This is a genomic window from Spirosoma foliorum (assembly GCF_014117325.1).
GTDB lineage: Bacteria > Bacteroidota > Bacteroidia > Cytophagales > Spirosomataceae > Spirosoma > Spirosoma foliorum.
The window spans coordinates 8,694,901-8,752,571 of record NZ_CP059732.1 but is presented as its reverse complement, the minus strand read 5'-3'; the positions used below and the strand labels follow the sequence as shown (position 1 = coordinate 8,752,571).

Annotated in this window: 39 protein-coding genes and 1 pseudogene (2 of these 40 only partly in view); 19 read left to right on the top strand and 21 right to left on the bottom strand. The window is 48.2% G+C overall.

The genetic code is table 11. The features are described 5' to 3' along the window. From H3H32_RS36625 to H3H32_RS36580, 7 genes are all read right to left on the bottom strand, one after another. A protein-coding gene (locus H3H32_RS36625; protein ID WP_182460607.1) for a hypothetical protein crosses the window boundary here: on the bottom strand, positions 1-7,930 show its 5' portion. It extends 830 nt beyond the left edge of the window; only the first 7,930 of its 8,760 coding nucleotides appear in the window; its start codon is at positions 7,928-7,930; the stop codon falls past the left edge of the window. Next, positions 7,923-9,002: a hypothetical protein gene (locus tag H3H32_RS36620; protein ID WP_182460606.1), complete on the bottom strand. Its 1,080-nt coding sequence runs from the start codon at positions 9,000-9,002 to the stop codon at positions 7,923-7,925. The genes H3H32_RS36625 and H3H32_RS36620 overlap by 8 nt, the downstream gene beginning before the upstream one ends. 15 nt (positions 9,003-9,017) lie before the next feature. Further along, positions 9,018-10,172: a hypothetical protein gene (locus H3H32_RS36615; protein ID WP_182460605.1), complete on the bottom strand. Its 1,155-nt coding sequence runs from the start codon at positions 10,170-10,172 to the stop codon at positions 9,018-9,020. Positions 10,173-10,224: 52 nt separating this feature from the next. Beyond that, entirely contained in the window at positions 10,225-10,851 is a 627-nt protein-coding gene (locus H3H32_RS36610) for a hypothetical protein (RefSeq protein ID WP_182460604.1), read from the bottom strand. A gap of 20 nt (positions 10,852-10,871) precedes the next feature. Then, positions 10,872-14,090: a SprB repeat-containing protein gene (locus H3H32_RS37230; protein WP_220472584.1), complete on the bottom strand. Its 3,219-nt coding sequence runs from the start codon at positions 14,088-14,090 to the stop codon at positions 10,872-10,874. A gap of 58 nt (positions 14,091-14,148) precedes the next feature. After that, positions 14,149-17,991: a SprB repeat-containing protein gene (locus H3H32_RS36585; protein WP_182460603.1), complete on the bottom strand. Its 3,843-nt coding sequence runs from the start codon at positions 17,989-17,991 to the stop codon at positions 14,149-14,151. Positions 17,992-18,661: 670 nt separating this feature from the next. After that, entirely contained in the window at positions 18,662-18,961 is a 300-nt protein-coding gene (locus H3H32_RS36580) for a helix-turn-helix domain-containing protein (protein WP_240543602.1), read from the bottom strand. 165 nt (positions 18,962-19,126) lie between these two features. Here H3H32_RS36580 and H3H32_RS36575 point away from each other — a divergent pair, with 165 nt between their 5' ends. The 3 genes from H3H32_RS36575 (at position 19,127) to H3H32_RS36565 (ending at position 21,777) form a co-directional block, all read left to right on the top strand. Then, the gene (locus H3H32_RS36575) at positions 19,127-20,341 is read left to right on the top strand and encodes a transposase (protein ID WP_182460602.1); all 1,215 of its coding nucleotides are present in this window, start codon (positions 19,127-19,129) and stop codon (positions 20,339-20,341) included. 108 nt (positions 20,342-20,449) lie between these two features. After that, on the top strand, positions 20,450-20,731 hold the full coding sequence (locus H3H32_RS38380) for a TniQ family protein (protein WP_182460601.1): 282 nt from the start codon (positions 20,450-20,452) through the stop codon (positions 20,729-20,731). A 68-nt stretch (positions 20,732-20,799) separates the two neighbouring features. Next, complete coding sequence (locus tag H3H32_RS36565) at positions 20,800-21,777, top strand: IS481 family transposase (protein WP_182460600.1); 978 nt, start codon at positions 20,800-20,802, stop codon at positions 21,775-21,777. Between the two features lie 297 nt (positions 21,778-22,074). On the opposite strand, the gene H3H32_RS36560 is transcribed toward H3H32_RS36565, so the two are convergent. Both H3H32_RS36560 and H3H32_RS36555 read right to left on the bottom strand, forming a co-directional pair. Further along, the gene (locus tag H3H32_RS36560; protein WP_182460599.1) at positions 22,075-22,380 is read right to left on the bottom strand and encodes a hypothetical protein; all 306 of its coding nucleotides are present in this window, start codon (positions 22,378-22,380) and stop codon (positions 22,075-22,077) included. A gap of 99 nt (positions 22,381-22,479) precedes the next feature. Continuing rightward, positions 22,480-23,310 (bottom strand): IS982 family transposase, encoded by an 831-nt coding sequence (locus H3H32_RS36555; RefSeq protein WP_182460598.1) that lies wholly within the window; start codon positions 23,308-23,310, stop codon positions 22,480-22,482. 224 nt (positions 23,311-23,534) lie between these two features. Between H3H32_RS36555 and H3H32_RS36550 the strand changes: the two are divergent. Continuing rightward, a pseudogene (locus H3H32_RS36550) lies at positions 23,535-24,191 on the top strand (ATP-binding protein); the annotation flags it as partial. 74 nt (positions 24,192-24,265) lie between these two features. Here the strand turns inward: H3H32_RS36550 and H3H32_RS36545 are convergent. The 3 genes from H3H32_RS36545 to H3H32_RS36535 form a co-directional block, all read right to left on the bottom strand. Beyond that, positions 24,266-25,174 (bottom strand): Nif3-like dinuclear metal center hexameric protein, encoded by a 909-nt coding sequence (locus H3H32_RS36545; RefSeq protein ID WP_182460597.1) that lies wholly within the window; start codon positions 25,172-25,174, stop codon positions 24,266-24,268. Between the two features lie 140 nt (positions 25,175-25,314). Next, entirely contained in the window at positions 25,315-26,661 is a 1,347-nt protein-coding gene (locus H3H32_RS36540) for a Gfo/Idh/MocA family protein (protein WP_182464599.1), read from the bottom strand. Between the two features lie 202 nt (positions 26,662-26,863). Further along, the gene (locus H3H32_RS36535; protein WP_182460596.1) at positions 26,864-28,135 is read right to left on the bottom strand and encodes a hypothetical protein; all 1,272 of its coding nucleotides are present in this window, start codon (positions 28,133-28,135) and stop codon (positions 26,864-26,866) included. Positions 28,136-28,267: 132 nt separating this feature from the next. On the opposite strand from H3H32_RS36535, the gene H3H32_RS36530 reads away from it, so the two are divergent. From H3H32_RS36530 to H3H32_RS36505, 6 genes are all read left to right on the top strand, one after another. Then, positions 28,268-29,287 (top strand): right-handed parallel beta-helix repeat-containing protein, encoded by a 1,020-nt coding sequence (locus tag H3H32_RS36530; protein ID WP_182460595.1) that lies wholly within the window; start codon positions 28,268-28,270, stop codon positions 29,285-29,287. A 130-nt stretch (positions 29,288-29,417) separates the two neighbouring features. Further along, the gene (locus H3H32_RS36525; protein WP_182460594.1) at positions 29,418-31,457 is read left to right on the top strand and encodes an ABC transporter permease; all 2,040 of its coding nucleotides are present in this window, start codon (positions 29,418-29,420) and stop codon (positions 31,455-31,457) included. Beyond that, entirely contained in the window at positions 31,454-31,879 is a 426-nt protein-coding gene (locus H3H32_RS36520; RefSeq protein WP_182460593.1) for an ABC transporter permease, read from the top strand. Before H3H32_RS36525 ends, H3H32_RS36520 begins: the two co-directional genes overlap by 4 nt. A gap of 170 nt (positions 31,880-32,049) precedes the next feature. After that, the gene (locus H3H32_RS36515) at positions 32,050-33,792 is read left to right on the top strand and encodes a serine hydrolase (RefSeq protein WP_182460592.1); all 1,743 of its coding nucleotides are present in this window, start codon (positions 32,050-32,052) and stop codon (positions 33,790-33,792) included. A 219-nt stretch (positions 33,793-34,011) separates the two neighbouring features. Next, positions 34,012-34,854, top strand: a complete 843-nt coding sequence (locus tag H3H32_RS36510) for an AraC family transcriptional regulator (RefSeq protein WP_240543601.1) — start codon at positions 34,012-34,014, stop codon at positions 34,852-34,854. A gap of 70 nt (positions 34,855-34,924) precedes the next feature. Continuing rightward, positions 34,925-36,358, top strand: coding sequence for an alpha/beta fold hydrolase (locus tag H3H32_RS36505; protein ID WP_182460591.1), 1,434 nt, complete (start codon positions 34,925-34,927; stop codon positions 36,356-36,358). Between the two features lie 80 nt (positions 36,359-36,438). Here H3H32_RS36505 and H3H32_RS36500 read toward each other — a convergent pair whose 3' ends face one another. Then, on the bottom strand, positions 36,439-39,918 hold the full coding sequence (locus H3H32_RS36500) for a ThuA domain-containing protein (protein ID WP_182460590.1): 3,480 nt from the start codon (positions 39,916-39,918) through the stop codon (positions 36,439-36,441). Positions 39,919-40,132: 214 nt separating this feature from the next. On the opposite strand from H3H32_RS36500, the gene H3H32_RS36495 reads away from it, so the two are divergent. Further along, positions 40,133-41,575, top strand: coding sequence for a glycoside hydrolase family 125 protein (locus H3H32_RS36495; protein WP_182464597.1), 1,443 nt, complete (start codon positions 40,133-40,135; stop codon positions 41,573-41,575). Between the two features lie 120 nt (positions 41,576-41,695). Then, positions 41,696-42,223, top strand: coding sequence for an ABC transporter permease (locus H3H32_RS36490; RefSeq protein WP_182460589.1), 528 nt, complete (start codon positions 41,696-41,698; stop codon positions 42,221-42,223). An 84-nt stretch (positions 42,224-42,307) separates the two neighbouring features. On the opposite strand, the gene H3H32_RS36485 is transcribed toward H3H32_RS36490, so the two are convergent. From H3H32_RS36485 to H3H32_RS36455, 7 genes are all read right to left on the bottom strand, one after another. Continuing rightward, the gene (locus H3H32_RS36485; protein ID WP_182460588.1) at positions 42,308-43,243 is read right to left on the bottom strand and encodes a sugar phosphate isomerase/epimerase family protein; all 936 of its coding nucleotides are present in this window, start codon (positions 43,241-43,243) and stop codon (positions 42,308-42,310) included. A gap of 27 nt (positions 43,244-43,270) precedes the next feature. Next, entirely contained in the window at positions 43,271-44,053 is a 783-nt protein-coding gene (locus H3H32_RS36480) for a ThuA domain-containing protein (RefSeq protein WP_240543600.1), read from the bottom strand. Positions 44,054-44,176: 123 nt separating this feature from the next. Next, on the bottom strand, positions 44,177-44,992 hold the full coding sequence (locus H3H32_RS36475) for a helix-turn-helix domain-containing protein (protein WP_240543599.1): 816 nt from the start codon (positions 44,990-44,992) through the stop codon (positions 44,177-44,179). 266 nt (positions 44,993-45,258) lie between these two features. Further along, the gene (locus tag H3H32_RS36470; protein WP_182460586.1) at positions 45,259-46,299 is read right to left on the bottom strand and encodes an SDR family oxidoreductase; all 1,041 of its coding nucleotides are present in this window, start codon (positions 46,297-46,299) and stop codon (positions 45,259-45,261) included. Between the two features lie 252 nt (positions 46,300-46,551). Continuing rightward, positions 46,552-48,159: a PepSY-associated TM helix domain-containing protein gene (locus H3H32_RS36465; protein WP_182460585.1), complete on the bottom strand. Its 1,608-nt coding sequence runs from the start codon at positions 48,157-48,159 to the stop codon at positions 46,552-46,554. A 5-nt stretch (positions 48,160-48,164) separates the two neighbouring features. Then, positions 48,165-48,446, bottom strand: a complete 282-nt coding sequence (locus tag H3H32_RS36460; RefSeq protein WP_182460584.1) for a hypothetical protein — start codon at positions 48,444-48,446, stop codon at positions 48,165-48,167. Then, entirely contained in the window at positions 48,446-48,766 is a 321-nt protein-coding gene (locus tag H3H32_RS36455) for a hypothetical protein (RefSeq protein ID WP_182460583.1), read from the bottom strand. Before H3H32_RS36455 ends, H3H32_RS36460 begins: the two co-directional genes overlap by 1 nt. 64 nt (positions 48,767-48,830) lie before the next feature. Here H3H32_RS36455 and H3H32_RS36450 point away from each other — a divergent pair, with 64 nt between their 5' ends. The 4 genes from H3H32_RS36450 (at position 48,831) to H3H32_RS36435 (ending at position 55,203) form a co-directional block, all read left to right on the top strand. After that, the gene (locus tag H3H32_RS36450) at positions 48,831-51,155 is read left to right on the top strand and encodes a TonB-dependent receptor (protein ID WP_182460582.1); all 2,325 of its coding nucleotides are present in this window, start codon (positions 48,831-48,833) and stop codon (positions 51,153-51,155) included. A 6-nt stretch (positions 51,156-51,161) separates the two neighbouring features. Next, the gene (locus tag H3H32_RS36445; protein WP_182460581.1) at positions 51,162-52,469 is read left to right on the top strand and encodes a DUF4374 domain-containing protein; all 1,308 of its coding nucleotides are present in this window, start codon (positions 51,162-51,164) and stop codon (positions 52,467-52,469) included. Between the two features lie 464 nt (positions 52,470-52,933). Then, positions 52,934-54,388 (top strand): Gfo/Idh/MocA family protein, encoded by a 1,455-nt coding sequence (locus H3H32_RS36440; protein ID WP_182460580.1) that lies wholly within the window; start codon positions 52,934-52,936, stop codon positions 54,386-54,388. 107 nt (positions 54,389-54,495) lie between these two features. Then, positions 54,496-55,203 carry a hypothetical protein gene (locus H3H32_RS36435; protein WP_182460579.1) on the top strand — a complete coding sequence of 236 codons (708 nt, stop codon included), beginning with the start codon at positions 54,496-54,498 and terminating at the stop codon, positions 55,201-55,203. Here the strand turns inward: H3H32_RS36435 and H3H32_RS36430 are convergent. Continuing rightward, positions 55,193-55,723, bottom strand: coding sequence for an RNA polymerase sigma factor (locus H3H32_RS36430; RefSeq protein ID WP_182460578.1), 531 nt, complete (start codon positions 55,721-55,723; stop codon positions 55,193-55,195). The two genes, H3H32_RS36435 and H3H32_RS36430, sit on opposite strands and share 11 nt — an antisense overlap. 246 nt (positions 55,724-55,969) lie before the next feature. Between H3H32_RS36430 and H3H32_RS36425 the strand changes: the two genes are divergently transcribed. The 3 genes from H3H32_RS36425 to H3H32_RS36415 all read left to right on the top strand — a co-directional run. Then, positions 55,970-56,275 carry a (2Fe-2S) ferredoxin domain-containing protein gene (locus H3H32_RS36425; RefSeq protein WP_182460577.1) on the top strand — a complete coding sequence of 102 codons (306 nt, stop codon included), beginning with the start codon at positions 55,970-55,972 and terminating at the stop codon, positions 56,273-56,275. Positions 56,276-56,354: 79 nt separating this feature from the next. Further along, entirely contained in the window at positions 56,355-57,044 is a 690-nt protein-coding gene (locus tag H3H32_RS36420) for a YjjG family noncanonical pyrimidine nucleotidase (protein ID WP_182464595.1), read from the top strand. A gap of 241 nt (positions 57,045-57,285) precedes the next feature. After that, on the top strand, positions 57,286-57,671 hold the start of the coding sequence (locus H3H32_RS36415) for a 3-hydroxyacyl-CoA dehydrogenase (protein WP_182460576.1). 409 nt of this gene lie beyond the right edge of the window; the window shows 386 of its 795 coding nt (coding positions 1-386); the start codon lies at positions 57,286-57,288; the stop codon falls past the right edge of the window.

Sequence of the window (57,671 nt, the reverse complement as noted above, 5' to 3'; positions counted from 1 at the left end):
CGGGACACACCCGATCCGCACTACTTTCTCGGTAGCTCAAGCTAGTCACCAACCGAATCCGGTTGGGATCTACAGTCGGTGTGATGGGGGTAGGGTCTGGTGTGGTTGGCGTAGTAGGCCAGTTACAGTTCTGCAACTGATCCACTTTGCCGTCCTGGTTAGTATGTATCCAGCGACCATCACTCAGGGTAAAATAACGGGATGGTACGGGATTGGTAGCATCCGATGAACTATACACTTTACTATCCAGACCCAGCTGACCGTTCTCTGTATAGAGAGCCGAATTAAAGTTTTGGCTCTGGTCACAGTTAGCGGCATCCCCAAACACAGGTCCACTTGACAGGGCGGCTTGCTGCCAGTTGTTGGTCACCACGGGGTTAGGATCAGATGGAGTCGTTGGTGTTGTTGGTGTAGTACCTGCTAACTGATCAGCCGAACAGATGCCAAAGTCTTCAATAAGTCCATTACTGACCTGCAACCAGCCGCCGTCTGGTGTCTGCGTTTTGTAGAACCCGTCGGTCAAATTAGCTGATCCATCTTCATTGGCATAAGCTGGAGCCCCTCGCTGCATGTCGTCATGCGTGGTATAGAGGGAGTTTATGGAGGTAGTTGGCGCGGGGCACACCCGATCCGCACTACTTTCTCGATAGCTCAAGCTAGTCACCAACCGAATCCGGTTGGGATCTACAGTTGGCGTAGTAGGCCAGTTACAGTTTTGCAACTGATCAATCTTCCCCTCATTGCTTGTGTGTATCCAGCGACCATCACTCAAGGTGAAATAGCGAGACGGCACAGGATTGTCGGCATCGGATGAACTGTAGACTTTACTATCCAGACCCAACTGGCCGTTCTCGGTGTAGAGAGCGGAGTTAAAGTTTTGATTCTGGTCACAGTTGGCGGCATCCCCCATCGTAGGTCCACTCGATAAAGCAGCCTGCGGCCAGTTGTTAGGTGTTACCACTACCACGGGGGGCTGCACGTCTGGAGTCACCCGCACACTGATCCCACTCGTCAACGCACACTGAGCAGAACAACCGTCAACCTCACAGCTGAACGTGTAAAAACGGCTGGCATCCTTGATCGCCTGTACCGAAATAGTAGCATTGTTGCCTAAGTCGCTGTTTTCCTGCTGATTGACGAACCACTTGACCGTGCCCGTGCAGCCATCGGCCCGCAAACTGAACCATTGCCCATCGGTGCCTTCCAAAATGCGTTCTCCTGACGCAATGAAGCTAGCATCCGTTTGAACAGAAAGGTCTTCACTTTTAGCCCCTTTGATGCTAATAGTCAACTCATTGGAGGGTTCGGAAGGACAACCTTCCTTAACCGAGCAGCGAGCTGTGTAGTTGGTATCGTTCGAAGGGGAAACAGTAATACGACTTCCTGTTTGCCCGTCCGACCAGGTAATGGTGCCTCCCTCGCAGCCGCTGGCGGTTAAGCCCACCGATGCTCCCCGACAAAGGCTGGATTGGTCGGCGGTGATGGAAGGGGCATTAGGCAGCGTACCGCAGGGAGTTGAAGTCCAGCCACAGTTGTTGAGTTGATCAACCTTTCCTTCCTCCGTAGTGTGTATCCATTGGCCATCCTTGAGGGTGAAATAGCGGGACGGCACCGGACTGGTCGCATCGGATGAACTATACACTTTACTGTCCAGATCCAACTGGCCGTTCTCGGTGTAGAGCTTATAGTCGAAGGTCTGTCCATCAGCGCAGTTGGCAGCATCCCCCATCGTGGGTCCACTCGACAGCGCAGCTTGTTGCCAGTTAGTGGGCGTTACCACCACAACTGGAGGCACCTGAGCTACGCGCACGCTGATGCCATCCTGAGTAGAACACTGGCTGGAACAACCCTCACTCTCACAGCTAAAAGTGTAGAGCTTACCTTGCTCACTGGCCTGCACTGAGATATTACTGTTGATACCCAGTCCTGTATCTTCCTGCTGGTTGACGAACCACTTGACTGTGTTTGGACAACCATCGGCTCGCAAATCAAACCACTGCCCATCGGTACCTTCCAGGGTTCGCCCTCCTGAAGAGGCAAAACTAGCACTGGTTTGTACCGATAAGTCCTCGCTCTTGGCCCCTTTGATGCTAATGGTCAGCTCATTGGAGGGACTGGAAAGACAACCTTCTTTAACCGAGCAACGAGCCGTGTAGTTGGTGTCGCTCGAAGGCGAAACGGAAATACGGCTTCCCGTCTGTCCATCCGACCAGGTAATAGTGCCTCCCTCGCAGCCACTGGCTGTCAAGCCCACCGATGCTCCTCGGCAAAGGCTGGATTGGTCGGCAGTGATGGAAGGGGCATTGGGCAGGGTGCCGCAGGGATTAGAGGTCCAGTTACAGTTTTGAAGTTGATCAACCTTTCCTTCCTCCGTAGTGTGTATCCACTGGCCATCCTTGAGGGTGAAATAACGGGATGGCACCGGACTGGTCGCATCGGATGAACTATACACTTTACTATCCAGACCTAACTGGCCGTTTTCAGTAAAGAGCTTATAATCGAAGGTCTGTCCATCAGCGCAGTTGGCGGCATTCCCCATCGTAGGTCCACTCGATAAAGCAGCCTGCGGCCAGTTGTTAGGTGTTACCACTACCACGGGGGGCTGCACGTCTGGGGTTACCCGCACACTGATCCCACTCGTCAACGCACACTGAGCAGAACAACCGTCAACCTCACAGCTGAACGTGTAAAAACGGCTGGCATCCTTGATCGCCTGTACCGAAATAGTAGCATTGTTGCCTAAGTCGCTGTTTTCCTGCTGATTGACAAACCACTTGACCGTGCCCGTGCAGCCATCAGCCCGCAAACTGAACCATTGCCCATCGGTGCCTTCCAAAATGCGTTCTCCTGACGCAATGAAGCTAGCATCCGTTTGAACAGAAAGGTCTTCACTTTTAGCCCCTTTGATGCTAATAGTCAACTCATTGGAGGGTTCGGAAGGACAACCTTCCTTAACCGAGCAGCGAGCTGTGTAGTTGGTATCGTTCGAAGGGGAAACAGTAATACGACTTCCTGTTTGCCCGTCCGACCAGGTAATGGTGCCTCCCTCGCAGCCGCTGGCGGTTAAGCCCACCGATGCTCCCCGACAAAGGCTGGATTGGTCGGCGGTGATGGAAGGGGCATTAGGCAGCGTACCGCAGGGAGTTGAAGTCCAGCCACAGTTGTTGAGTTGATCAACCTTACCCTGGTTATTGAGGTGTATCCATTGTCCACTGTCCAATGTGTAATAGGCGCTTGGTGCTAGCTTATCGTCGCCTTTATCGGTTGTGTACAGCTGCGTTCCAGTCGTGAGTTGAGTACTGGTTGAATACAGTTTATAGTTAAATGTCTGACTCTGATTGCAATTAGCTGCATCGCCAAACTGTGGGCCTGCCGAAAGAGCCAGTACTGGCCGGGCAGGCGTGGTATCGACTGGGGGTTTCTCCTCCGGCTTTACCTGCACAATCACACCCGATTGAATCGAGCACTGACTAGAGCAGTTATCTACTTCACAGGTAAAGGTGTAAAGCTTTCCACCTGATTGACTGGCTTGTACAGAGATCCTAAGACCAGTTAAACTGGCGTCTTCGTTCTGATTAACCGACCATTTGACAGTACCCGTACAGCCGTCGGCGGTTAAGTCGAAAAACTGCCCGTCTGTACCTTCCACTATAATGGGCTGGGTTCGGGATACATCTGCCGAGATGGCAGAAGATTTAACGATTAAATTCTGGCTATCAACCCCATTCACCGTAATTACGACCTCATTCGATGGCTGGGTGGGGCAGTTTGGCAGGAAGTTGCAAACCGCCGTATAGGTTGTCGTTATGGTGGGTGAAACGGATATGGAGCGCCCCTTTTTCCCCGTCGACCAGGTTACTTCACCAGAAACGCCATTCAGTTCACAGGCCTGTGCCGTAAGTATTACCGACTGACCGATACAGATGGTCGTTTTATCGGCACTGATCTGGGGAACAGAAGGAAGTGGATCGCAGGGATCTTTAGGCACAATGGGTTGGCAGGGGGCCATATTGTACACCTTACCTTCTGATAGCTGCATCCAGTATACATTATCCTGGTACAGAATTCGGTAGAGCCCACTGGCCAAAGGTGTCGTGGCGCCCCCATCGACAAAAACCGGAGTGTTTAGGCTCAATGCATACGAACGACCATATAAAGACTCATAAGCAGCCTGGGTTGGGGGGGTTGATAAACCACATAATGTCTTTTTGAGCTCATCCAACGAACCCTTTGTGCCACCTGTAATATCGCTCTGACTAAACCACTGCTGGTTGTCTTTTGAGGCAAGAAGCTGAGCTGGAATGGGGTAGTTGGTTGTTCGGATTGTCCAGCCAGCTATAGGTTTCACCGCTAAACAACCGTCGCTACTCTTACCTATGGTAAACTGTTTGGTCGACAATCCAGCCACCAATTGCTGTGTACTGCCCGTTTGATCCCCTTGTACAAATACCAGATTTAGGGCAGTTGGTACGGAATAAGCCGTCGGTACAGGGTCGGCATCACTATAATAGCTTTTGATGGTATAGGTAACCGGCGCATCCGAGGTTGTAGCGGGCTGACAATCGACTGTTAACAAATGGTTCGTATAGACCTTGCTTTCAATGGTAATGTTCTCCGGAATCGTAAAGGGAACGGAATACGTTTTCTGATTGGAAGCGAGTGTAAACGCATAAGACCCTGGTGCTGGTAGATCAGGCAACTTCATCGTTTGCGCCTGACTACACAGCCCCTCGGCAGGATCATTGCAATTGGCCAGGTAGTTGTTCTTCGCATCCTCAAACTGGCGGGTAGCTTCTTCGACCGGATCAAAGGTGATGGTCAGGTTGACTAAATCACTCGGTTCCTGACCGCTCTGAAGGCTAAGAAATCGATCCTGCCAGGCGTTAAAGCTGGCTGGAAATGTATAGCTGGAATTCAGGCTCTTAAACTGATTTTGGGCATCGCTAAACCAACCCTCATCTGTTTTTAAGGCAGGTTCACTACTCCACTCGCCAACACCGAACAATTCAAAATCTGACGAATTCAGGGAGGCTGTATAAAAAGGGTATTGAGGTGCTCTCAGGTTTTTCGTAAAGGATAGTTTTTGGGCTAACGCAGCAGCTTTGTCGGCAAAGGTTCCATAACGACTAACCCGGAAATACTGACCTGACAGCAAATCGACCTCTGGGCTCGTTGCAATAGCACTGCGCGTAAGCTTTAGCTCATAGACACCACCGGGCTGTAGGCTTGATGGAAAGTCATATGTAATTGTCTTATCACTAATCTGTAAGATCAGTGGAATGGCCTCTCCCCCATTTCTGGGTATTAACTGACCGGTCAATGTTCCTCCCTGCGTGAATGCGCTCACCTGATTACTCAAAATCAACTGACCTTTGGGGCGGTCAACAGTATATACATTATACTGATCGCTGGCAGGATACATGGATTCAATATTGGCCTTGTCGATCCGGGTAATGGTCTGATCACCCGTGAAGAAGGTAAAAGTCGCATCCTTCCGAATCGGACTTCCATCTGCCTTAACCGATTGTTTCCATTCACCTGCAATCAGTTCCTGAAAAACAACCGACAGATTAGCTCGTATCTGCGAGTTGGCAGGCATGGGTGCCGCCAGCGCATACGCTACGTCTTTACTACCCGACTTACTTTGCAAACTACCTGTCAATACAGTCCCGTCACCTGTTTTTAGCTCAAGCTTCTCGATGTGTACCCGAAATGACCTGCCATCTAAACCGGGAACTGTAAAGGGCACCTCCGGTTCATTCATCAGGGTGAACCGGGGTGTTGTCAACACACTGACATTCTGCTCACCATCTTGTGGATATGTATTCTCAATCAACACATAATCCTGCGAAACATCGTAGTTTTCTGGTATTTCGAGTTCACACTTATCCCCCGCCTGAACGCGAACGTCAAAATGCATGCCCCAGAGATTTGCCGCAATAACGCCCATAACCCAGGAGGGATTTGGGGCCTTTACCTGAAACAAAACGCCCAGGCTCATATCGATTACAGGCAGCATGAACGCACTGAACTTAACCCAGGCGCCTGCGTACAATTGCCCTTCACCCCGCCAACTATTTAATCCAAATGTCCCTGAGCGGCCTACACAGTTAAATCCGGCCGGATATTTTTTTATCATGATATCGAACCCGGCCGTTAGGCCAACGTCGTAACTCACGATCTTATAATCACCTTGCGAAGACAAAGTCAGGCTGGCGCCAAAGGCCATTCCACGGGCATCTACTAAATCGCCTTTTGACAGTTTATTGTCAGGCGTAATGCCAAAGATGTTTGGCTCGGGGGTAGGAAGCTCCGGGATGTCATGTCCTAGCATGAAATAGGCTGTGGCATTTGCCGCCAGTACATGTACCCGAATCCGCTCAGCAAGTGGTGCTTTCCCTATATGAACAAACCATTTGTCTGGTCCAAAATAAAAGGCCCCCTCGCCATGAGCCGATAGGATATCTTCTAACCCTTGTGTATATACGCCTAGCTTGCCAAAGAATGAGTGCCCGCTTACATCATAGGTTAACGCCAAATCGGCGTTCAGCGAAAACCCACCATTATCCAGTAGGAAAGCTGTCATGGAACGTGAGAGGGTCTGCGCTTTGGAGTCAACACCTAATTTGCCCGCCAGATCAGCAATACTGGCCGTATAGGCATTCGACAGATCGATCATCTTCCCGAGCGCCTGCGTGACTTTGTCACCAACAACCGTTTCTAATCCGGCCACTACTTTCAGAGAGCCCAGTACCCCGATCCTGTCCAGGCCACCATTGTTATTCATCGCTATTTCCAACCCAGCACTGGCTCTGAAAATATCGCCTGCCGTGGGCCCTAAAAACAGGGAAAATTTGGCACCCCAGTTAACCGTATTGGTGGGCCGATAAAACAGGCCAGTAGCCGTTCGACCAAATGAACTCCCCTGATTGCCAGTCGTGTAAGGCTTCATATGCCTGTAGCCACCGCCAGCCATTCCTTTGATGGCAATACCACCCGCAATTGGAATAGTAATACCTGTTAAGCTACCATCAACATACCAGTATCGATAGTTATTTATGCTGCCAAATAGCGCTAAAGACGAAATCTCGATTTTTTTCTCAAGAATACCCACGGTAAGGTTTAACGATCCCTGGAACCCTTTCCCATAATCAGGATCATCTTCAAAAAAATGGACCATCCCCGAAAACGTAAGAACGTTTATTTCGCCACTGACGCGTACATCGCCAACACCAATCCGGTCATTTACCCAAAAATGGCGGCCTGATCGATTTTCAAAATGGCCGATAATATCAAAGCTTCCACTTGCTTTGATATTCCCCGCATTGTTAGCCCCGATTTCGTCGAAGTTAAGCCCCAGGCCAATGCCAATGCGGGCGTTACCGTCTCGCACGGCTACCTGTAACCCATCAATCGTGGCGGGAAAAGTGCCAAACTTAACCTGCCCATTTAGTCCACCCTGAAGCGCTCCAATGGTTAGATAGGGGTCATAGGTAAACAGTTCTAATCGCTCAAACTGAAAACTGGCTAACTCTGTCCCCAGCACAGGAGCCGCAATTTTCATCTCACCATTCAACACAGCATGCGCGTTAAACTGCCCTGCTTTTAAGGCCAGGGTTATGGAGGAGTTTTCGTAAAGCTTTAGATCGGCTGTTTTGAACAGGCTGAATGAAATGGCATCTCGATTGGAGACGGTAAAGGCATAATAGTCATCCATGGGATTGATGACCGCCACATAACCTAGCTGTTCCCGTTCCGCCATAATAGCTATCCGAATTCCCCCTTTCAGCGAACCACTGGTAACCCGGCTCTGTACCAGATTAATTCGGGCTTCATCGAGCGAAATATCCCATCCGTTTAGATCGCCCTCGTCAAGTGTCATCAGATTCGCACCATAGATTTCGCCCGATACGCCTAAGCGATCAATCATCAGGCGATCTGCGCCCACTTCGATGCGCCCCCCCCCCTGTTCGCTTTTTAAAGTATTTAGGAAAGCGAACGGCTACTTTTCCAATATAGACCCCTCGCCAAAGCTCACCCGATGTTGTGGCATAGCCAAGTGGTAAGGCAAAGTTTGCCGGATTTTCGGCATCACTCAAATCCAGATAAGCTTCCTGTACAACGAAGCTAAACCCTTTCATTTTAGCCATCTGGAAAGGTTGCAGGCTGATTCGTATCAACATATTATTCCAGTCACCTATATTGGCCAGTGAGAAGCGTGATTGAACCTGCCCATCACCCGGCTCTCCTGTTTCTGGGTTATCTGGTACAATCAACGAACGGTCGAACGTAACAAGGCCTTCCAGCGAAATACTCTTGAAGCCATTGCAGTCGAAACTGAATTTGTTGCCGGGTCCTGTAAGCTGAACGGAAATTTTATCCCCTAACGGAATGGACTTCAGGAAAGGAGCGGCCAGTAATTGTATGTCCCCGGACTTGATGCCGCCACTTCCACTAAATTCGAGATTTCGGGCGCCAAAATAAAGGCTTGTTCCATCAGGTGTCGGTACCCGTGCTACAATCGTCAGGAAATTGCCAGTTGGCGTAAAAACCAGCTCATCGATAGCCAGTTCATACGTTACACCGCCAATATCTTTGGAAATAACCACCGGTAATTTGCTGACAAAATTGAGCGCCAATAAATCCGTAACCGTCTTTCCTACTTCTTTTGCTTTGGTGAATATGGCTTCAACCTGTTCGCCAGTAATTGGGTCGGCGAGTCGCTTGCCTTGTGGATCGACAAAATAATGCTGGCCATCATCGAAAGGATGGAGCAATTCGCCGTTCTCCAACACAACTGGATGCAGACCTAAGGCGGCTGTCTCCAATGGCGAATAAACGCGAATAGTTTTGACTGGTATGGCATCTGTACTATCCCTGACTGCTGCAAAACAGGTTACACCCATCGTGTTTACGAGCAAAACTATCAACGTCACCCAAAAAATCAGGGTACGAATCGAGTTGGGGAGTGTATAAATAGATAGGGGTATAATGGACTGCATAGAAAGAATGGTGTGTTAATGAGATTGAGCGCGTGCAGTTTGGAGTACCGTGAATTGGTAAGCATACCCCAGAGTGGTCGTTATCTCCTGAAAAGACGGAAGTTGTGAGTCTGTAGTAATCCCCTGATTTCGATTTAGATAAATGACGTTTAAATTGAGTGTATGCTTTTTCTTGAGTACATAATTCACGGCCATACGCGCGTTTATTACATTCACGGGTTGGGCGTTCGGGAGCTGAATCGCCGGGTCGGTTTGCCGGGTAGTTGCCCGGCTATACGTGGCTCCTGCCGTAGCTCGTAACTGCTCGTCAAACCAGCTTTTTGTTAGGCTAAGCGAAGGCCCCCACATTAGGTCATTGACAACCTGTAAATCATTCCGACTGAGGATAACGGCGGCCCCCAGGGTTAAATGACGAGGACGCAGGGTATGCCCATAATTGAGCGAAGCATTATAAAGACGTGAATGATTCTGGGTGTTGCCCTGCTGGTCGGCTCCCGATTGATAGATAAAATTGGCAGACAGTGTCCGGCTAACGTCTTTAGACGATGGCAACTGAACGTTGAAATTTGCCAGTAAGCTCTGATTGATCTGCCGAAAATTCAGCGTATCGAGGGCGTTGTATGGTGTAATCTGGGTTAAATAATCGTAACTGGAGCGCAGGTTTGAATAGCTGGCAAAGCTGGAATAGGATAGAACCGCGTTCAAGTGCTCAGAAGGCATCCAGTTGATGTTTGCCGCACCTACCCATCGATTCAGCGTTTGCAGCCGTTTCCCATCCAGATTATCCCGTTGAAGTCCCGCGTTTGCTGCCAGTGAAATCTTGCCTTGATTGAGCTGCGTGGCGAACGAAGCCGCTATACTTTCTAAATTGTTATTGAAATAATAAGCCGCTAATGTGCGATACTCAGGATCAACCCGACTATAGTCTAATCCGGCTGTAATGCCACGGCCTTTATACGCAATGGATGTACGAATCGCTTTTTGATAAACTGTAGACGCATTGGCAGAAAGAAGCCCACCAAATGAATTCAACATTGTTCGACCTCGTATTGACGCTGGTGCCCGCTGGTCATTTACAATTCCCGACACAGCGAATTCGGCATTAACGAATAGCTTTTTGGCGAACAACTTCGCTAGTTTTACCGACCCCACTACGTTTTGCTGGGGCAAAATATGAAGGCTATCCAGGCTATAGGGAAGTGATGAAATCTGGTCCTGAGCTTTATTCGGCTACATCCTGTTGATGTTTGTAGCCGAGTTTGATGCCCATGCCAATACGCTTATAAGATGGTCGGTTGTTCTGGTACTGATACGATGTATCTACCAGTACGGCAGGCTGTAGTGTGCCATATAGTAAACTAAAATAGACGGGTTGTTTGGGGGATTTATACTCCATCCCCACTCCCTTGTAGCGATAACCCGAAACGGTATACGGCGAAAATGTCAGTGCACAGGTACCCAGGTGGAGGGTTAAACCTTTATAGGTAGGACGTAGTACAAGCCGGTTAAAGGGTTGCGTAAATGGATTGGCCTGACTAAAGGGCTGACTGAAGGTTACATTTTGATTGGAATAACTGAAGGTAACCGGCATATTAATTTTGCCAAAAAGGTTAACATTCAGGTTTCCCGTGTAGAAAAAATTAAAGGGAGTACGACGGTCATCAATACCGGAAGCCGAATAGAACAGGTGATTAGCCACAATATTCCCCGTAATTTTTACACCTTCTTTAAAAAAGGAACTGGGTTTCATTGTGGCTAGCTGGTCAAGATTCTGGCCTTGTCCAGGCTGAGTTATCCAGATACCAAGTAAGCCGATCAAAATGGTTTTTACGAATAGATGTTTCTTCATAGTGTACGCATTTTGGGTCATTAATTGAGGATAAGTACTCGTGACGACACCTGTGAATGTGCCGCATTGACTTGGAGCACATAGACATCCTGCTTGGCGTGAATATTGATGGAGAAACTGTAGTCTTTTTTCTCAGCATCAGAAGCTGTATAAACGACCTCGCCAGTAGTGACCCGAATCAACCGAATCTCTACTTTTTCAATTCGGGATAACTTTACCTTCACTGTAAATCGACCATAATTGGGATTCGGACTGATTTCCACGTTTTCAATCAGATTATAATCCTGATAGCCCAATCGAGGGTCTGTTTGTCCAGCACTATCCCGTTGAAAGACCTGTATATCGTGAAGAGCCAGATTATGGCAATCGCCTGAAAAAGCCTCCATTTGAATAGGATAAGTACCCTCGGCAATGATGACAAACGAGGTAGTTGTGGGTTGTAGTTGTGTTGTAAATGCTTCTGGCGGCAGAATCCAGTTAATTTTTTCGGGTTGGGGCTTCGTGATATCCAGTGCGACAATCGTATCGCCCACAAAAGCCTGGGTTGGAATTAGAAAATCGGCCTGCAATGCTTTTGATGAGTTTCGGAGTACATACGTTGCCGTGCGAACGCAGCCCGTTGCGTTCGTGACACTGACGGAATACGTTCCCGGCTGTGTAGCTGACAGCACAGGTTGGCGGGTCAGTTCCCGACCATCCAGGTACCAAACAACGGCGAGATTAGGATTATTGGCATCCAGCTTTACCAACTGGCCTCTACAAGTGGTTGACGAGTCCCCCAATAGAATGGGGTTGATCGCTTGGGGGGCTGCCACGCGAACGGGTATCCGAAGCTGGCAACCGTGAGCATCATGAGTCGTAACCTCGTAGCTGTTAGCTGCCAGGGTACTAAAGCGTAAACTATCCCCAACTACTACAGCTGAAACAGACTGACTTCCTGTCAATAGAGTCGCTCCATAGGGTGTTACTCCCCCCGTCAACTGAATCCCAACCGATCCGTTGGCGTCGCCAAAACAGCGGGGCGTTTGGGTTTGGATAGCCGCTGCCAGCGATTTGGGCCAGGTCAGCACCACCCGCTGGATCGTATCTTCACACCCTCGCCGGTCCACGGCTTTCAGCGTGTATTCGGCCTGAGTAAGTCCCACAAATCGTCCCGTGGATTGCGAGAGTCGGTTATCCAGCCAATAGGTATAGCCACTGTTACCACCACTGGCCGCTACATTGATGATCCCGTTTTGATCCCCCGCACAAAGCGGATCGATTCGATCCGTTAGACTCAGGCGCATCTTGACCGGTTCAGTAACCGGTAGCGAGGTCGATTGTCGACAGCCATTCTGATCCTTGACCCAGAAGGTATAAGTGCCTGCTTTCAAGTCGCCAAACACAGGGTCTGCGTAGTAGCGCGTCGTGTCGATGGCGTACCGATAGCCCGATACCCCGCCACCGGCCAGGAGTTGAACCCGCCCATTGGTCTCCCCGAAACAACGGACCGTATCGGCATACATGGCCAGCAAGGTGACCGCCGTCGGCTGGGGAACCAACGTTGGCTGAATAAGCTGGCAACCATGGGCATCAACGACCCGAATGGAATAGGTAGTCGACCGAAGCTGACTAAACTGGCCACTCGCCTGTAAACTGGTATCGCCCGGTGCGGCTCCGCCAATCGCGTAGCGATAGGGAGCGGTAGCACCCTGACCAACGACCGTGATGGTCCCGGTCTGATCCCCAAAGCAATCGTTGGGTTTGATGGTCGTCTGTACCGACAAGGCTGTGGGTTGTTCGAGTGTCAGCGACACCTGATGCCGACAGCCGTGACTATCGGTAAAGGGCAGCACATAAGGACCAGCGGTTAGGCCCACAAAGGCAAAAACGGGCGACGTGGCTGGTTTACCAGGACCAGTGGTTTGGTACGGGGAGGTCCCTCCCTGTACGCTCACCGTAATTTCGCCATTGGCTTCACCCCAGCAACGGGGCTGTTTGGTCACGAAGCCGGAGGTAATGGGCGCTGGCCAGGTAAGCCGAATCCGAGTGGTTGTCGTATCCGTACACCCCCGCCGATCGACCACCCGAAAGCCATAACTGGCCTGCGTGAGTCCCGTAAATGAACCACTTGATTGAGCCAGCCCGTTGTTGGTTGTGTACTGATACCCGCCATTGCCTCCACTGGCCAATACCTGAGCCTTGCCACTCGAATCGCCATAACAGAGCGGATCGAGCTGACTCAGCAGTTTGAGCTGCAGTTTAGTTGGTTCAGTCAGCGTCAGGCTGGCTTTGGTACGGCATTGATGCCCATCCTGAACCCAGAATTGGTACGTGCCTGCCCGTAAGCCGCCAAACTGATTGTCGCCCGCATAGGTCAGGCTGTCAATCGAATATTGATAAGTTGGGGTGCCACCACCAGCCATTAACTGAACTCGCCCATTGGTTTCGCCCTGACAACGAACCGTGTCGGCATAGAGGGGCTGAAGCGTCAATACCGTCGGCTGTTGCAAGGTAGCCGACTGCGTCGTCACGCACCCATTGGCATCCCGCACCCGCACCGAATAGCCGCCCGCTCGTAAACTGCCCAGGGTCGTGTTGGACACGTAATTAGTACCATCCCTCGAATAGGTATAGGGAGTTACTCCCCCGCTAGCCGATGCGGTTACGGCCCCCGTCTGATCGCCAAAACAATCATTATCTTTGGTGGTCACGGCCAGATTAAGAAGGGGTGGTTGCGTGATCAGTACCCGCATACTATCCAGACACCCTAATCGATTCAACACGACAATCTTGTGTTGTCCGGCCACCAGGCCGCCAAACTGAGGGGTGTCCTGAAAACTACCGCCATCGATCGCGTATCGGAACGGACCGGTCGTTGCTTCGGCTGTCACGGTCAACTGCCCATCACTGCCTTGCCAACACTTAACCGCCTGCCGATCCGTTAACCGAAGCCCCGCTCCGTTTTGGGGGAGCACCTCCAGGCTTAGTACCGTTGGGCAACTCAGGGGTACATCTTCCAGACGTAAAGCATAAATACCCGGCGCCAGATTCGTAAAATTGCGATTACTTGTTAGCGGCCCATTATTGAGCGAGACCTGATAGGTTCCTGAACCACCCTGGATGTTGGTCAATTGGAGGTCCGCATTAGGTGTGCGGCAATCACGAGGTGTTAGCGTGTAATCGGCTCGTAGGCTGTTCGCCAGGGTTAAACTAACGGGTTGGGTGTATAAACACAGACTATCTGCTATCGTAATCAAATAGCTCCCTCCCGCCAGATTCTCAAACCGCGGATTGCTACTTAAGCTAGCCTGCGTGCTAATTCCGTAGCTGTACGGTGGCCGCCCCCCCCACAACATTCTCGACGACGAGTTGGCCGGTAGCTTGCTGGCAGGAAGTGGGTGGCTGGGCTTGTACGTTAAAGCGAATGGCGGAGTTGCGAGGGCTGATGGCAACCGTATAGTCGCCCGTACAACCGGCTCCGTCACGGGCGGTGATTAGGTAATTGCCCGCGGCCAGCGCTTTGAAGATCCCATCGGCCGTCGGAGACGCCGTAAGGGCAGCGCCCCGACGATCCTGTCCGCTCATCGAAAAGACGTAGGAGCCATTACCACCCACGGCACTCAGTTGAATTTCGCCCCGCGTGTAGTATTCGCAGTCGACATCTACTTTTCGCAAAAGGCTCAGCACGATTTGATCAGGCTGGGTCAGGGTTTGGCCCGTGAGCTGAGCTGTACAGCCCTGGGCATCTTTTCCCGACAACAGGTAGGTGCCCGCAGCCAGACTTGTAAACGTACCGACCGGGCTAAGCGTACCATTGTTAAGGGCATACTGATAGGGAGCCGTCCCCCCACTACCCGCGACACTGAACTGACCACCATTATCCTGGAAACAGGTCAGTGATTTTCGGTTGGTAACCGCCAGCGTAAAGGGGGCCTGGGGCTGGCCGACCACGATCGACAGACTCGTGACACACCCATGCGTGTCCTGCACACGAGCCGTGTAGGAGGCAGCCCGTAGGCCTGTAAACTGAGCGGATGACTGATAAGCAGCCGTTGGGAGCGCAAAACTGTAGCCGGGCGATCCGCCAGTGGCCGTCAAACTGACCGCACCATCGGCTCCATCGAAGCAGCGTACATCGTTCCGGGTACTCACACCCAACTGGAGTAACGTAGGCTGGGTGACTGATACCGGCAATGTGGTCAGGGTACACCCATTCGCGTCCTTGACCCAATAGGTATAGCTGTTCACGACCAGATTGGCAAAATCCGTTGAACTCTGATAAGCCGTGCCATTTGCCGAGTATTGATAGGGCGTTGTTCCGCCCGAGGCTGCTACCCGATTCAGCCCCGAACTTCCACCCCAGCAGGCCACCGCCTGCATAACGGAAGCACTGGCGGTTAAGGCCGTAGGCTGCGTCACAACAAATGCCTGACTGACTTGACAGAGATTGTCTTTCAGGTGTAGCGTATAGTTGCCAGCCGCTAAACCTGTAAACTGAGCGGCTGGCTGATAATTGGTTCCGTCAACCGAATACATCAGGGTACCCACTGCTGTCGAGCCGGTAGCTGATGCCGTCATGCCTCCGGTCGACTCGCCAAAGCACCCAACGGGTTTCACCATAGCAATACTGAGCAGCAATCGGCTCTGGTAGCCAATTGTCGCCGGTACGGTGATCTGGCAGTTATTGGCATCCCGAATCGTTAACGTATAGACCCCTTCGGACAGACTCCTAAACGTATTGGTCGAGGTAAAACTCGTGCCGTCCTGGGCGAACCGATAGGGGCTGGTTCCGCCCGTGGCACTGAGCGAAAGCGCCCCATCCGATCCCCCCGAGCAGGCGACCGCCTGTAGGCTACTTAGCCCTCCCTGTAAAACCGCCGGTTGGCCAATGGTGGCCGAGGTAGAGGCCAGACAGCCATTGGCATCCTTTGTTTGCAGGGTATAACTCGCAGCCACTAACCCCGTGAACTGCCCCGACGCCCCAAAGCTGGTCCCTGTTCGGGTGTAGGTATACGGGGAGACACCACCCGATGCGGCTACGGTGAGACTGCCCGTGGCACCGCCAAAACAACCAGCGTCGGTTCGGTCGGTAACGGTTAGTTGTAACGCCGTGGGGTCATTGAGGGTCAAAATTCCGGTTGTGGCCACGCAGCCGTTGGCATCCTTGACCCAGTATTTATAGTTGCCCCGGGCTAGTCCCGAAAAATTAGCCGCTGTCTGATACGCGCTACCATCGGCCGAAAACTGGTAAGCCGTCACCCCGCCACTCCCCGCTACGGTGACCGCCCCATCGGCACCATTATAACAATGAATGGCCTGGGTAATGGTGGCCGTAGCGCCCAGAGCTGGTGGCTGACTGAGGCTAACGGGCAGGCTCACACGACACAGGTTATCCTCTGCCGTTAGTGTGTAGGTACCCGCCCCTAAACCCGTAAACTGAGTAGTTGACTGCAAGGCACCCGAATTGATTCCGTACTGCACGGCACCCACTGAGCTACCCGTTGTGGTGACACTTAGGGTGCCTGTGTTTCCACCAAAACAGGCGATATTCTGCTGGGCGACTACACTGAGGGCTAAATTGCTTTGCGTCGTCAATGTCGTACTCACCGAAGCGGTACAACCATTCACGTCTTTTACTGAAAAGGTATATACCCCAGTCGATAACCCAGTAAAGCTGGCCGATGAACCGTAAGCACCCCCGTTCTGACTATATTGAAACGGACCTGTGCCCCCCGAAGGATTCAGGGTAACGGCTCCATTGGTGTTTCCAGTACAGCTAACGTCGGTCTTACTCGCAATCGTGATACCCAGCGTGGGTGGCTGACTGACGGTCACCGTACGGGTAGCGGTGCAACCCGAGGCATCGCGCACGCCCACTGTATACGTTGTAGAAGCTAATCTGGTAAAGGTATTACTGGCAGAGTAAGCACCTCCATTCAGATTATATTGGAACGGCGCTTTACCACCCGTGACCGCCAGGCTAATCTGGCCCGTAGCGGCCCCACTACAACTGGCATTAATCACCGTCGGGTTTAGCGACAGATCATCAGCGATGGAAAGCTGTTGGCGGGTATATAAAACCCCATCGACCAGTACCCCAACCCACCCGGCCCCTGCCTGAGTCGGCGAAAAGGTGACGGATGAGCCGTAGGGTAACACGCCAGTGTTGGACAGACTTCCTCCCTGGGCATCAAAGACAACGAATCGTTCCAGTTCGTCGACGAGTACATTGTCGACGTAAGCCCGGAAGTAATGCCCATCGTAGGTGATCTTAAAGACTGAATGGCTATAATCACCCGTAAAATCCTTCTCACTAACAGCACTGGTATAGGTTGCTTTCTGGATGGCAAAGCCCGTATTACTAATATAGCGGAAGCTCATGGCGCCAATTCTCAAATCCAGATCACCACTATATACCGCGCCATTGTGGTGATATTCTATCGTTAGTGGCGTTTGGCCGGAGTAAAACTGCTGAGATATAAACTGAACAGGGCCATCAAAAGCCAGACTGCCATCCGCTCCGATTGTATAATTAACCGCTCCCTGGTAGCCTATGTGCGCAATTTGGTGGCCAGCCGCCGTCAAGGGATTTCCATTAATAAGGAATTGGCCAATTTGGGTGGCTGTTCCTTTCGCATTCGTCGAGGCAAACAAGGAATAGGTATGGAGTCCATGAGCCCCAACCGAAATAGGCTCACATCGCCCCACTATTAGTGGCGTACTGAGTCGACTGTAAGGAGCTGTTTCGTCACCGGGTGGAATACCGTTGCTGGCATGACTCTGTCCAACGGGCACCTCCACATAAACGTAATCGTCAGTAACAGTTTGTGAAAAGGGCGTACTACCACACTCATCACTGACCGTCAGGACATCGCCTGGCTTGAGTGTGCCAAAATCAAATTCAATAAAGCCCAGACCGCTGGCAAACCAGAAGAATTGATAAGCTGGCAGAGGTTGCCCATTGAGGGTAAAATGGACCTGGCTGGCACTGGAACAAATATGATTGTATGTATACACCCGTCGGTCAGTGTATTTGACCGGGTTCATATAGAGCTTATTCTGGGCCTGGGAGGCATTGGTAAATCCCAGCATCAGGAAGCTGACCAGGCAGGAAAAAGAAACAAAGAGGTAATGGCGTGAAGTAAAGGTTAATGGCATAGAATCGAAACTAGTGGTGGTTGACAAGGAGGTTAGATCCTCATCGGCCATTAGACGGGTAGTCAATCCAATAGTAATCGTATACTACTAATTATTTTTTACTTCTCATCTTGGCTACAAAGCCTATTGATTGGCCATAAATTCGTTTCGTTATATTTATCTGAGTTAGTCTTGGTAGATTAAGTAAACCTATAGGAGGCAAAAGCGTAGTACCTCCCAATCAGCTATGTCATGTAAAACTTGGCCCTTATCTGGTAGCTGATTAACCTTCAAGTAAAGTTAATCAGCTACCTTTCATTCATTTAGGGGAGTACAGTCAAGCTTATGATGAATAAAGATTTAGTCATTTTTCACGTAATAGGTAGCCTGTGACTGCTCAAAAGCTGATGGTGTAAATAGCATAAACTTGGGCACTATACTACAATCGGTTCAAGATATGGCTCACTATAGTAGGGCGAAAGAATTATAAATGTGAAAACCCGCACTTGTTCACTTTTGAACTGTTAACTGTTATAAGTCAGCTAAAAATGGGAAATTATACCAAACCCAAGACCACTATTAACGAGCCTGTTCGTTCAGGGAACAGCGGTTGGATAGCCAAGGATCACTATGAAGTATTCTTTGACGAAAAAGTAGGGCGAATTCAAGCGAATAAATGATCAGAAAGCCTTCAATCTTCTTCTTTGGTTAACTCCGGTAACGGGAAATCAAACAAGTAAGCAACTTCAACTTCTAGGGCTCTAGCTATCGCAAAAACGGTACTTATTGTCGTATTTACCTCTCCTCGTTCTATTCGGCCTATCTGCCGGGCATCAATTTGGCACTGATGGGCTAGTTCTGACTGAGAAAAGCCGTACTGCAAGCGCTTCTGTCGGACACTGCTGCCGAAAAGCTTTAATACTTCTTTGTCCCTGATGCCTATCACAAGGCAAAGAATCATAATTTGGAAAAAATCAAACAGGACATACATGTCCTATTTTCGACTTTTCTGCTTAATTTTGGGCATTTTCGACCATGAATCAGTAGGAGTTATGGCTTCTCGTAGAGTTGCTGGAACAAAGCTGAGCCCTCTACGGAAATCACGCCTTTCGGTTTTTTAACTGATCAGCCAATGGGCACGCTACCAGATCAATCTATGGAAACACAAAAACCATTTAATTATGAGTTGTTTCGCCAGCAGGCTGTTCAACAATTGCGAACGGGGGAACATAATGTACCTGGCATACAGGGGTTATTAGCTCCTGTCATCAAAGACTTACTAGAATCTGCCTTATTACCAGACACTTACTCAAGAAATGAGCCCAACAATGTAATTGCAAATAAGCCTGCAGACCTTAACCAGAAGACGACCTTATTTAACTGGCCACTTGATAACAGCCGCCCTAATCGATACCTACGACGAACTGACCATGTAGAGGAGACAAATAGAAAACGTATTGAAAAGGAAATTCTGAGTTTATACGAACAAGGGGTTCCTTATGAAACAATTGCCCATCAGATCAATGTCCGTTTTAAAGAACTGATTGATATTGACACATTAATCAACACAACGAATCAACTACTTCCTCAAATGCAGGCCTGGCTAAAACGCCAGCTTAAGCCAGTATATGCCTGTATATGGGTTACTGATAAAGCTATACAACTCTGGTCTGAGAGTGAATTACATACTATAATCTCTTACAATGTAGTTGGCATTGATCTGGAGGGTAATCGGGATATTTTAGGGCACTATATAACGAACAAAAGTTCAATCGATTTTTGGCCCGATCTACTTTATGACCTCAAAGTCCGGGGAATGAAAGATCCACTGATTGTTTGCTTTGAAAATATCGAGAAGATAAAACCCATTATTAACCAAGTTTATCCTCAGACACAAGTGCATAGCTCTATTATGCACCAAATGCAACATAGTCTATTACATATAAAAGGCAACGATTTACCGAAACTACGAAAAGCTCTCCAATCTGTTTATAAAGCGCTATCCCTAATAGAATCCGTTGAAACCTGGAAAACAGTAAAAGCGGTCTGGGAAGCTCGTTATCCTCTTATCATTAGTCAATGGGAACAGAACTGGGATAATTTAATGGGGCCAATGATTTACCCAGATCTAGTTCGTAAAATGACCCAGGGCAATCACTTAGTGACTACTTGCCAAGAGCTACTAGTAATTGCGACTAAAATAAATGGGCTTGACACTACAGAAACAGAACTATTAAAATCCCTATATATAACCAGTCGCCAAGTTCTTACTAAACAAAAATTGGGCGTCAATAAGTGGGGGGCGCTTATACAACAGTTAGCAGTCGTATTCGGTGAACGAATAGCCAAGAACCATACCAGCATCATCTAAAAGGATAAATCATATTCACCTTGACTGACTATTGGCTTAGGTTATACCAATTGTCATTCCTTCAGGCTATTACCCTCTTATCAACTTAATGAACCATTATAAACGATCATGGGCTCTGCTATCTTACCAGCTACAACCCACCCTCGGCCGGATGAAATTCTATCCAGTTGGCTAACTCGATTGGCCCACAGACATGCGATGAAATGCCACTCATTCTGCAAGGCATTATTCCCTGGTCAGAGTATATGGAATCGGGATATCGATAAATTAGCCCCTGAAGCAATACTAGTAGAACTGTCGCATAGAACTCTTACTTCTATAGATACAATTCGTCAAACAACGTTATCTAGCTACGAGGGCCGCTTATACTTACTTGTGATGGCTCGATAGATGCGCTACACTAAGGCCTTATGATATTTCTTGGTAATGTACTATATTGAGAACAAAAACTTCTCTTCATGGCACCTGACTCTGCATCGGCTCAGACTCGACAAAAGTGGCTGGCTGTGTATTACCAAGTAGGTTCAATTAGTGTGGCAGCCCGGCGATGTGGCATTGCCCGATCCACGCTCCAGCGATGGATTAAGCGAAAAGAACTAGAAGGATTTGAGGATCGTTCGCGTCGGCCTCACCATTTAGCCCGTCAGCAGTTCGACGATGAAGTGGAAAATCTGGTTTTGCAAATTCGTCAGACTCAAAACATTGGCAAGATTCGGATCTGCTCTTTTTTATTTCAACAGCACTCCATTCAAGTATCCGTGGCCACCGTAGGACGCATTCTAAAAAAAAACGATTGCCCACCCATCAAACGCTTTCATAAACAGCAGCCATTTATCCGTTATTCCCGACCCATACCCAGTGACCGAGTGCAAATGGATGTCTGTAAAATTACCACAGGTATCTATCAGTATACGGCTATTGATGACTGTAGTCGCTTTCGAGTCATGTATACCTATAAACGTCGAACGGCGGCTAATACCATTGACTTCTTAGATCGCTTAATTGAGCAGATGCCTTTTCCCATTCAACGGATTCAAACTGATCGAGGTCGAGAGTTTTTTGCCTATTGTTTTCAGGAGCGGTTGATGGAATATCACATCAAATTTCGCCCTATCAAACCTCGCTCTCCTCATCTCAATGGCAAAGTTGAGCGTAGCCAGCAGACCGATCTTCAAGAGTTTTATCGTACAGCCGACCTGAAGGATGCTCACTTAAACGACCGCTTAGAAGAGTGGCAGTTTTACTATAACTATCAACGTTCTCATAGTTCACTGAACGGAAAGACACCTGGTTTGGCCGTAGCTGAAATAGGGGCCGAAACGCCGTTCTGGGATGATGTGATTGCTCGTTATGATCCCAGTAAAGAAAGGATTCGGGAGCAACATTATGCTCGCGACAAACAAGTAGCCAGCCATCGACGGAAGTCTAAAACTTAGAAAAGTACCAAGATTAGACAGTGGCTGACTGTAGCGTATCTATCGAGCCATCACAGGTAAAGTAGGAGGTGTCAATTTTATTTCTATACATTGTATTTGGCATTCTTCATGAATTTTCACCACCTGCAAGCGCTGCTTAGTTAAATACCAATCCTTAATCACTTGCTCAATAATAGTTTCAACGGGTGGACTCAATCGCGTTTTTCCCTTGCTTCCTTTGGGTTTATCAAGTAACGACTCTCTTGTCCCATCAAAAAATTCACTGTAGACGTAAAGTCTGCTAACATATATATGATATTACTTAGCTACCTCTTTAAACGACATACCATCTTTTAACGCATTCATCATTTCCATCCTCTTCCCAGCTTTAGCCCAGGCTTTTGGTCGAGATGTTGCAGCATCTTCATCATTTCCTAAATCCACGCTAGCTAAGCCTATCGTAGGAATTAGAACTGGCTTTAGTTTTAGTATGGAAACACGTATCTTATAACCCGTATCGACGAATTGGCAGCGTACATAGTCAAGATCTTCCTGCTTTACAACAACCACCTCTTTGCCATCAAACATATAATGTTCGCCCGAAGAAAAGACCTGAGAATCCATCAGTAATTGTTATTTTAATTGATTATACATTTATTTTCCCCTTAAATATCTAAAATACATATTACACTCATAACCAATAGATTAATTCAAGTTGCGAGATTATAGAGCATGTGGCGTAAGTCCGTCGAAGGTATATGCCAGAAGGAATAAAAACACTTTCAAGAGGAATCCTTTGGCCGTTACCGCATGAATATGGCGGGGAAATAAGTCGGTGATCTGACTAAATGCCCCTTCAATTGGCTTGCGGAAGTGGTTCTTAAGAAACACTTCCCAAGGCTGGTCAGGGCGGTGAGAATTTATTTTGCGATGAATTCGAAGATAAATCTGTTCATGCTGGGCATATAAATCTTCCTGTTCATAGTCGGTGTAGCCTTTGTCGCCATACAGTTCACTGCCCGCTGGCAGATCAATAGTCATAGACTGCAGGGCTGTGACATCGGCAAAGCTACCTGCTAGCACGAAATAATCAACTGGCAAGCAATCTTCATCCACAATGACTTGAATCTTGAAACCGTAAAAATATTCCTTTTTAGCTTCATTGTAGCCATGATAGGCTTTGCCTTTCAGCAATTTACAAACCGGAATCCGGCAATTGCGGCAGACGGCTACGGGAAACGAATCAATGATATAACGGCTACTGATATTGAGGTCTTTAAGGGTAAATCCCAAGGAATGAAAGAGGGCTATTAACCGGGCTTCAAGTCGATGAATACGTCGATTAAATCCTGATTTGTCGATCATTTTTAAACCATGATGTTCGCGCATATATTTCATAGCCGAGCCTTGATTACCGTAAAAGAACAGGGCCGCTAGCAAAGCGGTTGTCGCGATTTCGGCATCATTAAGTTTACAATGAGCATCTTCTTTAGGGGCACTAAGCTTGAAGAAATCGTCTAAAAAGCAGTAGATTGCTATGGCTTTGTCAGTCATGGGAGTTGTTATTTTAGAACCTCGGAGACTCTAAAATACACTCCTGACTGGCAGGCTCAAACTATCTCGCAACTTGAATTAGATTAGTCAAGTGTTTGCAATTTTTCGCTTTAGGTTCTTTATATTTCTATTTTTTCTCATTTACTACTTAAAAAATTCTCACTTACTATTTTAAAAAATCCCCTGATGTAGCTTTTTTTTCTCGTTTACTATTTTATTTCACAATTTCGTTGGCACATAATGGTGTTCTATTTTTAGATGAATTACCCGAGTTTAAACGCTCGGCGCTGGAAGTGATGCGCCAACCGCTCGAAGATCGAAAAGTGAGTATCTCGCGGGCGAAATGGGCAGTAGAATTTCCTGCCAGCTTTATGCTCATTGCCAGTATGAACCCCTGCCCCTGTGGGTACTACAACCATCCTGAAAAAGAGTGTGTTTGCGGGCCGGGCATTGTTCAGAAATACCTGGCTAAAATCAGCGGCCCGCTCCTCGACCGGATTGATTTACACGTCGAGGTCACGCCTGTTTCCTTCGATCAGATGACGGCCAATCGGCCCGCTGAACCTAGTGAAGTAATTCGTGAACGAGTCATAAAGGCCCGAGAACGGCAAACAACGCGTTTTGCCGATCAGCCAGGTATTTACAGCAACGCCATGATGCCCTCGCAGATGGTAAAAGAAGTTTGTATCATCAACGATGCAGGCCGCGCCTTACTCCGAACAGCCATGGAGCGGCTGGGCCTATCCGCCCGTGCCTACGATCGTATTCTGAAAGTGTCGCGCACCATTGCTGACTTAGCTGGTTCCGATGAAATCAAGATTGAACACCTCGCCGAAGCCATTCAATACCGTAGCCTGGATCGGGAGAGCTGGGCAGGATGACACTATTTTTCTGACAGGATTCACAAGATTACTAGCTAAGCTAAAAATCCTGTGAATCCTGTCGAAAAGAAATCTCACTCGTATGTAAAGGCATTACCTGATGGAATGTAGCTGATTTTCATGCCCGGCAATTTCGGTTTCAACCAGGGCACCAGCCATTCCATACCGGCGGCTTCGCTCATGATGTGCCCCATGATCACCAGCGACAGTTTCTGCCCCTGCCGACGCGCATCCCGAACATACTCGGGCGTTTCCCATTCACTGGATTCCCCGCAAAATATCACATCCGGCTTTACCTTTTCAATAGCCGTTATCTGACTTCGTCCGCCCGCAGCACCGGGCATCAGCAAGATGCGTTTGCAAGACTGCGATGTATCACCAACTACCCGAACCTGTTTGATACCTAGTTTCCCCTTAACATGCGTAATGAGCTGACTCAGTGGTGTAGCCGCTAATGTTACGATGTGGGCATCCTGCGCATCAGCGTATTTCGCCCAGCCCAAAGTCTCCAACATACCAGTCTGAATACCATCCGGCCGATGTGAGTGCCAGTAATCATGAAAGCGCCAAAGCGCAATTCCATTTTTGGTTAGCAGCTCCTGTTTGTGTCGAAAGACCGGATCGTTTTGTAGCCAGTCCGTTTCATCCAAATGGTTGTAAAACGTCGGTTCGTGAGCAATGATGAAATTAGCTCCGGCGGCAATGGTTTTTTCGATTACCTCAATGGTCGCAAACATCGTCGATACGATACCCGTCACTTTTTGAGAGGCATTTCCCGACTTCAGGGTATCAACCGTCTTTGGAAACGGCGCATTCGGAATCGTTTTAAGGATCAGGTCCATCACCTGCCCAACGGTAATCGACTCCTGACTAGCCCAAAGTTGCTCAGCCTGAATCAGGCCGGGGGTGCTCATAAGCATTGATGTCCCCACCGCTTTGGTTAGGTCCACTACAAATTTTCGTCTTCCGGAAGTGTTTTGCATAAATCTAGTTAATTCTGGCGCGGGTATTTACCCGTGCCTATTCATAAAGTCAGCATTCGCTGACGCATTGATTGGCCATTTAAGCGCCAGTGAATACTGGCGGCATGAACAGGCACGGGTGAGTACCAGCGCCAGAAAAATCAAACCGTTGGCAATTGCCACGGACTGTTATAATGGGCTTTTACCAAGTCGTTTGCTTTAGCATCGTTGATAATCGCACTTTTTGCATCGTCCCAAAACAGTTTTTGCCCCAGACGGTGAGCCATATTGCCCAGTTGCGCATTCACGGCTACGTTGCGCCCCACTTCCACCGGACAGTTTGTTGTCTGGCGGCTTCGGACACATTCCACAAAATTGAGTGTATGTCGGTCAAGATCTTTACCGTCGCCATATTGCGCAGGCATGGCAGGAGTCAGGTATTGACCACCGTTAATTTCGGGCAGTACCTCCCACTTACCCCGATCGATCACTACAGTTCCCAGGTTACCAATAAAGGCCACGCCATGGTCACGGTCGTAAGGGCCGCGCCCGATGCCAATCGACTGATCCCATGATAGCGTGAAATTACCATAATCGTAAAGCACCTGCATAGTATCAGGCGTTTCGCCATCCTGATCCGGAAAAGCAAATCGGCCGCCTACAGACACTACTGATTTGGGTGTACTAACCTGCATTCCCCATAAGCCAATATCGACCATGTGAGCACCCCAGTCGGTCATTAGGCCACCCGCATAATCCCAGAAGTAGCGAAATGTACCGTGGAAGCGATTACGGTTGAAGGGGCGTTTCGGAGCTGGTCCGAGCCACATGGCATAGTCGACTCCTGCCGGAACGGGTTCATTAGCTACCACCGGAAACGTTTTGCCATAGGACATGTACGCCCAGGTTTTCACCGTCCGAATCGTCCCAATCTTTCCTGAACGAACATAATCGATGGCATTTTTCCAGTGCGGACCACTCCGTTGCCATTGCCCAACCTGCGTAACCCGTTTGTATTTACGAGCGGCTGCCACCATCAAATCACATTCCTGGATGCTGTTAGCCAGCGGTTTTTCGACGTACACATCTTTCCCTGCCTGACAGGCGTAGACCGTAGGTAAACAATGCCAGTGGTCGGGCGTCCCAACAATGACTGCGTCAATGTCTTTATTCTCCAGCAACTTCCGAAAATCAGAATAGAGCGTCGCTTTCTGACCTGACGCTTGTACCGATGGCAACTTTGCCAGATCAGATGCACGTTTATTGAGCACATTCTGGTCAACATCGCACAGCGCGATACAACGTACGTTTGGGTGTTTAAGCATTGAGCTAAGGTCAGACCAGCCCATGTTGTTGCAGCCAATCAGGCCAACCGATACGGTATCGGCAGCGGAGAACAAACGCGACGGAGTAGATGCAATCGATTCGTCTGGAACCAATGTAGCCAACCCGGCGCTGGCCGCTAATTGGGTAGAGTTTTGGAGAAATTGTCGGCGCGATGTATTCATTTGGGAAGACCGCAAGAGTCAGGAGTTAAGGAATATAATCCAAAGACAGTTGAGTCTTATTTCTTTGGTTTCCCCTATTTTAAACTTTCCCTTTTATAGAAACGTCTACGCTATTTTTTGTCATTCCGACCTTAGGAGGAATCTCAAAGTCCCCATAGGTCAAGCTTGAGATTCCTCCTAAGGTCGGAATGACAAAAAATAATCAAAAAGCCTGAAACACCTTTTTTCCACCTGCCTGTAAATTAATGTTCTTCACGGCGCCTGTTCCTTTAAATCCGTAGGCTATTCCAACAATAGACACCTTCTTTTGAGGCAAAGCCGTTTCGTACGCCAATTCACCGTTCACGTGGTAATAGAGCTTGTGTCCATCGCTTTTACAGGACACGTTTACCCAGTTGGCAAAGTCGACCCCCAAACGGGATAAATCCGTCTTTTTACCGGAAATCATATGCGTACCATCCAATAGCGTAAGCTCCGATACACAACCTTTTGTAGAAAGCGGTATCGTAATCGGCATATCGTCGGTGATTAGTTCGACCCAGGTTAATTGGCAGGTAGCGGCTCCTTCACCATAGTCATTCCGTACGTCACTACTAAACGAGAAATTGGTTATCGGAACAGACTTGAAATTCCCAACATTGAAATACTTAACCATCGGAACATCAGGCTGTAAAGGCACATTCTTCTGTTGAACGCCGGCAATGGGAAGTTGGAGTCGATCCGGCCTGATATAGTCAGACGATTTCAGGTAAACGGGCACTGGATTAGTGGCAATGGTTCCAAGCCATCCATCGGTCGGAATCAGCAGAGGATGCTCCTGAACGATTTGCTTCCCAACAATCAATTTTGCCCGATAATACCCTGGTTCATAGTAAATAGAAGTGTGCGTTTGCCCATTTTTATCTACCAACGTTCGTAAACGCGGGTTCCACGATTGTTGGATATAGACCGAATCGGTGGGTGACGCCGACGCATCGTAGGTAAAAATAATCGAGTTGGGAATGCTGCGCGTCAGCGGTTTACTGCTAAAGTGGTACTGTTCCGCATTTAACTGAGGCTGCTTTTGATCAAACGCAACGAGACCAATCAAAACAACCGCCACAACAAGACCCACCATCCAGCTCAGCTTCACCCAATTGATCGCCGGTTTAGTTCCTGACTTCATCGGTAAAGGTTCTACAGGCGTAGGTGGCAACTCCTGCGGAAGCTGTGCCCTGATGAAAGTGCGCCAATCGGAATAGCCCGCAAATTGGGCCAGCGTATTCAAGGTTGTATTGCTGGGCAAATGCTGGTAATCGACCCGCCCCCATATCCGGCGCAAGGTACTCGCACTTAGCGAAACGCCCGTTTCGTCCAGAATCCGTTGCTGGAGGTTCTCAAAATCGACACTTGTCCAGGTTTCGCCCGCTCCCCAGTCGAGTTTTTGTTCAATAAGCTGTTTGCATCGGAGCAAATCCGTCGAATCAGAAATCATTGTAAATCAACATGATAAAACTTGACAAAACTTGACTGACAAATGAATTGCAACGTGGTAAACGGGGAAAGTAGGTTTGCGGATGCCTATCGCATCCTTACTTTTTTCAATCCATTAATTCAGGTAAACAACATGAGCAAGTTACTCTTTTTAGTCATTAGTTTATGGGTAAGTTTCCTCTTCCCGCTAAGCGCCCAAACGTTGTATGTCGATGTTACCCGTGGCAACGATGCTGCCAAAGGTACACTTTCTGACCCGTTAGCCAGTTTAGATAAAGCCGTAACCCTGGCTCGCGACTTTAGCGGGAATGAACCTGTAACGATTAAACTCCACCCCGGCTTATACACACTACGGCAGGTACTGGAAATTAAAACCCGGAATGCATCGGGCGATACCGCCCGTTACAATCTGGAGGCCGTTACCATGCCCAACGATCCTGATTGGCAACCAACCAAGATGCCCGTTATCCAATCGGTGTCGGCCGATAATTCCACCAAACAGTTTGCCCACGCGATTGGCTTTCTGGTCGCCAAAAATAACGTAAGTTTTAGGGGGCTCAAGTTTTTGGGGAATGCGAATCCTACTGTACGCTATTATTATCCGATCACCCGAGAAGAAGAAACCTTACAGGGGCTCGAGGTAAGTCAGTGTTATTTCATTGGCGAAAAGAATTCTGCGCCTATTCAGGGAGCTATCTGGGCGCACGGTGGTGGAACCCACGTTGATCACACCATTTTTTACGGCTGTAAGAATGCGCTCCTGCTCTTCAAATCGATCAAAAACTTCTCGCTAACCAATTCAATTATTTCCGGCTCTTATGAAGCTGCGGTATGGTTTGGCCCGTACGATTCCGAGTTTGTGTTCCGCAACAACATCGTTACCAATTGTGAATACTTCTGGCTTCGGGCTGAGAATACGACGCCTAGCTATAGGTTTAGCAACTCTGTTATTGCGGGGAACGCCCACTACATGGGATTTTTCGGTTCCAAAGGGGCAGTGGAGGCCAGTTCAACGAACCAGATCGAACAGGGCGTCAAAAAAACGGGGACGATTCTATTGAGTGAGGTAAAAACTAATGGGTTACCTACCGACTACCTTAACCCGCTCCCCCAATCAGCGGGCTACGACCTGAAAGCCGGGATTTTTAAATAATGGATAGTGTGAAATGAATAATGGACAATCGATAATGTAGATGTCCAGCTTACGAAGCGTACCTCCACCCCCATTATCCATTATTCATTTCCCATTATCCATTATCCATTATTCATTCCCTCCTCCTACCATGTTTAGAAATTATTTAACCATTGCTCTGCGCAATTTTCGGCGTCAGAAAGGGTTTACCATACTCAATATTACGGGTTTAGCCATTGGGCTGGCCAGCGTTACGCTCATCTATCTGTTCATTATTGACGAACAGGACTTTGATCGCTTTCACCCTGACTCCGATAACCTCTATATACTGGGAACTCACCGGAAGGTGAATGGCCAGGAAGGGACATCAGCTTACGCAGCGGGTGCGTGGCTGAAAGCCCTTAAGAGTCATTTCCCAGAAGTTGTAGGCGGAACACAAGTGACTTCAATGGGCTATCCGGCTTCGTTTTGGGATCGACAAACGGATAAAATTCTCTTGTCGGAGAATGCGTTCTGGGTAAATCCTGACTTTAAGTCTGTGTTTCATTTCCCATTGCTGCACGGCGATCCAGAAACCGTATTCGATAAACCCAACGGCATTGTACTCAGTGCAACGATTGCCCGACAGTTTTTCGGCGATGAAAATCCCGTTGGCAAAACGCTGGAAATAAGCCACATCTATGCAACCGACAATAAGTACATTCCGCTGACCATAACCGGGGTGCTTGACGATTATCCGGCCAATTCGCACATCCAGCCCGACTACCTGATCAGCACCGGCATGTTACGTTCGATGATGACGGCCAATAATACGAACTGGCTGGAAAACTGGGGCGCTGGGCCTGGCTGGTTCCTGACCTACCTGCATACAACGCCCAATGCAGATGTTGAGAAAATCAGACGATTATTCAATCAGGTTGTCCAGGCCAATCTTCCCAAAGACCCCACTCGCCTGGTTGAGCCAGCCATTATGCCCCTGAGCGGTGTGCATTTCAATCAGGAACTCCGATCCAGCTATAACAACAGCCGGATTGGCGATAAAAAGTACCTCTACATTTTTGCTTCGACGGCCCTGCTCGTCATCATCATTGCCAGCATAAACTACATGAATCTGGCAACCGCCCGTGCCGTTCGACGAGCGAAAGAAATTGGTTTGCGTAAAGTGCTGGGCAGTAACCGACTTCAGTTGGTCGGCCAATTCCTGGGCGAATCCCTGATTACTACCTTCGCAGCGTTGTTGCTTGCGTTGGTGTTAGTCGTCCTGTTGTTGCCCCTGTTTAGCATCATTGCGGGCAAACAATTTACACTGGCTCATTTGGTGCAGGGCAAACTCATCGGATTTACAGTAGGTACTACACTGCTGGTTGGCCTGCTTTCCGGGAGCTATCCCGCGCTGTATTTATCGGGGCTGTTACCCATCAGTGTCCTCAAAAATAACCGATTCACCAGCCGCAGTTCCGACTGGCTTCGAAAAAGTCTGGTTGTGCTGCAATACACCATCACGATTCTGCTCATTGTCTCGACCGGCATCATGATGAAGCAGATGAATTTCATTCAACACTCAACCTTAAGCCAAAGTGGCGATCAATTATTGTCGATTCGCTGGTCGGGTATGGCTTCAATGGATAAGTACCGCTCGCTAAAGCAGCGCATTCTGGAAGACCCTGAGATCGAAGTCGTCACGATGGCGAATCACTTACCCAATCAGGATTATTTTGGTTCGTTGGATCATGATGTTACGTTTCCGCAACTAGGTAATCAGCCTTACTCCTGGGCAGCTATGCACGGTGATTTCGATCTTCCACAGGCGTTTAACCTTGAATTGATCGCCGGGCGAACATTCAGAAAGGACAATCCAGCCGATTCCAGTACGTATCTACTCAACGAAAGTGCCGTAAAATCCCTGGGCCTACCGCTTGACAAAGTGCTGGGTATGCGCCTGACAATCAAGCTGCCTTATGAGCAGCCCAATCAGAGGAAGGAAGGAACCGTAATCGGCATCGTCCGCGATTTTCCTTATCGATCCATCCATCACACCATTTCGCCCCTGGCGATCAGCGCACACCCTGACCCCGAAGACCGAATAGTGTACATAAAATTACCAGCGGGTAAGTTTCAGGAAAAGGTTGCGGAGGTCGAGAAAAATGGAAACAGGTGCTGCCCGGTGTTGGCTTCGGACACTGGTTTATGAGCGAGGAATTTGGTCGGATGTATGAAGGTGAAAATCGAATGTCGGGGCTGTTCAAATCGTTTTCCCTGCTGTCTATTCTGATTGCCTGTCTGGGGTTATTTGGTCTGTCATCGTACCTGGCCGAACGACGAACGAAGGAAATTGGGATTCGTAAAGTGATGGGGGCTTCGCTCCCGCAGATTCTGCGCTTACTGTTTACACCCTTTCTCAACTTGCTGGCCGTAGCCTGTGTGATAGCATTGCCATTAGGCTGGTTCATGATGTACCGCTGGCTCGAAGATTTTACGTATCGCGTATCCATTGATGCGGTCATTTTTGTGATCAGTATTTTCCTGGTTCTCGTACTAACGGTTGCAGTTGTCAGTTACGAAACCGTGCGGGCGGCTCAGGCAAATCCACTGAATTCTATACGGCAAGAGTAACAATGGGTAGATGATCGTGTAGCGATCAAATGTTTATAGTCAATTAACTATAAACATGTCATACCTACGGCATGTAAAGAAATGACTACCAAAGGAATTAATCTCTCGCAAGCAACGAAAGTTAGTTTTTACGCATCTTTGGAGTAACTATTCCCCTCACTGTCACTCCTATGCGTCTAGTTGTTCAGTCCATCACCGTTCTTTCGCTGTTATCGCTCATTGTCGAAAGCCGTGCCGACGACCTCGATGAGTTTATTAAGAAGCAAATGCAGAAACGAGGAGTACCTGGTCTGTCTATTGCCATTATTCAGGATGGTAAAATTGTGAAGGCAAAAGGGTACGGCGTCATCGAAAAAAATGGCACTACACCTGTCACTCCATCAACTCTTTTCCAGGCGGGATCAATTAGCAAATCGGTCGCGGCTGTCGGAGCGTTGTATCTGACCGAAAAAGGGCAACTATCGCTCGATGAAGACGTTAACGCCAAACTAAAAACCTGGAAAGTCCCGGAAAATGAATTTACGAAGGACAAGAAAGTAACGTTACGGGGCTTACTGAGCCACACCACCGGGCTGACCGTACATGGGTTTCCCGGTTATGAAGTTGGTAAACCAATTCCATCGGTCGTGCAGATTCTCGATGGTACTTCTCCGGCCAATACTCCTGCTGTACGGGTGGATTTTGTGCCGGGAACTCGCTGGCGCTATTCGGGTGGTGGCTACACAGTTATGCAGCAACTCATGCTCGACGTAACGGGCCAGCCTTTTCCGCAGTTCATGCAGAAAAACGTATTAGGTCCTTTGAAAATGGCCGAGAGCACCTACCAACAGCCGCTTCCAGCCGATAAAGCTAAAACAACCGCCACCGGCCATTATGGCGATCGTAATCTGGTAAAAGGGCGTTGGCATATTTACCCCGAAATGGCAGCCGCCGGACTCTGGACAACTCCATCTGATCTGGCCCGTTTTGCCATCGGTATTCAGAGTTCTTTTGCCGGTAAACCTGGTTCTGTCTTATCGAAGAGCATGACCCAGCAAATGCTTACTGATCAGAAGGACAAGGATGGATTGGGCGTCTTTCTGGAAGGCGAAGGATCAACAATGCGATTCGGACATAACGGTCGGGATGAAGGCTTCGATGCCTTTATGACGGCTGGTGCCGAAACCGGACAGGGTTTGGTTATTATGATCAACGCCAATGACAACTCCCGCATGATGGGCCTAATCACGGAGGAAGTTGCTAAACAATACCACTGGCCGGACTATAAGTCAAGGGTAGCCACCAAACGTATCGCTGTGCCTGTCGATGCCAAAGTCCTTACTGCCTATGAAGGCCGCTACGAACTTAACAACAACCAAATGATCACATTTGCAGCCAGCAAAGACCGGCTGTATACACTAACCGATGGCTTTGATGACGAAGAGTTTATTCCCGAAACACCAACCCGCTTTGCCTCAGCCGATCGCGATATTTACTTAACATTCAGCCCTAACGCAGCGGGAGAGGTTACTGAACTGCTTTGGAAAACCAACAAAGGAGAACGAAAAATACCACGCATTGGGCCACTCTTTCACGCACCCAAATCAGCGCCCGATCCTGATGCAGAGCGTACAAAAAAAATTGAGGTTGCCCTAAAGGCTATGGCTAAAGGCGGGAAAGCCGTAGACGAAGTGCCGGGCGTTACACCGGGAGTTCGGAAGGATTTCGCACAGGGAGCGGGCGCACCTACCGATCTGAACACCATTACGTTCCTGAGCGCCGAGGATGTTAAAGGGCGTGGCATTGAGCGCCATGAAGGTAAAGTCGATCAGATTCTGAATTATAAATTTGGTTCTACGAATGCTCCCCATTACGTAATCGTCTATCTGACATCCGATGGATTAGTAACGGATTATGATGTAGTGGAGAAATGACCCATAAATCGATAAGGTTTTGCAACTTTATAAGGCAACTGTTTAAACTTTACTTCTAAAAAATGTGAGACCATTTTTTGTCATTCCGACGCCAGGAGGAATCTCAAGCTTGATTTATGAGCGACTTTGAGATTCCTCCTGGCGTCGGAATGACAAAAAATCAGGCAGTTTTAGCTATAGTAAGAGAGCTTGAACAGACTCAGATTCACCAAGTGCAACATGGCAAAGACAAGCGACATACCTTCTCATCAGATGACGGAGATTTTCGATAATATTCGAAAACTCTACCGATTCGCTACGCCTTGTCCTGAACTGGCTACTTACATCGAATTTTTCTCGGAGTCATCTGCCGAAGAAACCTATCGATATACAGGTGATAGTCCATTCGCCATCCGGATGTTTCCGAGCTGGACGCCAACCTGTTATATTAATTTGGGGCAACCTTACCAGTTATCTGTTGGTTCAGCTCATTATCAGATTCAGCAACGCACCGATGTCCTCATTCTAAGAAATAACATTGTTGAGCGGCATAACTTACCGACCGATCATATTCTCACCATCAAGTTTTTCCCCGGCGGACTGGAAGCTATATTGGGCATCAACCAGGCCCAATTCTCTGATCAGGTGGTAACGCTGGACACTGTTTTACCTACTGCCCTGCTTAACCGCGTAAAGCAATTACCAGACTTTCGTGAGCGAGTCGAACTACTTCAGGCTTTCTTTTTAAGCCAGTACAAAAAGAAAAATGCCATCACGCATTACATCAACGTTGTGCAGAAAGCGATTGACCTCTATGAAGCTGGTACACCAGAATTTACAAGTAGTCAACTGGCCAATGAGCTGTTCACGACCAATAAAACATTGTACCGCTATTTTACCAACGTAGTCGGTACAACGCCCAAACAGTACTTCTCCAGCGTACGGGCCAGACTAGCCTTATCGGCCTACGTGACCGACAAAAAGCTGTTTTCGCCTTATGAGTATGGCTATTATGACATGAGCCATTTCTACAAAGATGTCATCCGGTTCACGGGCAAAAAATTAATTGAAAGCGTCAGTTGAAGATGTCCAGTTTTTACTAAAATTCAGCTTAGCTCCGCTTTAGTTTTGTCGGAAATTAGTTCATAATCACATGAATACAGTATCGACACGGGGCTACATACTTCTGGCTTTCTTACTCTCTGCCGCGTATGCCCAAGCCCAGCCAGGTGTTGTTCGCCCTCTTGAAACATGCGCCTGCCCAGTTCAGATAGACAGCAGCTTTCATACGCGTTGCGCTTACCTGATCGTACCTGAAAACCGAAAAAAGAAGAACGGAAAAACGATTAAGCTTCCGTTTGTACTGGTAGAAAGTAAAAATCCGGCAAAGAAAAAAGACCCTCTTTTATTTACGGCAGGCGGGCCGGGAGGTAGTTCATTGGGCTGGGCCAGGGGCGCGTCTCAAAGTCCGCTCATCAATGACCGAGACTGTATTGCCTTCGAACAACGGGGTACCTATTTCGCCCTTCCAAGGCTATCGGGCAACGAATTAGATGATGCGATCAGGGAATCTTATCGCAAAAATCTGAACAAAGACAGCATGATGGTGGTAGGCACGAAGCGTTATAAAAAGGCGCTGGAAGCAAAAGGAATTGACCTTTCGGGCTACAATACGGACGAAACCGTGGCCGATATTCATGATCTGTTGACCACTTTACACGTTGATTCAGTTAACCTGACGGGCGGCTCATACAGCGGGGGACTTATGCTGGCCGTTCTTCAGAAAGACCCCTCCCGAATCAGGTCATTAATTCTGGATTCGCCCCTGCCAACGTTCGTTCCCATTGATGAAGATGAGCCTGCCAACTTCAACGAATCGCTGAATACGCTGTTTGAGCACGTTGAAAAAGATTCAACGAACAAGGCGTTATACAGCAATCTGAAGGAGAAATTCCAGCGTTATTTTTCCTCTATCGGCGAGAAGGCTTTTTATATTCCTTATGTGGAAAAGGGCACTACCGATACTCTGCGCATTCAATACACCCGACGGGAGTTATTGGGGGTTCTCGTTAATACGCAAATGAAGCACATCCCCTACACCATCACCGAAATGATAAAAGGGAATCACTATCCCTACATTAAGCGAACACTGGACGACATTTTTGAACATGACACCGCTCCATCGGGCATGCGAATCTCGGTTTACTGCGCCGACCAGACGGCTTACCATAGCGAAAAAGTGCTCCAGCAACTCTACGAAACGTATCCTTATCTGAAAGGCTATCACATTAATGATGTTTATCGGGAGATGTGCGATTGCTGGAAGGTTCCACCCATAAACCCCGAAACCAAGCAGCCTTTCTATTCCAGCAAACCAGCCTTATTAGCGGATGGCGACATGGACAACGCCTGTCGGCCGCTCTACATCGACCGGATTCATCACTATATGCCGAACAGTCAGCGCTTGCTGTTTACGAATAAAGCCCACATGGTTGGTGGATTCGATATGACTCGCTTTATGCAGTTGTTTTTAGAAAATCCGTATCGGAAGCTCGAGTCCACGAAGAAAGAGATTGTTGCGTATTGACTTGGTATTCACCTCACCCCTAGCCCCTCTCCTGAAAGCCAGGAGAGGGGTAAATGCGGGAATGTATTGTCACGAAATTTCTAATTCTGATTAAACTGAATACTGTTTAGCTGAATGATGTTGTCGTTGGGTTTGTCGCGCTTCATGACGACCACATACACATCGTGCTTCCCAGTAAACTCCTTATCGAAAGTGCCAGTCACCTGCTTGTTGGTACTCCAGGAACCAGTCGCTTTGTAAGGTGCTCGACTAACAACTGGACCTGCGTAGGAATCGAGTCTGACTTCAATATCGCCATCTTTATTGAGCGACGAATAATCATAAGTCAGCGACTTGATCGTGGTCATATCAATACCTTTCAGCAGCACATAGGCTTTGTGGCTACCAGCATTCAGGCGAGTACCAAACCGAGGGAAACCAACGTACGCATCGGCATTGATCGTTTTCACGGTGGCATTACGTAATGTAACAACATCGGTACTTGTCAATGGACCGACAACTTTACCCCCATTATCGGTGTAGGAAGCCAGCAACGTATATTGTCCTCGGGCATCTTCTGGTTTGTGCTCGTTGAGGGCGAGACTTCCCTGCAACGGCATGGCCTTCTGCTTACGGGCATCGGTCAGCGAGAAAATGTATTTGACCATTTCCTGCGCATCCTGTACGGGAATCTGTGGGTGCGCACTCATCAGGTGATCTTTACTCCAGCTACCACCCCCGCCTTCAATGATTTTCTTCGCCAATCGTTCTACACTTCCCGCTTGCCCCTTGTACCGATCGGCAACGGCCAGAAACGTTGGCCCAACAGAGGGTTTATCAATCGTGTGGCAGGCCTTACAATCACTACTCGCCATCAGTGTTTTACCAATTGACCCGTTTCCAACGGAGGCCAAATCCTGATGCCCCTGTTGTGCCACTACAGTTTGCGCACTTCTGGGCTGAGCGCTGTATTCGTAATACACCTTGATGCGCTTAGGGTCAATTTTCGTATCTTCTTTATCGGTTACTTTGACAGCATATGTAAACGGCTTATTTGCCCAGAAAAACGACTTGTTATCGGGTGTAGTAATGGCCACTTCCGGTTTTGCGTTGCCCACCTTTACCACAATGGTATCGGCCCCGACTAAACCCTTCTGATCCGTTGCTCTCAAAATAGCCTTGTAAATACCAGGCTTCGTGTACGTATATGTTGCCATAGGTTTCTGAGAACCAACCGTTTTCCCATCAAAGAGCCATTCGTAGGTTATGGCATCATCGTCATCGAGATCAGTGCCTCGTCCACTGAATTTTACGCGTAAAGGAGCCTGCCCCGCAGCTTCGTGAAACACAGGCGCATTTTGTCCATCAGAAGTAAGGTACGAGCGGGAATTATGGATTGCTGCCGCCACCGAATCGACGACATTAGCCTTAACCATTGGGGCACGATTTCCGGTATTATATTCAATTTTCACCAGGCGGGCATCGTCGTTATCCGCACCATAGACCGAACCGTATTCGAGCATATACATCACGCCATCTTTCCCGAAAGCCTGATCAATAGGTCGGCGGAAGTCCCCGTTCCCGGCCATAAATGGCTCCGTCCGAATGTAGTTATCGTTCTTATCCACCCGAACAGCCATGACCCAGTTACGCATCCAGTCGAAGATGAACAGGGCTCCGTCGTAGTATTCAGGGAACTTCGTCTTAGCAGTTGAATTTTTGTCGTAGGTATAAAACTCACCGGCCATTGCGCTACGCCCTCCCTGCCCTAGCTCGGGAAACTCTTTTGATGCAGCATACGGATACCAGATCATAGCTGGATTAACCGGGGGCAGATGTTGAAGCCCGTTGCTTTTAGGCGAGTTGTTTACGGGATCTTTCGGATCAAAACGAGGGCCAATGACGTTCGTGGCAAAATCCAGCGCGGCATAAGGCTGGCTGTTGCCAATAAACAGTGGCCAGCCGAAATTCCCTGCTTTCTTCGCCTGATTAAATTCATCGTAGCCACGAGGACCCAATGTGCTATCCTTGCCAGCATCCGGGCCAATTTCGCCCCAATACAGCACTGATGATTTAGGATTCAGAGCAATCCGATAGGGATTTCGTAAACCCATCGTGTAAATCTCCGGCCGGGTCTGGGCAGTTCCTTTGGGAAATAGATTTCCTTCAGGAATCGTATAAGTACCATCGGCCTGCGGACGAATACGGAGAATTTTACCCCGCAAATCGTTGGTATTGGCGGCCGTAGCACGGGCATCGGCTCCTAAATGATCTGGGCGGGCGTCAATGGGTGCGTAGCCGTTAGACGGGAAAGGATTGGTATGATCGCCGGTGGATAGATATAGCAGTCCTTCTTTATCAAAAGCGATCGAACCGCCATGATGAGAGCCCGGCTCAGCAATGCTAGGCACGGTAAACAGCACTTTTTCGGAAGCCAGATCGAGCGTGTTATCGTCTTTGACAACAAAACGTGACAGGTTGTAAAACGGGTCCTTCTCGAACTGAGGAGAATAGTAAATGTACAGCCAGTGATTGGTCGCGAAGTTCGGATCGAGGGTTATGCCTTGTACACCATGCCCCTGTTTGGTAGGTACATCAAACCGATGCACCAGTTGCTGTTTTTGGGTACGGGTATTATAGACCGACAAATTTCCGCTCCGTTCCGTAAAAAACACCCGACCATCGTTGGCAACAGCCAGCTCCATCGGCTCGTTCAGGTCGTTAACCAGTACCGTTTTCACGAATCGGTTTTCTTCGGGCATCGTCACGGCATATGACTTACTGTAGTCCAGCGCTTTACCAGTACCCATTACCCAGTTAAGCGCCCCCAATAAGTGTTGCACAAACAGCGGTTCGCTGAAGCTGGAGTCTTCGTGACCACCGCCCGTATAATACGCCCGTCCACCATCGAATTCATGGTGCCAGGCAATCGGGTGATTGCTGCCGTTAATGCCCCCCTCGTACGTATTTTCGTCCAGATTGGCCAGCACGTGCAGATCGGAGTACAGCGATCGATAGTTGTACCACTCGTCGGTCCGCTCCCAATGATCGGGCAACATGCTGGTTGATGGGTGATTTTTGTCCAATACGTCTACGGTTGCTTTACGCACATTCGATTGGCTCGGGTGACTGGCAAAATATCCCCCCGCGAGTTTATTGTACCAGGGCCAGTCGTACTCCGTATCGGCAGCTGCGTGAATACCCAGATAGCCACCACCAGCCTGAATATATCGCTCAAAAGCAGCTTGTTGCACCTGATTCAATACATTCCCGGTGGTGCTTAACCAGACAACCGCCTGATAGTGCTTCAAACTATCGTCGTTGAAATAAGCCGCATTTTTGGTCGTGTCGACCCGGAAATTATTCTCCCGTCCGAGCTTCTGCAAGGCGGCAATGCCAAACGGAATGGACGTATGTTTCCATCCTTTTGTTTTCGAAAAAACCAGAATCCGCTTTGGACTGGTGGTAGATGTTGCCGATTGAGCAAACGCGTGTTTTTGACCAAGGCCAACGGATAGTCCAAGAAGAATTCCGGCCATACCCAGCAAACGGAGCCAGTTGGTGCTAGAGGTTAGTAACATAAGACAAGAGAAAATTGACGAGCTATTTTCAGGAGGATGTGATCTACTGAAAAGACAAGAGCTGACACAAACTACCTAATACCCTATCCAATCCCGGAAAAGTATTAATTACTTCTTTTTTTGGTAGTTACTCAGCTGGCAATGGGTTTGATTTATGGCAAAAACTCTGTTTTTTCGCAGGCATCTTACCCTAAAACTAGTCATCTCCGTGTCGATATCCCGCCGTCAGTTTATCCAGCAATCTGCTGTAGGAACTGGCCTGCTATTGAATAACCAGTCGTTATGGGCAACGCCAGCAGCGGCTTTCCCCGTCGTTCGCACAGCCACCAGCCAGCGAAAATTTACCAGCCCTTTGGTTGAGCAAACCATCGAGCGAATGCACAAAACCATTCGCGATCCAGAACTGGCCTGGCTCTTTGAAAATTGCTTTCCCAACACGCTCGATACAACCGTTCAGTCCAGCACTGTAAACGGCAAACCCGATACATTCGTTATTACGGGCGATATTGACGCGATGTGGCTGCGCGACAGCACTGCGCAAGTTTGGCCTTATCTGCCGTTGACGAAGTCTGATCCGGCCTTACGGCAACTTATTGCAGGCGTCATTCGGCGTCAAACGCAGTGCATTCGCTGGGACTCTTATGCCAATGCATTTTACGCGGATGAAACAAAAGTAGGCGAATGGAAAAACGACCAGACAACCATGAAGCCGGGCCTTCATGAGCGTAAATGGGAATTAGATTCGCTCTGTTATCCGATCAGGCTGGCGTACCATTATTGGAAAACGACTGCCGATACCAGCCCATTCGATGCCGACTGGGTGCAGGCCATGCAGCTAACGTTAAAAACCTGCCGGGAGCAACAACGTAAAACCAACCGAGGCCCCTATCATTTCAGTCGCGAAACGGCCTGGTCTACCGATACCGTGCCAGGTAATGGCTACGGGAATCCGACGCGCCCAATTGGATTAATCCATAGCATTTTTCGGCCTTCTGACGATGCAACGGTTTATCCATTCTACGTACCGTCAAACTGGTTTGCAGTCGTTTCATTCCGGCAATTGGCCTCGATGCTCGATCAGCTTTTTCCTAATCCGAATGCTGGTTTAACGACGTTTTCAAATGACTGCCGAGCCCTAGCCAGTGAAGTAGAAACGGCGTTGAAAAAGCACGCGATCTATACCCATCCGATCTACGGCAAAATCTACGCGCTGGAGGTGGATGGCTACGGCAATTATCTGCTTCAGGATGATGCCAACGTACCTAATCTACTCGCGCTTCCGTATCTGGGCGCTATGCCTGCCACCGATCCGATTTACCGAAATACCCGACGGTTTGTACTCAGCTCGAATAACCCGTATTTTTTCAAAGGGAAAGCGGCCGAAGGAGTCGGCAGTCCGCATACGTTGATTAACAACATCTGGACCATGAGCCTGACCATGAGAGCATTAACCTCTACGGATGATCAGGAAATTCTTGCCCAGCTTCGTCAGTTGAAGAAAACCCATGCCGGGACAGGCTTCATGCATGAATCGTTCGACAAGGACAATCCAGCCAACTTTACCCGCAAATGGTTTGCCTGGGCCAACACGCTATTCGGCGAACTCATTCTGAAAATAGCGGCAGAGCGACCGCATTTGCTTCGTAAAGAATTATAGAAGATGAAACTTTTTATTTTTGTCATTCCGACGAAAGGAGGAATCTCAATCTTGACTAATAAACGACTTTAAGATTCCTCCTTTCGTCGGAATGACAAAAATAACCTTACCTCTATTTACATGAAAAATGCTCTACTGTCTTGTCTCTTTCTAACGCTTACTCCCTCCTTTCTCTGGGCCCAGCAAGCTTATGATGTTCAACCCGGCAAACCCGCTCAGCTGAATGGAATCGACTACGGCTTCGAGATCAGCAATGAACGGCAAATTGAAATTGGTAAGGAGAATTTTATGCGCTACGAGGTGTCGGTTTACGCTACGAACCGAAGCACCTGTACCAAGATCATTTTCCCCAGGCAAACCTTTCTGAGCACCGACGCGCCCAACCTGTTAGCTACGTTCGATTGCCTGAATGCCACCGGCAAACGACTAACCTCTAAAAGTGAGACGGTTGTAGCGCGTCCATTCACGATACCTTATCAGCAAAAGATAAAGAATTCGGATGGAAAAGAAGTAACCAGCACAACCAATATTCAGGCTGGTTTTATGCTCAGAAATGGCGAAACGGTCAGCAACTCATTCATTGCCATCGTCCCAGATGGCGAACGTCCGGTTATGAAAGTCCGAATCAAAGACATCCCGGATTTGTAAGAGGGATGTAAGATGTATGATATAGGGTGTATGATGTATGGTTGCGAGCTAGCCATACATCATACACCCTATATCATACATCTTTTACGCTAATGCGATCTGCGCCTTTGCGGCCTGGCTGATCACGAATTGTCGGGCTTCATCGTATTCTTCTGCGGTGCGCAGGTGTTCCAGGAGCAAGGGCACTTCCTGCGGTAGCGATGTCACATTGCGGATGTAAGTCACGTAATCCAGACCTCCCCGACCCGGCATTGCCTCCATAAAATGGCCGTTTTGGGGAGCAATATCCTTGGCATGAGCCGACACAATCCAGCGACCCAATTTCTGGAAGGTTTCGTTGATTAGAGCTTTGTTATTGTAATAGCGTGTCGGGCTGTTAATGATGTTTGCCATATCGATGTGAGCCCCAAAGGCAGGTCGGTCGATAGCTTTAATGAATTTCAGATAGGAGTCTGGGCCATCGGGTAAACTCCAGCCCATCATTTCCAGCGCAAATTTGGTCCGTTTGGGTTTTACAGCGTCAATCACCTTTCGGCAATTTTCGACTGTTGCATCAAAATACTCCTTAGTCAAATCACGGGCGTCAGGGCCATCCCAGCGGATAGGATTATACGAACCCGCAATGTCTACACACGTTCGAGCGCCAACGGCATCAGCTAAAGCTAGCCTTTCTGTAACGTAGTCCAGATTTTTTCGACGTTTTCCAGCGTCCTGATCCAGCATGTTGACCCAGGCTCCAACTTCGGCCAAAATTACGTTCTGGCCCGCAAACGCTTTTTCAATGGCTGCAATTTTCGCGCTGTCTTTCAAATCAACAGCCGGAACATAGGCCGAACTATACTGCAACCGTCTGTGCTCCCGCGCCAACTCCTCGGGGTCCTGACTTTTCAGGAAAATCGGCCCGCCCAGACGTAGCGGCTTCTGGGCCGATTTTCTCATCGGCAGATAAGGGCTTATGATTGAGCCGCTGGCGAGTATGGCTGATGATTGTAAAAAGTTACGCCGTGAAATGCGGTTCATGAGGTTGAGTTTTTATAGTTGGATAGCCTATTTCTTACCGTTTCCTAGCCACATCAGCGCGTCGATCAGGAATTTATTCTGTGTTTCATTGTCGAAGGTAAACGACAACTCCTTGTTCGTTTTGTTTTCGTAGTCGATGTCGTTATGCCCCATGTTCGAATAAATCATTTTGTACTTCTTATTCGTCCAAACAACTGGGTAATAACCACTGTGCCAGATCTCATGCGGTTTCGGTCCCGTCCCCAGCGGAAAACTGGTTGAATCGATAGACATCAGAATATCGATATCTGGATTTTTGGTCAGATCATTCGTCCACCGATACCATTCGTTTGGAGCCGTTTTGAAGGTTTTTGGCAAATGCTTTGTCGATGGATGTTTCCGGTCTTCAACTCGTAAGATGGCCGAAGTAGGTCGCCAGGTATTGCTTTTGTACGAACCCGATCCCAGAAATTCATTATGATACCAGTCCCAGTTTTGTGGGTATTTTGAAGGCGTCAGGGCAAATCCAGCAAAATGAAACCCCATCCACCCGCCACCATTTTCCATGTATTTCTGAAAAGCCGCTCGTTGAGCAGGTTCTTCAGGTCGGGTATCCAGAAACAAAACGACCTGATAATTCGCCAGGAACTTGGCATTCAGGTTGTTCCAGTTATCCGTTGAATCATACGCAAAATTGTACTGTGCAGCCGCCTTCGGAAACCACCGATTGGCTTCATGCACGTAACTAATGTGAGCTTTGTCGTTCTGGGCCGTATAGAAGGCAATTACCTTGAATTTGGGTTTCCTGCTCTGCGCCTGTGCGCTGGCCATACAGCAAACTAAGCAAACGACAAGAAGCGAAATTATCTGTTTAAACATTGGTCGGTATTGGCTAAAGAATGGTGTTTACTAAAGCCACAAAACGAAGAGTCATACTACCCCATTCGCCCAAACTCAATGCTCCACCTGCATAAGCCGTCGGTTTTCGTTTAGTTGGGTTGGGGCAACGCCAAACATTTTTTTGAAGGCAAATGAAAAATGAGATAGGTTCTCAAAACCTACTTCCAGATAAATATCAGAGGCTTTTCGGCCCTTTTTATCCAGTAAAAAATAGGCTTCCTGAAGTCGCTTTTTTTGCAACCACCGATTTGGCGTTTCCCGAAAAATTCGCTTGAAATCCTGCTTAAAAACGGTTAAGCTGCGCCCCGTTAAATAGGCAAATCGTTCCAGATTGACGTTGAACCGAAAGTTGCGATTCATAAATGATTCCAGATCGATCTTTTCCGGCGTTGTAAAATCGAAGAAAATACTGGCTAATTCAGGATTCTTTTTTAATAGAATCAACAATAGTTCAGTCCGTTTCAGATCAAAAAAATCAGTGTCGACCGTCCCCGCTTCGGTAAAGTAAACCGCCAGCGATTGAATAAAATTATCGACCAGTGCATTCTTACCCGGCCGAATTATGGCATTAGCCGATTGAGGGTGTTCTAAGGGAATTTTATACCGTTCGTAGAATGCCTTCAAAAAGGGTTGATCAAAGATCACAACAACCTTTTCAAACTTACCGTCGATGGGCTGCTTATTGTATTTGGCCAGATGGTTTCGCCGGGCTATACCATATTCACCCGGTTTTAGTTTATGCTCTTTGCTTCCGTCGTAAACCGTCAGGGTTCCGACCGTCAGATACAGGAAGAAATGCTCCGAAATAAACTGTTCGGGTGAAACCTCAGGGCCAATGTAACAGGACTTGATCGCGGTTGCTTTCATCATAATCCATTCAACTAATGAATATTGACTAATGTAACGTGAATTATGGAGGATTTACGAATAGAATTATACTAGTTTTCTGTCATCCCGACGTCAGGAGGGATCTTCGGTAAATAACCAGTTGCCGAAGATCCCTCCTGACGTCGGGATGACAGAAAATAACACTATAAATAGCTGACGATCAGTTGATACATTTAGATCCTATCCATTATTCACGTTAATGTACAATGGATATCATCACCAATATGCCGGGCAAATTACTGAATTCTTTAAGCCTCCGTTTTAAGCTGTTTAAATTGAATCAGACTAGTAGCAGTAGCCATCAGCGCTTCCTCATTGCTCCGCGGATTCCAGCCGAGCAAGCGTTTCGCTTTTTCGTTACTGGTGGTTCGGTAACGCCCTAGCATAGGTACTAAATTCCGCGCGATTGGACTAAACAGCGCAGCTATCCGTACAACCCAGTCCGGCATCCGTTTCGTCGAGATATGCTTGAGTTTGTTACCCAGTCGGCTTTGGATTAACAGCGCAATTTCGGGCAAGGTCATGATGTCGCCCGCAATGGCCAGAAATCGCTGTCCTTTGGCGGCAGGACTGGTCATGGCCCGAATGTGTAAATCAGCCACATCCCGTACATCTACAATACCCAGCGTCATGTTCGGAACTCGTTTCATCGATCCCTCCAGTACCCGTTTCAGCAACTCGAAGCCACTGGACAGGTCAGGGCCTAAAGCGGGACCAAAAATACCAACCGGATTCACAACCGACAATTCGAGCTCTCCGCCCTCTTTAGCCATAAAATCCCAGGCGGCCCGTTCGGCCAGTACCTTCGATTTGTTGTAAGCCGACAAGCCAGGTTCGTTCGGATCAGTCCAGCTTTCTTCGGTAATGACCTGTGTTGTATCGGTATGGCTATAGCCAACAGCGCCAAAGTTAGACGTCATCACCACTCGTTTAACGCCCGCATCACGAGCAGCGCGCAATACCCGAACAGCGCCCTCCACGGCGGGGCGAATCATATCGTTTTCGTCTTTGGGAACACTCAGTGCAATAGGCGAGGCAACGTGAAGCACATATTCACAACCCTCCACGGCTTCATCCCAGTTGGCATCATTGGTTAAATCCGCTTCGATAAATGAAAGGAGACTAAAATCCGTGATTCCACCGTTTTGGAGCATATTCATAACATCCTCTTTTCGCTTTAGGGAGCGCAGAGTCGTCTTGACCGAGTAGCCTTTTTGTAACAATTGCAAAATGCAGTGGATGCCTACAAAGCCCGTTCCACCCGTTACCAGTACGGTTGTATTTGCCATTTCTCTGAATTTTTTACGAAGCAAAGTTCTACTTCAGAATGGCCAATCACTTTGTTAAAACGTCTTTTTTTGCTTTGTTAATTCGTCTGTTTCATAGGCTGGTGGGGGGATTTAAGATGATTTATTTTACCATATTTACCCCAACCCAACCCCTCCCCTTAGTTCAAGGGATGAGGTAAATGCTAGAAACAAAAAAGGGCTCTGTGTAGGTTGAAATCTATACAGAGCCCTTTTTTTAATAAGTAAAACCGGTTAACCTATACTCACCTGATCCTCTGCTTGAAGCGACTTTTCTGTTTGTGCCGTTGTCCGATTTCTGAGGATAGACCCATAAATTACGAGTGCGCCAAGCCCCGTAAACAGCCAATACAGGTCTGTTCCCAACACATATTGCTGTCCTTCGTTTAGCGTGTTCCAAATCCAATCGTTGGTTTGAATCCCATTCGTAACCGGCACCAGCACAGAAAGTATACCACCCGACAACAAGAAGAAACGGGTTTGTCGAGCTTCCGTTTTCATAAATAATCCGGCAACGGCAAGGAGCAGCCACGACAAGAAGAAGACAGTGTTTACCTGAGAGGAATGTGCAACGCTCTGACCCGGAATCGCCAGTTCGGCAATAAACAGCAGCGGAACCGCCGGAAACAAGCCCAGGCAAATGGCCAGATAGATCATGGTTACCCGATGGTGAAACCGCTTTTGCTTGTCGGTATAGTTTTTCTTGTTTCGGGCTTCTTTCCAGAGCAAAACGCCACTGATGATCACGAAGCAGGTGAATAAGGCAAGGATAAAATAGATGCCTTTCAGCAGTAGCCCCCCAAATTGAGCAAAGTGCACACGGGCAATGCCATCAATAACCGATTCGACGTATTTCTTATGGCCCGGAATTACCTCCACCGCTTTCTTACCGTCTTTCATATAAACGGAAACAATTCCATCACCAGTGAACGACTTTTTATCCGTAATCCGGGCCGACACCAGCGCATCTACCCGGTTAAGATTACCAATCTCCAGAAACGAAACTTCATAACCAGGATAGTCGGCCTCGATACGCGTCAAAACCTCATTAATCGACTTATTACCAGTAGTTACAGGTGCTTTTTCATCCAGTTTAATCGCTTCGTTGGGCCGAATAAGTGCATAAATTTTCTGTTGATCGCCCCCGTACAGCACCATCACTGCTGGGATCAGAATCAGTAGGGTGAGCAGATAAAAAGCACCCGTAACGGCATACATGAGTTGAAACGGTAGCCCGATCAAACCAAAAACGGTGTGGGCATTTGTCCAGAATTGCTTCCTGGCGCCTTTCAACGAAAAGCCGTAGAACTTGGTCACTATATTCCGCCAGTGAATGAGCACACCCGTAACGCTGGCAAAGAGGAAAAACAACGCAACAAAACCAGCAATCCAACGCCCGGCATACGGCAATTGATCCAGAAAATGCAGCCGATAGAGCGTCTCGCCCGTTGTGGTTATGTATGGATAATTGCGCTGGATCTTTCGAGAAACCGGGTTGTACAGCAACCCGACGAACTCCGATTTCCCCTTTGGCTTTGCCAGCGTTCCGAAAACAGACAGCAATGGTTCTTCCTCGTTGGGCGGGCTGAATCTGATTTCTTTTGTCTCCTCAAAATTGGGATAGAGCCTCTTAATTTGCTGAATTACACTCTGGTAATCAATACTTTTCACCACCGGAATGCGGGCAGATGGGTTTTCCCACTGGTAGAACTCATCCTTAAAAAGCGTAAACGCTCCGGCAAAGAAAATGATGTATAAGGCCACACTAATCACGATACCCGACACCGTGTGGGTATGGAACATGATGTTGTAGGCCCGGTTTCCTAATCCGTTTAGTTTCATGTTGCTTATCGGGCGAAATAGATTATTCCAGAAAATACGACGCTGCTCAACAAGTAAATTCCCCAGATTTTCCAGCCATTTCGGGCTAAAAAGGCAAGAATCATCAGGCCTGCCCAGCACAGAAAAAAGGTGAATGTAGACGACAACAGGATTTGCTCACGGAAGGGCGTAACAACGGCCAGCAGCAGGTGCAGACACGCCGACAGGATATAACCGCCCAAAACTCCCGCCGATATTTTTAGAGCACGCTGCCCCGACGTGGTGAGGTATTCTTTCTTGGCTGGCATCAGGATAAGAGATCAATTAGTACCAAACCATGCGCCAGAACCACCAGACTATAAAAGTAAGTCCTGCCCAAAACAGCCACGAATTGACTCAGCATTAGTGCCAGACTTAGCGCACAAACAGCCAACAGTATACCACTTACCCAGCCGTCCTCCCGAACAAAAAGCCCGGTGGCGACAGCGAAAAAAGCCAGTGCTAGCCACGGCGACCAAGAAGCCTTAAACTTGTAAAGACCAGCGGGAAAATATTTCGACTGGCAATAGTACAAATAGACTCCAATTAAGAAGAGGTAGAAAGGGAACATAAAAATATTTTTTCGCAAAGTTGTGTTTATTTAGATTAAATACAAATAATTTTGTAGAGAATTTCTCACCCGCTCCTAATCAATGAATTTGACGAAATATCTACTACTGGCATTCTTGACTACAACCTCAACCTATGTATTTGCCCAGCGTTTCACGCTCCGAGGTTCGGTTAACGATGAGCTTGGTAAGCCGTTGCCTTCCGTAACGGCTTATTTGAAAAATACAAAATCGTCAACGATCACCGACAGCACAGGGCGATTCCTGATTTCTAAAGTTGCGCCGGGAAAACATCGTCTGATCATTAGCCATCTTGGTTTTAGCCCGTTCGAAAAAGAGGTGGAGGTTCGTCAGAATATCCTGCTTGAACCAATCGTGCTTGTGAGTACAACCAAGGAGTTGGAAGAGGTTGCTGTACGGACCGAAAAGCAGACGAAGGTTCAGGAAACTAAGCCCATTACCATCAGCAGTATTCAGATCAAGGATGTTGTGGCGCAGAATGTTCTCCTGACCGATGTTGTAGATCGTTTATCGGGCGTACGGATTCGGCGGTCGAGTTCGCTGGGTGACGCATCCGACATTTCCATCAATGGTATTCGGGGAACAGCTGTCAGGGTGTATATCAATGGGTTACCGATGGAATTTGTTTATCCACGGTTCGATATTTCAACGCTTCCCATCGGGAATGTAAAGCGGATTGATGTGTACAAAGGTGTGTTGCCTGTGGAGGTGGGGACCGATGCTATGGGGGGCGGCATTAACCTGATCACGGAACAGAAAACCTATAACGCGCTTCGGGCTTCCTACAACGTTGGCTCGTTCAACACGCACCTGGCCGATTTTTCGCTGGGGCTGGCAAATTCCAAGAACTACTTTGTCACGATTTCGGGCGCGTACAACCATTCAGACAATAATTACAAGATGAATGCGCTGATTTTCGAGAAAAATAAAGTAGAACAAATTCGGCGCTTTCACGACAAATACCAGATGTTTTTCGGCGGCATAACCGTAGGGGCACATAGTAAACCCTGGGCCGATGAACTAGCGCTAACCCTCAATCTATCAGGCGGCTACAAAGAAATCATGAACGGTGCCCGCGTAACCAATACGGCTATTGGCGAGGCCATTTATCATGCCAAAAATCTCTTGTCGACGCTGAAATACGAGAAGGCATTCCTAAACGAAAAGGTGCAGTTTAGTACCGTTGCCAACTATAGCCGCGAGCATATCAATTATGTTGATACCACCCGAAATGTATACAGTTGGAGTGGCGCGATTGTAGGTCGAAGAAGCTATCCGGGCGAGTACAGCTACGGCTATTCCGATACCTATACCGACAGTTGGGTGAATCGCAGCACGGTATCATTAACCTTATCGACAAGCCATAAACTACTGGTTTCCAACCTATATGCCAAGCAAAAAATTGTGGGCGAAAACCACCTTGAGCAACCTACCAACGATTACCTACGGATACCCCAGTATCTGACCAAAAACATTGCAGGGCTGCAATATGAAGGGCGCTTTGCCAAACTCACGTTCACCTCGGCCATAAAACGGTTTGACTATAATCTGGATGGAGCGGAAAACCTCACGTTCAAACTCATCAACAAAAAGGGTGGATTCTGGGGCTGGAACGCCGGATTAAAGTATGACATAGCCCCAGGTCTATTCATACGAACATCGTTCGAAAAAGGCTACCTCATTCCTCAGTTTAATCAATTTGTGGGTAATGGAGCCGACATTCTGCGCAATACCGATCTGATTCCCGAAAGCAGTGACAACCTGAATCTGGGCGTAACGATCGATCGGCTGGTTTCGCCAACCTTCCGGATTTCCAGTGCCGTTAATGGGTTTTACCGAAATCAGCGGGATGTCATCTTCCTGGGAAACTCGGTTTTCAGACGCTACGAAAATGCGGATGAAGTGCGTACGATTGGGGTTGAAGGTGATGTTATCCTGACTTATAAAAACGCCTTCTCGCTCAAAACGAACGTCACGTTCATGCGGAAGACATTCTCCAAAGTGCAGGGCGTAGAGAACCAGTTTTTGGTGGGAGCCGCCTTCCCAAATAACCCGAACTTCTTCGCTAATAGTGAGTTTTCGTGGCAAAAAAGCAACCTGTTCAACAGAAACGATCAGTTCCGGGCCTATCTGTTTTACAATTACATCGCCACCTTCAACTACATACAGGTAGGCAAAGACAACAGCCCCAGCAAGACGCCCACCGCCTATGTTCCCGTGCAGAATCGGGTCGATGCAGGCGTCTCCTACAAGCTGACCAAGAGCGGCTTAACGACATCACTCAACGTCCTGAATATTTTCAATGCCGAACTGTTCGACAACTTTTTAGTGCCTCGCGCAGGAACCAGTTTCAACGTTAAAGTCATCTATGAAATCGCCAATTTCTAATTAATCATGAAAACCAATTTACTAGTTTCCGTACTCCTTACCGGAGCACTCCTTTCGTGCAAGAAAACGGATGACACTGCACCCGTTGCCGACTCTAAATATCAGGAAGAAGGCTATGTGATGGCCTCTATCTCACAAACCTCAGCCAGCAATACGTTCTATGCCGGGTATTTTCCTACCCTTCCGTCGGGCAATATTGACTTAACGTCAAAATCGAGTTACTCTAGTTTTTATCCAAGCGCCGTCTGGAAAAACTACATGTTTGGCCAACCACTGGTTAGCGACAAAAAATTATCTAAACAGGCTATTGTGAAGGCAACCGGTGCTGTTGAAGAAGTGGCCAGTATTCCGTTGGTTGACTTTCTGTCCAGAGTCATCATTATCAATGACCAATTGGGTGTTTATTCTACGGGTGGCAACCGGGCTCTGTTTATGTTTAACCCCACCACGATGGAAAGTCTGGGGCAGATCGACATGACGTCGGCACAGAATTTCCCGGACAATGAGACGAACATCTACGCTTACCTTGCCTACCGGCCCAACGACAACCGATTATTTGCAGCGCTTTATACGAACAGCTCTAAAACCGGTCAGTTTTATGATGCACAGAACGTATACGTGGAAGTTATTAACCTGACTACCAAGAAGTGGGAGAAAACGGCGATCTACGAACAGGCTACGTACCCAGCTACGCGCGGCTCAGAAAACAGCATTGTTGACGAATCAGGTAACGTGTTCATTATTACCCAAGGACAGTATGGACTCGATGGTCAGTTGGGGCCAAATGCGGCTAAACGGTCTAAACCACAAATCCTGAAAATACCAGCCGGAAGCACCGATTTTGATAAAACCTACAGTTTCAACCCCGTTACGGCTGCTGGCTTACCGAACCTCATGTTTCAACTGGTGCTCGGTGGTGTTTACGACGCCAACGGTGTAGCGTATGCCTGTATATCGGGTCAGCAGGATTCGGCCCGGCTGCTGGAGCTGATTTCTAAACTGGCTACGAATACAATTACCGCTACCGAATATCAGGAACTGTCGAATCTGGCTTTTTACGATGCAAACCAACGTTGGGCGAAACTGGATTTGAATGCCAAAACGGCTACGTTTATTCAGGACATTCCGTTAACAGCCGGTTACGCCTATCCAATCACCTGCAAGTACGACGGCAAGATTTACATGCCCGTTTATAACTCTTCGCTGAAACTAAATGGAATCTATAGTTATGATCCTTCAGCCAGTAAGTCTACTGCCCTTAACACCGTAACCGCTGGGGGGTTGATCACCCATTTCTATAAACTGGCGAAGTAATAAAGGTTTTGACCACACAGGTACTGAGAATACAGAGAGATTAGCCTTATTCTGTGTTCGTTTCCTCGGTCTGTGTACTCACCTAGTGTATACACACATTTCTGGCGGAGGCTAGTCGGCCCGGTAAGGGCGTCCTGTCAATAGTAATTGTCGCTTACTAATAGAATGCAGCGCCGTAGCCGGGCCGCCGGTGCGGTGCGACCTATTTGGGTCGCACCGCACCGGCGGCCCGGCTACGGCGCTTGAGGTGATATCCAATCCTGTGTTTTCTATTAACAGACCACTCCTAACGGAGTTTCGAACATGTCCAAAAGATAGGTATATACTCTAGGGGTCCTCACAGAACGCCTGTTGTTGTGGTATCGGTTTCTTAAAACTGACACGATAGACCGATGGTATAATGAACCACAGGTAAATCTTGCCCAAAAGTCGCTTTAGCTGGTATACTAGAAACCCTCATCTCTATGCAAGCTAACAGACGCAAGTTCATCAAAAGCTTATCGGCGGCTTCGGCACTCGTGGCCACCGAGAGCCTTGCCAAACCATTCGGTTTTCCGGCCTACATTCCCAATCTGATGAAGGTAAGCCCCAACGATAAAATCCGATTTGCGACGATCGGGATGGGTATTCAGGGGAACTATGATACCATGGCCGCCCTACGCAACCCCGATGTCGAACTGGTGGCCGTAGCAGACCTATATACGGGTCGGCTTGAACACGCGAAAACAGCTTTCGGAAAAGATAAGGACCTCTTTACAACCCGCGATCACCGCGAAATTCTGGCTCGCCCGGATATTGACGCCGTACTCGTTGTTACCCCCGATCACTGGCACGATCATATTACTATTGCGGCTCTCAAAGCAGGTAAACACGTGTACTGTGAGAAACCGATGGTACAACACCTGAACGAAGGTAAAGCCGTTATTGATGCCTGGAAAAAGTCGGGCAAAACGATGCAGGTGGGCAGTCAGCGCATTAGTAGTGCTGCCTTTCAGGAAGCTAAACGACTCGTTGAAGCAGGTGATATTGGTGCGATTAACTACATCGAGTCCAACAACGACCGCTTCAACGCCATTGGCGCCTGGAACTATTCGGTTCCACCCGATGCGTCTCCCCAAACAGTTGATTGGGACCGTTTTCTTGGCGATGCGCCCAAACGTCCTTTCGATGCAAACCGATTTTTCCGCTGGCGTAACTACCGTGATTACGGCACGGGCGTTGCAGGCGATTTGTTCATTCACCTCATTACGGGCGTTCACTTCGTCACGAATGCCCTCGGACCAACGCGAATTTTCTCATCCGGAAACCTGGCCTACTGGAAAGAAGGGCGCGATGTGCCCGACGTGATGACAAGCCTGATGGATTACCCAAAAACCGACAAGCACGAAGCGTTCCAGATGGTACTACGGGTGAATTTTGCCAACGCCGGTAAAATCAGCAATGTAACGCGTATCATTGGGAATGAAGGTCAAATCGAGTTTTCTGAAGACAACCTGATCATGACTAAAAAGAGACTCCCCATAGCGCCCGGATATGGCAACTACGACAGTTTCTTCACCTTCACGGAACCCGTTCAACAGGAGTTTGTAAAGCAGTATGATGCCAAATACCCACCTGAAACCCGCAAGGCAGAGCCAGTAAAAGAAGTGAAGTTTGAAGCGCCGAAAGACGATGATGCGCATGCTAAACACTTTGGCAACTTCTTTGAGAATGTTCGGAAAGGAAGCCAGGGAACTGTCGAAGATCCTGTATTCGGCTTCCGGGCAGCGGCCCCCGTGCTGGCCTCCAACGAAAGCTACTTCGAGCAGAAAGTTGTGTATTGGGACCCCGTTACCATGACCCAGAAAAACCCAACAGCTCCAGCTTCACCAAAGAAGAAAGGCGCTGTGGCTTCAGCAAAGCCAGTGGCGAATAAGTAGCTATCAGCAATATTTAGCGTGATGTCAGTTATTAGTAACCGACATCACGCTATCTTGGCATATACCCTCAAACCTATAAGGTTTCTAAAACCTTATAGGTTTATTGTATGGCAAACTCAACAACATACCCCACTCCTACTCGATCATCTAAGCTAACTCGCCGGATTTGGTGGAGCGTCTTAGCGGCTCTGGTAATCTGGATTGTTGTGGATTTGTATGTACCCCGAAAGAACAGTCTCCGGCAATTCGATCCAGCAGAAGTTGCTCGTCTGGAAACAGCCATGTGGCGCTCCTATTATGAAAAGAAGCCGGTGCTATTGTTCTGGCAACTGGCCAGCGGGCTTCGGCAGCAATTTCATGCCCCTTTCTGGCGATCATTCGTACTAGGATTTCAGGCTTCGAAGGCGGCTTTTGACTTTAAGAAAGGCCACTCCCGAACGGATTACCAGCGCACCATTCCCGATCTGGTATCGTATTATGAATCCATTCAATCACTCAGCATCGAGTCATTTGATGTAGCTAAAGTGGCCAAACTTGAGTTGGAATGGTGGATTGTTCATCGCCAGCGGGAGCGTTATTCGTATACCGATCTGGCGAACGCTTTAGTCCAAACGTCGGCCGCTTTGTACAATCAGCCGGCCTCTTCCTTTACTACCTATGGGCGTTTACGAGCAAATGCCATGCGCTTATGCGATGACGTACGAACCCATCCGGGTGGTGCTACCGAAGCCGATTGGGAACACATTCAGGCGGAGTTAATTCGGGCATGGAGTGCGTTCCATAAAGCAGCTCAAATACAGCCCCTTACCTCTTAGGTGTTTGGCGTAATTGCTGCATAGCCAACCGTAATTGCTGGCGAACCGTTTCGACGGGTAAGCCTAACGAAGTAGCCGCTTCTTCGGGTGTGCAGTTCTTGAAAAGAATTGCCTCGACGAATGTTTTCCACTGAGGTTCAGCCGGCTCTATTCCTGCTTTTGAGCTATTTTGGGTCCAGACGGGGTGGATTATTTTTCCGTCGCTGGTAAGCTGAATAGAAGTAGCCTTTGCCTTTTGGCGTTCTTTAAGTGCTTCCTGGGCTGTAGTTCGGGCGATTTGAAACAGCCATAAAAATAAGGGCTGCCTACCAGGGCGAAATTCATCTAGTTGCTCCCGAATACGTGTAAAGGTTGTTTCAAGAAGGGCTATTGCTTCTGTTTTATCTGAAATAATCTTCGTGATAATACCCAGCAACATGGCGGCATATCGGTCATACAATGTCGCAAAAGCAAGCTGATTATTGGCCTTTAATCCACCCAATAACTCCTGCTCCTCAAGCGCAGAATTTGGCGTATTCATAACGATTTAATTGGGTAGGGTTCGCGTACTTTTAGCGCAGTACCAAGTCATTTTCTCTCAGGTAGTCAGCCTATTCTGAAATCTTTCTCAGCTTGTGTATCTAGATGATAACCCGAACGAAGACATAGAGTTTATCCGATTTTTTATTCGGTCGGTAATTTAACCCCAACTCGCTCGTGATCATGCAATGAAATGACGGGAACGTCAGCTTCGTTCGTACCTTTGAGAACGAATTCTATTAACTATATGAAATATAAAAAGCACGTTTTCATCTGCAACAATCAGAAAGCCGCCCCTAAAAAGTCCTGTGGCGAAGCGCACGGCAACGAACTGGTCGATGCCTTCAAAGCCGCTCTTGCTGAGCGTGGTCTATTAAAAGAAATGCGCGCTCAACGAACGGGCTGTCTCGATGCCTGTGCGTTCGGTCCGGCGCTGGTCGTTTATCCAGAAGGTACTTATTATGGCAATGTTCAGTTGTCAGATGTTGCCGAAATTGTGGATAGCCATCTCGTGAACAATCAGCCTGTTGAGCGGCTTAAATTAGAGTTTTAAAGTCATAACGTTATAGAGTTGTCAAGTTGCAGTGTTAGCACTTAACAACTCTATAACGTTACGACTCTATAACTACATGATGTACAAACACCTCTTTTTTGACCTCGACCACACCCTGTGGGATTTTGACCGAAACTCGGCGGAGTGTATTACTGAATTGTTCGATACATTCCGATTGTCCGAAGCTGGTATTTCGTCAGCAGACGAGTTTAGTCGTCATTTTATTGCCATCAATCACCAGCTATGGGCCGATTACGACAAAAATCTGATCGAGCATAGCTACATTCGGAAATACCGATTTCCGCTGGTATTCAAAGCACTAGGAATTGATGAGTCGGCCATTCAGGCTGACCTAAACGCTGAATACCTAAAGTTACTGCCTTATAAATCTCATTTGCTGGAATCAGCGCGTGAGATTCTGGATTATTTGAAAGGTCGTTATACGATGCACATCATCACGAATGGTTTTGCCGATATCCAGGCCACGAAGATGAACAGCTCCGACATAGCACACTATTTCACACACGTTGTGACCAGCGAAAATGCCAATGCGAAAAAGCCTAATCCGCTTGTATTTCAGTACGCCATGGAGATCAGTGGCACAACGGCGGCCGAAAGCATCATGATTGGCGATAATTACGAAGCGGATATTCTGGGTGCTAAGAGCGTCGGCTTAGATACCATCTTTTACAACCCCAAAGGTGTAGTAGTTGATAATAAACCGACCTACGATATCAGCCATTGGAACGAGTTAAGGAGTATTTTGTAGGTTAACATGAATTATGATCGATTTACAACTAGCCTTATATCAGTTTTTTGCCATCCCGATGCCAGGAGGGATGACAAAAAACAATACTATAAATAGGTAGTAATCAGTTAATAAATCCAGATTTTATCCATAATTCACGTTAAGTTAACATGTTTCTTCCATGGTTCCTGTTTATTTCACTGTCTGGAACTTGAAACATTGAACTGCACCGGCGGCCCGGCTGAAACCTGAAACAACAAACATGAACATAGCGAACGCAACAGCAATTGTTACGGGTGGGGCTTCTGGTTTAGGCGAAGCAACGGCCCGAATGTTGGTATCGAATGGAGCCAACGTCGTTATTCTGGACATGAACGACGAGCGGGGCAATGCACTCGCCGAAGAATTGGGGAGCAAAGTTCGCTTTGTGAAAACCAACGTGACCGATGAAGCCGATGTACAAACGGCTATCAACATGGCTATTGGCACGTTTGGGAGTTTGCATATCAACGTCAATTGCGCGGGTGTTGCCGAAGCCCGGAAAACGGTTGGTAAGGTCGATGGTGTTTACGGCGCGCACTCGCTGGCAGCTTTCCAAAAAGTTATTTCGATCAACCTCATCGGCACCTTCAATGTAATCCGGCTGGC

Bases quoted from the DNA above. Each gene is read 5' to 3' on its own strand.
- H3H32_RS36580 (WP_240543602.1), bottom strand. From the start codon at position 18,961: ATGTATGTCCTGTTTGATTTTTTCCAAATTATGATTCTTTGCCTTGTG.
- H3H32_RS36535 (WP_182460596.1), bottom strand. From the start codon at position 28,135: ATGATTTCTGATTCGACGGATTTGCTCCGATGCAAACAGCTTATTGAA.
- H3H32_RS36475 (WP_240543599.1), bottom strand. From the start codon at position 44,992: ATGATGAAAGCAACCGCGATCAAGTCCTGTTACATTGGCCCTGAGGTT.
- H3H32_RS36445 (WP_182460581.1), top strand. From the start codon at position 51,162: ATGAAAACCAATTTACTAGTTTCCGTACTCCTTACCGGAGCACTCCTT.
- H3H32_RS36530 (WP_182460595.1), top strand. From the start codon at position 28,268: ATGAGCAAGTTACTCTTTTTAGTCATTAGTTTATGGGTAAGTTTCCTC.
- H3H32_RS36515 (WP_182460592.1), top strand. From the start codon at position 32,050: ATGCGTCTAGTTGTTCAGTCCATCACCGTTCTTTCGCTGTTATCGCTC.
- H3H32_RS36540 (WP_182464599.1), bottom strand. From the start codon at position 26,661: ATGAATACATCGCGCCGACAATTTCTCCAAAACTCTACCCAATTAGCG.
- H3H32_RS36555 (WP_182460598.1), bottom strand. From the start codon at position 23,310: ATGACTGACAAAGCCATAGCAATCTACTGCTTTTTAGACGATTTCTTC.
- H3H32_RS36575 (WP_182460602.1), top strand. From the start codon at position 19,127: ATGGAAACACAAAAACCATTTAATTATGAGTTGTTTCGCCAGCAGGCT.
- H3H32_RS36470 (WP_182460586.1), bottom strand. From the start codon at position 46,299: ATGGCAAATACAACCGTACTGGTAACGGGTGGAACGGGCTTTGTAGGC.
- H3H32_RS36585 (WP_182460603.1), bottom strand. From the start codon at position 17,991: ATGCCATTAACCTTTACTTCACGCCATTACCTCTTTGTTTCTTTTTCC.
- H3H32_RS36560 (WP_182460599.1), bottom strand. From the start codon at position 22,380: ATGGATTCTCAGGTCTTTTCTTCGGGCGAACATTATATGTTTGATGGC.
- H3H32_RS36525 (WP_182460594.1), top strand. From the start codon at position 29,418: ATGTTTAGAAATTATTTAACCATTGCTCTGCGCAATTTTCGGCGTCAG.
- H3H32_RS36435 (WP_182460579.1), top strand. From the start codon at position 54,496: ATGGCAAACTCAACAACATACCCCACTCCTACTCGATCATCTAAGCTA.
- H3H32_RS36490 (WP_182460589.1), top strand. From the start codon at position 41,696: ATGAAAAATGCTCTACTGTCTTGTCTCTTTCTAACGCTTACTCCCTCC.
- H3H32_RS36430 (WP_182460578.1), bottom strand. From the start codon at position 55,723: ATGAATACGCCAAATTCTGCGCTTGAGGAGCAGGAGTTATTGGGTGGA.
- H3H32_RS36610 (WP_182460604.1), bottom strand. From the start codon at position 10,851: ATGAAGAAACATCTATTCGTAAAAACCATTTTGATCGGCTTACTTGGT.
- H3H32_RS36500 (WP_182460590.1), bottom strand. From the start codon at position 39,918: ATGTTACTAACCTCTAGCACCAACTGGCTCCGTTTGCTGGGTATGGCC.
- H3H32_RS36520 (WP_182460593.1), top strand. From the start codon at position 31,454: ATGAGCGAGGAATTTGGTCGGATGTATGAAGGTGAAAATCGAATGTCG.
- H3H32_RS36480 (WP_240543600.1), bottom strand. From the start codon at position 44,053: ATGGCCAGCGCACAGGCGCAGAGCAGGAAACCCAAATTCAAGGTAATT.
- H3H32_RS36505 (WP_182460591.1), top strand. From the start codon at position 34,925: ATGAATACAGTATCGACACGGGGCTACATACTTCTGGCTTTCTTACTC.
- H3H32_RS36465 (WP_182460585.1), bottom strand. From the start codon at position 48,159: ATGAAACTAAACGGATTAGGAAACCGGGCCTACAACATCATGTTCCAT.
- H3H32_RS36620 (WP_182460606.1), bottom strand. From the start codon at position 9,002: ATGCAGTCCATTATACCCCTATCTATTTATACACTCCCCAACTCGATT.
- H3H32_RS38380 (WP_182460601.1), top strand. From the start codon at position 20,450: ATGGGCTCTGCTATCTTACCAGCTACAACCCACCCTCGGCCGGATGAA.
- H3H32_RS36460 (WP_182460584.1), bottom strand. From the start codon at position 48,446: ATGCCAGCCAAGAAAGAATACCTCACCACGTCGGGGCAGCGTGCTCTA.
- H3H32_RS36420 (WP_182464595.1), top strand. From the start codon at position 56,355: ATGTACAAACACCTCTTTTTTGACCTCGACCACACCCTGTGGGATTTT.
- H3H32_RS36510 (WP_240543601.1), top strand. From the start codon at position 34,012: ATGGCAAAGACAAGCGACATACCTTCTCATCAGATGACGGAGATTTTC.
- H3H32_RS36450 (WP_182460582.1), top strand. From the start codon at position 48,831: ATGAATTTGACGAAATATCTACTACTGGCATTCTTGACTACAACCTCA.
- H3H32_RS36565 (WP_182460600.1), top strand. From the start codon at position 20,800: ATGGCACCTGACTCTGCATCGGCTCAGACTCGACAAAAGTGGCTGGCT.
- H3H32_RS36425 (WP_182460577.1), top strand. From the start codon at position 55,970: ATGAAATATAAAAAGCACGTTTTCATCTGCAACAATCAGAAAGCCGCC.
- H3H32_RS36440 (WP_182460580.1), top strand. From the start codon at position 52,934: ATGCAAGCTAACAGACGCAAGTTCATCAAAAGCTTATCGGCGGCTTCG.
- H3H32_RS36545 (WP_182460597.1), bottom strand. From the start codon at position 25,174: ATGCAAAACACTTCCGGAAGACGAAAATTTGTAGTGGACCTAACCAAA.
- H3H32_RS36485 (WP_182460588.1), bottom strand. From the start codon at position 43,243: ATGAACCGCATTTCACGGCGTAACTTTTTACAATCATCAGCCATACTC.